Origin of the sequence: Pseudomaricurvus alcaniphilus, assembly GCF_011440395.1 — a bacterium.
Lineage (GTDB): Bacteria > Pseudomonadota > Gammaproteobacteria > Pseudomonadales > Cellvibrionaceae > Pseudomaricurvus > Pseudomaricurvus alcaniphilus.
On record NZ_JAAOIX010000003.1, the window covers coordinates 230687 to 288357 of the forward strand.

Annotated in this window: 50 protein-coding genes and 1 pseudogene (2 of these 51 running past the window's edge); 24 read left to right on the forward strand and 27 right to left on the reverse strand. The window is 57.8% G+C overall.

Annotation, left to right across the window (positions count from 1 at the left end; all coding sequences use genetic code 11):
* Nucleotides 1-969, forward strand: the 3' portion of a protein-coding gene (locus tag G8764_RS09365; protein WP_166164360.1) for a hypothetical protein. The gene continues 153 nt to the left of window position 1, outside the view; only the last 969 of its 1122 coding nucleotides appear in the window; its start codon lies off the left edge, out of view; it ends in the stop codon at nucleotides 967-969.
* 124 nt (nucleotides 970-1093) lie between these two features.
* On the opposite strand, the gene G8764_RS09370 is transcribed toward G8764_RS09365, so the two are convergent.
* On the reverse strand, nucleotides 1094-2314 hold the full coding sequence (locus G8764_RS09370) for an NAD(P)/FAD-dependent oxidoreductase (RefSeq protein ID WP_166164361.1): 1221 nt from the start codon (nucleotides 2312-2314) through the stop codon (nucleotides 1094-1096).
* A 243-nt stretch (nucleotides 2315-2557) separates the two neighbouring features.
* On the opposite strand from G8764_RS09370, the gene G8764_RS09375 reads away from it, so the two are divergent.
* From G8764_RS09375 to secF, 7 genes are all read left to right on the forward strand, one after another.
* Nucleotides 2558-3619 carry a helix-turn-helix transcriptional regulator gene (locus G8764_RS09375; RefSeq protein ID WP_166164362.1) on the forward strand — a complete coding sequence of 354 codons (1062 nt, stop codon included), beginning with the start codon at nucleotides 2558-2560 and terminating at the stop codon, nucleotides 3617-3619.
* Nucleotides 3619-4398, forward strand: a complete 780-nt coding sequence (locus tag G8764_RS09380; protein WP_166164363.1) for an amidohydrolase — start codon at nucleotides 3619-3621, stop codon at nucleotides 4396-4398. Before G8764_RS09375 ends, G8764_RS09380 begins: the two co-directional genes overlap by 1 nt.
* Before the next feature lie 87 nt (nucleotides 4399-4485).
* Nucleotides 4486-5616, forward strand: coding sequence for an aminotransferase class V-fold PLP-dependent enzyme (locus G8764_RS09385; protein ID WP_166164364.1), 1131 nt, complete (start codon nucleotides 4486-4488; stop codon nucleotides 5614-5616).
* A 94-nt stretch (nucleotides 5617-5710) separates the two neighbouring features.
* Nucleotides 5711-6772 carry a tRNA preQ1(34) S-adenosylmethionine ribosyltransferase-isomerase QueA gene (gene queA / locus G8764_RS09390; protein WP_166164365.1) on the forward strand — a complete coding sequence of 354 codons (1062 nt, stop codon included), beginning with the start codon at nucleotides 5711-5713 and terminating at the stop codon, nucleotides 6770-6772.
* Between the two features lie 7 nt (nucleotides 6773-6779).
* Nucleotides 6780-7892, forward strand: a complete 1113-nt coding sequence (gene tgt, locus G8764_RS09395; RefSeq protein WP_166164521.1) for a tRNA guanosine(34) transglycosylase Tgt — start codon at nucleotides 6780-6782, stop codon at nucleotides 7890-7892.
* Nucleotides 7893-8021: 129 nt separating this feature from the next.
* The gene (gene secD / locus G8764_RS09400) at nucleotides 8022-9896 is read left to right on the forward strand and encodes a protein translocase subunit SecD (RefSeq protein ID WP_207951798.1); all 1875 of its coding nucleotides are present in this window, start codon (nucleotides 8022-8024) and stop codon (nucleotides 9894-9896) included.
* Between the two features lie 106 nt (nucleotides 9897-10002).
* Nucleotides 10003-10926, forward strand: coding sequence for a protein translocase subunit SecF (gene secF, locus G8764_RS09405; RefSeq protein ID WP_166164366.1), 924 nt, complete (start codon nucleotides 10003-10005; stop codon nucleotides 10924-10926).
* A 445-nt stretch (nucleotides 10927-11371) separates the two neighbouring features.
* On the opposite strand, the gene G8764_RS09410 is transcribed toward secF, so the two are convergent.
* The 12 genes from G8764_RS09410 to G8764_RS09465 all read right to left on the reverse strand — a co-directional run bounded on the left by G8764_RS09410 (nucleotide 11372) and on the right by G8764_RS09465 (nucleotide 25659).
* Nucleotides 11372-12169 carry an inositol monophosphatase family protein gene (locus G8764_RS09410; RefSeq protein WP_166164367.1) on the reverse strand — a complete coding sequence of 266 codons (798 nt, stop codon included), beginning with the start codon at nucleotides 12167-12169 and terminating at the stop codon, nucleotides 11372-11374.
* A gap of 1353 nt (nucleotides 12170-13522) precedes the next feature.
* A complete protein-coding gene (locus tag G8764_RS09415) occupies nucleotides 13523-13945 on the reverse strand; it encodes a glycine zipper family protein (RefSeq protein ID WP_166164368.1) in 423 nt (140 codons plus the stop codon).
* A 1341-nt stretch (nucleotides 13946-15286) separates the two neighbouring features.
* Nucleotides 15287-16339 carry a hydrogenase expression/formation protein HypE gene (gene hypE, locus G8764_RS09420; RefSeq protein WP_166164369.1) on the reverse strand — a complete coding sequence of 351 codons (1053 nt, stop codon included), beginning with the start codon at nucleotides 16337-16339 and terminating at the stop codon, nucleotides 15287-15289.
* Between the two features lie 224 nt (nucleotides 16340-16563).
* The gene (gene hypD, locus G8764_RS09425; RefSeq protein ID WP_166164370.1) at nucleotides 16564-17637 is read right to left on the reverse strand and encodes a hydrogenase formation protein HypD; all 1074 of its coding nucleotides are present in this window, start codon (nucleotides 17635-17637) and stop codon (nucleotides 16564-16566) included.
* Nucleotides 17634-17876, reverse strand: coding sequence for a HypC/HybG/HupF family hydrogenase formation chaperone (locus G8764_RS09430; RefSeq protein ID WP_166164371.1), 243 nt, complete (start codon nucleotides 17874-17876; stop codon nucleotides 17634-17636). The genes hypD and G8764_RS09430 overlap by 4 nt, the downstream gene beginning before the upstream one ends.
* Complete coding sequence (gene hypF / locus G8764_RS09435) at nucleotides 17867-20350, reverse strand: carbamoyltransferase HypF (protein ID WP_166164372.1); 2484 nt, start codon at nucleotides 20348-20350, stop codon at nucleotides 17867-17869. The genes G8764_RS09430 and hypF overlap by 10 nt, the downstream gene beginning before the upstream one ends.
* A 35-nt stretch (nucleotides 20351-20385) precedes the next feature.
* Nucleotides 20386-21159, reverse strand: a complete 774-nt coding sequence (locus tag G8764_RS09440; protein WP_166164373.1) for a hydrogenase maturation protease — start codon at nucleotides 21157-21159, stop codon at nucleotides 20386-20388.
* Entirely contained in the window at nucleotides 21156-22460 is a 1305-nt protein-coding gene (locus G8764_RS09445) for a Ni/Fe hydrogenase subunit alpha (protein ID WP_166164374.1), read from the reverse strand. The genes G8764_RS09440 and G8764_RS09445 overlap by 4 nt, the downstream gene beginning before the upstream one ends.
* Nucleotides 22453-23247, reverse strand: a complete 795-nt coding sequence (locus tag G8764_RS09450) for an NADH-quinone oxidoreductase subunit B family protein (protein ID WP_166164375.1) — start codon at nucleotides 23245-23247, stop codon at nucleotides 22453-22455. Before G8764_RS09450 ends, G8764_RS09445 begins: the two co-directional genes overlap by 8 nt.
* Nucleotides 23247-24059 carry an FAD/NAD(P)-binding protein gene (locus G8764_RS09455; RefSeq protein WP_166164376.1) on the reverse strand — a complete coding sequence of 271 codons (813 nt, stop codon included), beginning with the start codon at nucleotides 24057-24059 and terminating at the stop codon, nucleotides 23247-23249. Before G8764_RS09455 ends, G8764_RS09450 begins: the two co-directional genes overlap by 1 nt.
* Nucleotides 24056-24541: a cyclic nucleotide-binding domain-containing protein gene (locus G8764_RS09460; RefSeq protein WP_166164377.1), complete on the reverse strand. Its 486-nt coding sequence runs from the start codon at nucleotides 24539-24541 to the stop codon at nucleotides 24056-24058. Before G8764_RS09460 ends, G8764_RS09455 begins: the two co-directional genes overlap by 4 nt.
* On the reverse strand, nucleotides 24538-25659 hold the full coding sequence (locus tag G8764_RS09465) for a 4Fe-4S dicluster domain-containing protein (protein ID WP_166164378.1): 1122 nt from the start codon (nucleotides 25657-25659) through the stop codon (nucleotides 24538-24540). The genes G8764_RS09460 and G8764_RS09465 overlap by 4 nt, the downstream gene beginning before the upstream one ends.
* Before the next feature lie 512 nt (nucleotides 25660-26171).
* Between G8764_RS09465 and G8764_RS09470 the strand changes: the two genes are divergently transcribed.
* Together G8764_RS09470 and G8764_RS09475 are read left to right on the forward strand one after the other, a co-directional pair.
* Entirely contained in the window at nucleotides 26172-26627 is a 456-nt protein-coding gene (locus G8764_RS09470; RefSeq protein ID WP_166164379.1) for a (2Fe-2S)-binding protein, read from the forward strand.
* On the forward strand, nucleotides 26624-28879 hold the full coding sequence (locus tag G8764_RS09475) for a xanthine dehydrogenase family protein molybdopterin-binding subunit (RefSeq protein ID WP_166164380.1): 2256 nt from the start codon (nucleotides 26624-26626) through the stop codon (nucleotides 28877-28879). The genes G8764_RS09470 and G8764_RS09475 overlap by 4 nt, the downstream gene beginning before the upstream one ends.
* Before the next feature lie 81 nt (nucleotides 28880-28960).
* Here G8764_RS09475 and G8764_RS09480 read toward each other — a convergent pair.
* Both G8764_RS09480 and G8764_RS09485 read right to left on the reverse strand, forming a co-directional pair.
* Nucleotides 28961-29158 (reverse strand): annotated as a pseudogene (locus G8764_RS09480) (LysR substrate-binding domain-containing protein); the annotation flags it as partial.
* Nucleotides 29159-29353: 195 nt separating this feature from the next.
* Entirely contained in the window at nucleotides 29354-30115 is a 762-nt protein-coding gene (locus G8764_RS09485) for a LysR family transcriptional regulator (protein WP_166164382.1), read from the reverse strand.
* Nucleotides 30116-30223: 108 nt separating this feature from the next.
* Between G8764_RS09485 and G8764_RS09490 the strand changes: the two genes are divergently transcribed.
* A complete protein-coding gene (locus tag G8764_RS09490) occupies nucleotides 30224-32020 on the forward strand; it encodes a sigma-54-dependent Fis family transcriptional regulator (protein ID WP_166164383.1) in 1797 nt (598 codons plus the stop codon).
* Nucleotides 32021-32046: 26 nt separating this feature from the next.
* Here the strand turns inward: G8764_RS09490 and G8764_RS09495 are convergent, their stop codons facing one another.
* From G8764_RS09495 to G8764_RS09550, 12 genes are all read right to left on the reverse strand, one after another.
* A complete protein-coding gene (locus tag G8764_RS09495) occupies nucleotides 32047-32307 on the reverse strand; it encodes a 2-hydroxymuconate tautomerase (RefSeq protein ID WP_279538428.1) in 261 nt (86 codons plus the stop codon).
* On the reverse strand, nucleotides 32304-32966 hold the full coding sequence (locus tag G8764_RS09500) for an antibiotic biosynthesis monooxygenase (protein ID WP_207951800.1): 663 nt from the start codon (nucleotides 32964-32966) through the stop codon (nucleotides 32304-32306). The genes G8764_RS09495 and G8764_RS09500 overlap by 4 nt, the downstream gene beginning before the upstream one ends.
* Entirely contained in the window at nucleotides 32963-33754 is a 792-nt protein-coding gene (dmpH, locus tag G8764_RS09505) for a 2-oxo-3-hexenedioate decarboxylase (protein WP_166164385.1), read from the reverse strand. The genes G8764_RS09500 and dmpH overlap by 4 nt, the downstream gene beginning before the upstream one ends.
* Complete coding sequence (gene dmpG, locus G8764_RS09510; protein WP_166164386.1) at nucleotides 33751-34782, reverse strand: 4-hydroxy-2-oxovalerate aldolase; 1032 nt, start codon at nucleotides 34780-34782, stop codon at nucleotides 33751-33753. Before dmpG ends, dmpH begins: the two co-directional genes overlap by 4 nt.
* Nucleotides 34783-34796: 14 nt before the next feature.
* Entirely contained in the window at nucleotides 34797-35708 is a 912-nt protein-coding gene (locus G8764_RS09515) for an acetaldehyde dehydrogenase (acetylating) (protein WP_166164387.1), read from the reverse strand.
* A gap of 57 nt (nucleotides 35709-35765) precedes the next feature.
* Nucleotides 35766-36548 (reverse strand): 2-oxopent-4-enoate hydratase, encoded by a 783-nt coding sequence (dmpE, locus tag G8764_RS09520; RefSeq protein WP_166164388.1) that lies wholly within the window; start codon nucleotides 36546-36548, stop codon nucleotides 35766-35768.
* Between the two features lie 24 nt (nucleotides 36549-36572).
* Complete coding sequence (locus tag G8764_RS09525) at nucleotides 36573-37445, reverse strand: alpha/beta fold hydrolase (RefSeq protein WP_166164389.1); 873 nt, start codon at nucleotides 37443-37445, stop codon at nucleotides 36573-36575.
* 52 nt (nucleotides 37446-37497) lie between these two features.
* The gene (locus G8764_RS09530) at nucleotides 37498-38958 is read right to left on the reverse strand and encodes a 2-hydroxymuconic semialdehyde dehydrogenase (RefSeq protein WP_166164390.1); all 1461 of its coding nucleotides are present in this window, start codon (nucleotides 38956-38958) and stop codon (nucleotides 37498-37500) included.
* 46 nt (nucleotides 38959-39004) lie between these two features.
* Complete coding sequence (locus G8764_RS09535; RefSeq protein ID WP_166164391.1) at nucleotides 39005-39928, reverse strand: catechol 2,3-dioxygenase; 924 nt, start codon at nucleotides 39926-39928, stop codon at nucleotides 39005-39007.
* Nucleotides 39925-40341 carry a 2Fe-2S iron-sulfur cluster-binding protein gene (locus G8764_RS09540; RefSeq protein ID WP_166164392.1) on the reverse strand — a complete coding sequence of 139 codons (417 nt, stop codon included), beginning with the start codon at nucleotides 40339-40341 and terminating at the stop codon, nucleotides 39925-39927. Before G8764_RS09540 ends, G8764_RS09535 begins: the two co-directional genes overlap by 4 nt.
* Nucleotides 40342-40692: 351 nt before the next feature.
* Nucleotides 40693-42396, reverse strand: coding sequence for a sigma-54-dependent Fis family transcriptional regulator (locus G8764_RS09545; RefSeq protein WP_166164393.1), 1704 nt, complete (start codon nucleotides 42394-42396; stop codon nucleotides 40693-40695).
* 95 nt (nucleotides 42397-42491) lie between these two features.
* Nucleotides 42492-42812, reverse strand: coding sequence for a hypothetical protein (locus G8764_RS09550; protein WP_166164394.1), 321 nt, complete (start codon nucleotides 42810-42812; stop codon nucleotides 42492-42494).
* Nucleotides 42813-42846: 34 nt separating this feature from the next.
* Here G8764_RS09550 and G8764_RS09555 point away from each other — a divergent pair, with 34 nt between their 5' ends.
* The 13 genes from G8764_RS09555 to G8764_RS09615 all read left to right on the forward strand — a co-directional run.
* On the forward strand, nucleotides 42847-43155 hold the full coding sequence (locus tag G8764_RS09555; RefSeq protein WP_166164395.1) for a phenol hydroxylase subunit: 309 nt from the start codon (nucleotides 42847-42849) through the stop codon (nucleotides 43153-43155).
* Between the two features lie 28 nt (nucleotides 43156-43183).
* Nucleotides 43184-44170: an aromatic/alkene monooxygenase hydroxylase subunit beta gene (locus G8764_RS09560; RefSeq protein ID WP_166164396.1), complete on the forward strand. Its 987-nt coding sequence runs from the start codon at nucleotides 43184-43186 to the stop codon at nucleotides 44168-44170.
* A 12-nt stretch (nucleotides 44171-44182) separates the two neighbouring features.
* On the forward strand, nucleotides 44183-44452 hold the full coding sequence (locus G8764_RS09565) for an MmoB/DmpM family protein (protein WP_166164397.1): 270 nt from the start codon (nucleotides 44183-44185) through the stop codon (nucleotides 44450-44452).
* Nucleotides 44453-44479: 27 nt separating this feature from the next.
* A complete protein-coding gene (locus G8764_RS09570) occupies nucleotides 44480-45982 on the forward strand; it encodes an aromatic/alkene/methane monooxygenase hydroxylase/oxygenase subunit alpha (RefSeq protein WP_166164398.1) in 1503 nt (500 codons plus the stop codon).
* Between the two features lie 72 nt (nucleotides 45983-46054).
* Nucleotides 46055-46417 (forward strand): phenol hydroxylase subunit P4, encoded by a 363-nt coding sequence (locus tag G8764_RS09575; RefSeq protein WP_166164399.1) that lies wholly within the window; start codon nucleotides 46055-46057, stop codon nucleotides 46415-46417.
* Between the two features lie 30 nt (nucleotides 46418-46447).
* Nucleotides 46448-47509: an NADH:ubiquinone reductase (Na(+)-transporting) subunit F gene (locus G8764_RS09580; protein WP_166164400.1), complete on the forward strand. Its 1062-nt coding sequence runs from the start codon at nucleotides 46448-46450 to the stop codon at nucleotides 47507-47509.
* Between the two features lie 514 nt (nucleotides 47510-48023).
* Nucleotides 48024-48965 carry a YCF48-related protein gene (locus tag G8764_RS09585; RefSeq protein WP_166164401.1) on the forward strand — a complete coding sequence of 314 codons (942 nt, stop codon included), beginning with the start codon at nucleotides 48024-48026 and terminating at the stop codon, nucleotides 48963-48965.
* Between the two features lies 1 nt (nucleotide 48966).
* Nucleotides 48967-51357, forward strand: coding sequence for an efflux RND transporter permease subunit (locus G8764_RS09590; protein WP_166164402.1), 2391 nt, complete (start codon nucleotides 48967-48969; stop codon nucleotides 51355-51357).
* 51 nt (nucleotides 51358-51408) lie between these two features.
* Entirely contained in the window at nucleotides 51409-53079 is a 1671-nt protein-coding gene (locus G8764_RS09595) for a DUF1302 family protein (protein WP_166164403.1), read from the forward strand.
* Nucleotides 53080-53103: 24 nt separating this feature from the next.
* Nucleotides 53104-54420 (forward strand): DUF1329 domain-containing protein, encoded by a 1317-nt coding sequence (locus G8764_RS09600; RefSeq protein ID WP_166164404.1) that lies wholly within the window; start codon nucleotides 53104-53106, stop codon nucleotides 54418-54420.
* Between the two features lie 127 nt (nucleotides 54421-54547).
* Nucleotides 54548-55498 carry a ketopantoate reductase family protein gene (locus tag G8764_RS09605; protein WP_243748718.1) on the forward strand — a complete coding sequence of 317 codons (951 nt, stop codon included), beginning with the start codon at nucleotides 54548-54550 and terminating at the stop codon, nucleotides 55496-55498.
* Between the two features lie 171 nt (nucleotides 55499-55669).
* Nucleotides 55670-56347 (forward strand): cupredoxin domain-containing protein, encoded by a 678-nt coding sequence (locus G8764_RS09610; protein WP_166164406.1) that lies wholly within the window; start codon nucleotides 55670-55672, stop codon nucleotides 56345-56347.
* A 131-nt stretch (nucleotides 56348-56478) separates the two neighbouring features.
* Nucleotides 56479-57671, forward strand: partial view of a putative bifunctional diguanylate cyclase/phosphodiesterase gene (locus tag G8764_RS09615; protein WP_166164407.1) — the 5' portion only. It continues 1183 nt past the right edge of the window; 1193 of the gene's 2376 nt are visible here — the first part of the coding sequence; it begins with the start codon at nucleotides 56479-56481; the stop codon falls past the right edge of the window.

Sequence of the window (57671 nt, forward strand, 5' to 3'; positions counted from 1 at the left end):
TTGTCGCTGGATCCGGGTGCTGACGATCTGTCGGCGTTGCGCGAAGAACTGTCACTGGCGGTTGAGCGGCGCAAACTTGAGGTGTTGGCCGAGGCCGAGCAATTGGCGACGCAACAACAGTGGCATGAGGCACTGCAAATGCTGCAACAATGGCGGCTCAAGCTGCCAGAGTCGGAACAGCTGGTTAACATGGCGGGGCAAATTGAGGCCTCGCGCGATGAGTTTATTGACGAGCAGCGCTTGCAACTGATCCACCACCGAGCCGCCCAGCTGCCGGACCAGCTGGCGCTGTTGGAAAAAATCCGGCTGGCGGACCCCGGCCGCTTGCTCAGTAGCTGGCAGTTGCACTCCGCCAGGCAACAGGGCTTCAAGCTGGTGGCAGAATTACTGGATTGCGCCGAGCGCAGTATTCGAATTGGCGCAATCGAGCGGGCAGAATTTTGCCTTGAGGTGGTGTTGCCGATCGCCAATAGTCGGCAAATCGAACAGATTGCGGCGGCCCAGCGAATTATTGCCGCCTCTAAACGCCAGGCTGAAAAGCGCCGGCCCGCCCCGGTAGTCAAGGTTGAACCGCGGCCAAGCAAAGTGACGGACCAGGTGCAGTCGAGCGACAGCGCCGCCGCTATTGCTGCCGCAGATGACCAGCGCCGGCAAATGCTGGCCGATTATGAGGATGCGGTGGCGGCGGGCTGGTGGCTCTCGGCGCGGGAGAAACTGGGCGAACTGGAGGCGGCCTGGCCGCAGGATCCACAGGTAAAGCGGCGGCGGGCAGAGTTAAAGCGCCTGATTGCCGAGCAGGTCAGCAGCGAAATTCAGCGCGGCCAGTACTTGTACAGTCGGGGCGAGATCGAGCAGGCGCTGCAAGTGTGGCGCAAGGCCAAACCGCTGGATCCGAAAAACACCGTGCTGCTGGCCCATATCGCGCGGGCGAAAAAATTCCTGGCGAAGCTGGATGAGCTGGAAAAATAGCCGGTTGCTGCAGGGTTGGCTTGAGGACTGCGACTGGCAGCGGCCCCGGTTGACAGCTGCAGGTGCGGCTGAGGGGCAAATACTCGGGGCAGGGGCGACGCCCGGCCCCGAGCATGGCAGCTTCTTAAGCGATCATTTCCTTCGGCTTGAGTGACTCGTCGGCCAGTCGGGCCGGGTCGACCGCCAGGCCCTCGGCAATGATCTTTTTACTGACCATAAATTCCTGCGGTCGATTGACGCAATCGGCAGAAATCAATTTGCCCTGCTTCAGGTAGAAGGCGACAAAGCTGCGGCCCTGGTCTTTATCGCCGCGGATGACCACTTCGTCATAGCCCTGGCTGAGCCCGGCGATCTGCAGTTTCAGGTCGTATTGATCGGACCAGAACCAGGGCAGGGCGTGATAGACCTTGTCCTTGCCGCAGATGCTGGCGGCGGCGGATTTGGCTTGCTCGCTGGCATTGGGTACCGACTCCAGGCGCAGGCGGATGTCGTAGAAAGCGTTGGGGTGATTGGCGCAATCGCCGGCCGCTACTATATCCGGGTCCTCGGTGCGGGCGTACTTGTCGACCACGATACCATTGTCCACCTTGAGGCCGGCCGCTTCAGCCAGCTCCACATTGGGGATGATCCCCACCCCGATAATCACCAGGTCGGCATCGAAGTGGGAACCGTCGGCACAGACCACGCGGCTGACCCGGTCTTTGCCCTCAAAGCCCGACACGGCGATACCGGTTTTAATGGTCACTCCCTCTTCGTCGTGCACGCGGGTGTAGAACTCACTCAGTTCCGGTGCGGTTACACGCGCCAAAACTCGCGGTGCCATTTCCAGGACGGTGACGTGCATACCCATTTTTTTCAGTGACGCTGCGGTCTCCAGGCCAATATAGCCACCGCCGACAATAACCGCGCTTTTACCCTTGCTGACATAGGGTTTGATTTTTTCCACGTCGTAGAGGTCGCGCAGATAGTGAATGCCTTCCAGTTCGACACCGGGCAGTTCAACGGTGCGCACCCGAGAGCCGGTGCAAAGGGCCAACTTGTCGTAGTGCAGCTCCTCGCCGTGGCTGAGAGTAACGGTCTTGGCGCCGCGATCAATGCTGCTGACCCGGGTGCCCAGCATAAATTCAACATTGGCTTTTTCGTACATGGACTGGTGGCGAATCAGCAGTTCATCGGCGTTTTTTTCCCCGGAGAGAAAGCCCTTGGACAGCGGCGGGCGGTGGTAGGGCAGGTGCGGCTCGTCGCCGATTACAATGATTTTTCCCTCCCAGCCTTCCTGTCTCAGCGAGGGGGCGAGTTGGGCGGCGGCATGACTGGCGCCAATAATGATGCAAGTTTTATCCATGTGTAGTATCTCTTGTCAATTGGTCTGTTATTGGATTTACGCTTGTGCCGGCGTCTGTATTTCCCTGCCCAGGCGACGGCCAGTGCACGGCTATGTCTCCGCAGCGGTTAGCTGTGGGGGGGCGGGGTAAAGAGTAACCGTAAACAGTCCAGCTGTAGATAGCATTTTCGTCCATAAGGTTAGCATTAGCGGCCAAAAAAACCTATCATAATCGGCCAGTCTCGGAGCGATGAGGGGAATTCTATGGCCACTACTGATCTGAAGGGGCTCAAGCAGGTGCCGGCCTCCATGTCCGGCTCCCAGGCGGGAGAGCTTGTGGAAGTCCTGCGGGAGGAGTTTCCGCATATCGATGGCGAGGCGTTGGGCGCGCGCAGCGGGGTAGGCCGGCACTGGCGCCTGCAGGCAGCCCAGTTGGGGCAGGCAGATTTTTTCCGCCTGTTGCAGGCCCTGCACGACAGCGAGGCCCCCAATATCGCCCTGCGGGTGGCCAATCATATCCGCCTGGAGAGCCTCGGCGTCATGGGTTACGCGGTTCTCGCCTGCGCGACCCTGGAGCAGGGGCTGCACTTGTGCAGCCAGTTTATCGAACACAGTTACCCGTTTATCCGCATCACCCTGGAGGCCACGCCGGACTACGCAGTGCTCAGTTGTTCGCTACTGCCCGGCGGGCTCAGCCACGGCCAGCTGCTGCAGGAGCTGTGGCTGGTGTCGGTGTGGAATTACATTCGCGAGTTGCTGCCGGATGGCGTCGCGGCCTGTGCCAGTTTTGCCCAGCTGAATTACCCGGCGCCGTCCTATCACTGGCAGTACCAGCAGTTGCTGGGTTGCCGGGTGGAATTCCAGCGCGACCAGACCGTATTGGCGATTCCGCGCCAATGGCTGTATATCCCGGTGCAAAGGGGCAGCCGCCAGGCGCAGTCCCTGTATGAGCACCAGGTGCTGCGGATTCTGCGGGAACAGGGTTACCAGGGGGATATCGTCAATCGGGTGAAACGCTTGTTGCTGGAGCGTCCAGCGGATTGTGATTATAGCCTGGAGCAAACGGCGCCGCTGTTATCCCTGTCGAGCCGCACCCTGCGCCGCTACCTGGCGGAGGCCGGCACCACCTTTCGGCAGGTGTGTTTGGAAGTGCGCATGAGTCTCGCCCGGGACTATTTGCTCTACAGTCGCCTGACCGCACAGGAAATTGCCTTTCAGTTGGGGTATTCTCAGCCCAATAATTTTTACCGCGCGTTCAAACAGGTTCACGGGGAACCTCCAGAACGTTTCCGGCAAACCAATTTACCGGTCGCAAGGATGTCCTGATGCCAGCACAGAATCTCACCTGCACCATTATCCAGCAGAGCCTGGTCTGGCAGCAGCCCGCCGCCAACCGGGATCAATTTGCCCGGCTGATTGCCGAACAGGCCGTCGGCAGTGACCTGGTGGTGCTGCCGGAAATGTTTACCGCTGGCTTCAGCATGGATGTGCGCACCGTGGCCGAGCCGGAAACAGGAGCAACCCTGGAGTGGATGGCGCAGATCGCCCGCCAGTCCGGAGCGGTCATCACCGGCAGTTATGCGGTGCTGGTGGCGGGAGTGCCGGTCAATCGACTGGTGTGGATGCGCCCCGACGGCAGTTATGCCACCTACGCCAAACGCCACCTGTTTCGCATGGCGGGAGAGCTCGAGCGCTACCGGGCCGGCAAGGACAAGCTGCTGGTGGAGTTGAAGGGCTGGCGCGTGTGCCCGATGATTTGCTATGACTTGCGCTTTCCGGTGTGGTGCCGCAACCAGGGCGACTACGACCTGCTGATTTTTGTCGCCAACTGGCCCGCCGCCCGCGCCGATCACTGGTCAGCGTTGCTCAAGGCCCGGGCCATTGAGAACCTCGCCTGCGTGGTTGGGGTCAACCGGGTGGGGGTGGACGGCAAAGGCTACGATTACAGCGGCGACAGTATCATCCTCGATGCCCGGGGCAGGCCACTGGCAGAGCCGGGCTCGACCGCCGGTGTCTTTACCGCCACTCTCGATGGCGCCGAGCTGGACGACTATCGGCGGGCATTTCCCGCCCACCTCGACGCCGATCGTTTTACCATCGAGTAGTGCCCTGTAGAGGACGCTACATTGGATTAACCCCGGTCGCGCAAGCAGTGGGCGGCCAAACATAAAGAGAGAAGAGAAGAAAAGCTTATGCCTGGATTGTTAGCAGATGTCGACCCCGAAGGACTGCTGGAGTACTCGGTAGTATTCACCGACCGGTCCCTGAATCACATGTCCGCCAGTTTCCAGCAGGTTATGGTGGATATATCCAGTACCCTGAAACAGGTATACAACGCCCAGGCTGTGGCGGTGGTGCCCGGTGGCGGTACCTTCGCCATGGAGGCGGTGGCGCGCCAGTTCGCCAGCGCGCAGAAGTGCCTGGTGATTCGCAACGGCTGGTTCAGTTATCGCTGGAGCCAGATTCTGGAGATGGGCCAGATCGCCCGCGATATTACCGTCTTGGCGGCGCGACCGGTGGAAGAAGGGCCAGAGGCGGCCTTTGCCCCGGCCCCGATCGAGGAGGTGGTGGCCGCCATCGCCCGGGAAAAGCCGGCGGTGGTGTTCGCACCCCACGTGGAAACCGCCTCCGGCATGATGCTACCGGACGACTATATTCGGCAGGTGGCGCAAGCGGTGCACCAGGTGGGTGGATTGTTGGTGCTGGATTGTATTGCCTCGGGTACCCTCTGGGTCGATATGCAGGATTGTGGCGTGGACGTGTTGATCAGTGCGCCGCAGAAGGGCTGGAGCGCTTCCCCCTGCGCCGGCCTGGTAATGCTGGGTGAAAACGCCCGGCAGCGACTGGAGACCACCACCAGCTCCAGCTTCGCCTGCGACCTGAAAAAGTGGTTGCAGATTATGGCGGCCTACGAAAACGGCGGTCATGCGTATCACGCCACCATGCCCACCGACGGGCTGGTGAAGTTTCACGCTTCCATGCAGGAAATGCAGCAGCTCGGCTTTGACCGGCTGCGGCAGCAGCAAATCGAATTGGGCGCAAAAGTCCGGGCGCTGCTGGCATCACAGGGATTTAAAAGTGTGGCGGCGGAGGGTTTTACTGCGCCCGGCGTGGTGGTCTGCTACACCCGGGATGCGCAGCTGCATTCGGGCCTCAAATTCAAGCAGCTGGGTTTGCAAACTGCGGCTGGTGTGCCGTTGCAGTGCAACGAGCCGGAGGACTACCAGACCTTTCGCATCGGCCTGTTCGGTCTCGACAAGCTGGCCAATATCGACCGCACAGTGGCGACTCTGGAGCAGGCGCTGCTGAAGTTGGGTGAGTGACTGGCGGCAAAAACTCAACCCCCGCGTGGCAACGGGCGGGGTTTTGCTATACTCTTGCGCCCCTTAAACACAGCCGGTAAAACAGACTTTTTCAATGCGTCGTCAGGACTTCTCTTACCACTTACCCAAGCAGTTGATCGCCACCGAACCCACCAGTCGCCGCAGCGCCAGCCGCCTGCTGCGCCTGGACGGCGACAGCGGCGCAATTCAGCACGGCCAGTTTACCGATCTGTTGCACTGGCTTGAACCCGGCGATCTGCTGGTCTTCAACGACACCCGGGTGATCCCGGCGCGGGTGTTCGGGCGCAAGCCCAGCGGCGGCCAGGTGGAGATCCTGATCGAGCGGGTGCTGGACAGTGAGCGGGTGCTGGCCCATGTCCGCGCCAGTCGCTCGCCGCGGGTGGCCTCCACCATCCTGCTGGAGGACGACACCACGGTCACCGTGGTTGACCGCCACGAGAGCCTGTTTGAGTTGCAGTTTCCGGCTGGCCGGGCGGTGCTGGAAGTGCTGGAGCGCATCGGCCATATGCCCTTGCCACCCTATATCGAACGGGACGACCTGGAGTTTGACCGGGAGCGTTATCAAACGGTGTACGGGCGCAAGGCGGGCGCGGTGGCAGCACCCACCGCCGGCCTGCACTTCGACGAAGAGCTGTTGCAGTGCCTGCAGAACAAGGGCATCAAGCTGGCGTTTGTTACCCTGCACGTGGGGGCCGGCACCTTCCAGCCGGTGCGGGTAGACAACATTGTCGAGCACACCATGCACGCCGAGATCATGGAGTTGAGCGAGGAGGTGTGCGAGCAAGTGAAGCAGACCCGGGCCGCCGGCGGCCGGGTAGTGGCGGTCGGTACCACCAGTGTGCGCTGCCTGGAAACGGCGGCCCAGAACGGTGAAATCACCCCCTACCAGGGTGAAACCAATATCTTTATTTACCCCAGCTACCAGTACCAGGTGGTGGATGCGCTGGTGACCAACTTCCACCTGCCGGAGTCTACCCTGTTGATGCTGGTGTCCGCTTTTGCCGGTTACCGGCACACCATGGCGGCCTATGCCGAGGCAGTGGCGGAGAACTACCGCTTCTTCAGTTACGGCGATGCCATGTTTATCACCCGCAACCCCCGCGCAAGCATCGAGGAGGTTGGCTGTGACCCGTGAATGTTTTATGAGCTTCGAGCTCGATACCACTGAGCAGCAAGCGCGCCGCGGCCGTTTGCGCTTTCCCCGCGGCGTGGTGGAAACCCCTGCCTTTATGCCGGTGGGCACCTACGGCACAGTCAAAGGCATGTTGCCCCGGGACATCGAGGCCACCGGTGCGCAAATTATCCTCGGCAATACCTTTCACCTGATGTTGCGACCGGGCACCGAAGTGGTGAAGGCGCACGGCGATCTGCACGACTTTATCCAGTGGCCGGGGCCGATATTGACCGACTCCGGCGGCTTCCAGGTGTTCTCGCTGGGCAAAATGCGCAAGATCAGCGAGCAGGGGGTGGTCTTTCGCTCCCCTATCGACGGTAGCAAGGTGGAGCTGAACCCGGAGATCGCCATGCAGGTGCAGCGTGACCTGGGCTCGGATATTGTCATGATCTTCGATGAGTGCACACCCTATCCGGCCACGGAGCAGGAGGCCCGGGTTTCCATGGAGTTGTCGCTGCGCTGGGCGCAGCGCAGCAAAGACGCTCACGGCGACAACCCGGCGGCCCTGTTTGGCATCGTCCAGGGTGGCATGTACGAGCAGTTGCGCAGTGAATCACTGCAGGGGCTGGAGGCCATAGGTTTTGATGGCTATGCCATCGGCGGCCTGTCGGTGGGGGAGCCGAAGGAGGATATGCTGCGGGTGCTGAATCATTTGGCGGGGCAGATGCCCGCCGACAAACCCCGCTACCTGATGGGGGTGGGCAAGCCCGCGGATATCGTCGAAGCGGTGCGCCGCGGCGTGGATATGTTTGACTGTGTGATGCCGACCCGCAACGCCCGCAACGGCCACCTGTTTACCAGCAGCGGGGTAATCAAGATCCGCAATGCGCGCCATCGCCACGATACCGGCACCCTCGACAGTGATTGCGATTGTTATACCTGCAGTAATTTCAGTCGCAGTTATTTGCACCACCTGGACAAGTGTGGCGAGATTCTCGGCGCCCAACTCAACACCATTCACAATCTGCGTTACTACCAGAATGTGATGGCGGGCTTGCGGGAGGCGATTGCGAGCCACGACCTGGACGGTTTCCTGGCGCGTTTTTACGGTAATCAGGGGCTGGATATACCGCCCCTGTAACAATCATGAGTATAATGCCGGGCTTTGTTCGCTGCGGCGCACGTTCTGACTGAGTCCCGGGCGCTCTGTGCCCTGGCAGTTGCGAGAATAAACGTTTTGGGCCGGGAATGGCCCTGTTTGGAAGTTTCTATGTTGAATCGTTATCCCCTCTGGAAAAACCTGCTGGTTTTATTTGTTGCGGCGCTGGGCATGATCTATGCGGCCCCTAATCTGTACGCCCCGGACCCGGCGGTGCAGATCTCCGGTCAATCCGGCGCCACCGTTATCGACGAGCGGGTGCTCGGCGCTGTCACCCGGTCCCTGGATGAGGCGGGTATTGAGTATTTTGGTGCCGAGTCCGACGGCAACAATGCGCTGCTCAGGCTTACCAGTGCCGAACATCAGTTGGCCGCCAAGGAGGCAATCCAAAAAAGCCTGGGTGATGATTTTGTGGTGGCGCTGAATCTGGCGCCCACTACTCCCCAGTGGCTGCGCAACTTCGGGGCCGAACCCATGAAGCTGGGCCTGGACCTCGCCGGCGGTGTGCATTTTCTGCTGGAGGTCGACACCGTGTCGGCAGTGGCCAAGCGGCTGGAGTCGGATGTGGTTGAAATTAAAACCGCGCTGCGCAAAGCCAAAATCCGCTATCAATCGGTGATCCAGGACGACAACAACGTCGTGACCCTGACCTTCCGCTCGGCCGAGGAGCGGGATGAGGCCAGTTCCGAGTTGCGCTCGGACTTTTCCAGCCTGCGGCGCGAGGCCATCGACCGGGACGGCAGCTATATCCTGGAGCTGCGCATGAGCGAGCAGGCCATCGCCGAAATTGAAGATTACGCGGTCAGCCAAAACCTCACCACGCTGCGCAACCGGGTCAATGAGCTCGGTGTCTCTGAGCCCATTGTCCAGCGCCAGGGGCGCAACCGGGTGGTGGTGGAGCTCCCCGGTGTGCAGGATACCGCCGAGGCCAAGCGGATCATTGGTAAAACCGCCAACCTGGAATTTCGCCTGGAAGCCAGGCCCTCAGAGCTGGTTACCCGGAAAGAGGCGTTCAGCTTTCGCAGTGAATTGGACCAGCAGCGTTTCGGCGACGCCTGGCTGGAAAAACAGCTGATCATATCCGGCGATCATGTGGCTAACGCCCAGTCCAGTTTCGACAGCGAAACCAGCCAGCCCCAGGTCAATATCACCCTCGACAGCAGCGGCGGCACCAAGATGCACCGCGCCACTCGCAATAATGTTGGCCGCCGAATGGGGGTGTTGTTTATTGAATACAAAACCCGCACTGACTACGTGGTCAACGAGGCGGGTGAGCAGGTGCCAGTGACAAGCCAGGTGGTGGAGCGGCGCATCATCAGCCTGGCAACCATCCAGAGTGCACTCGGCGTGCAGTTCCGTATTACCGGGCTGGATAATGTCGCCGAAGCCTCGGAGCTGGCGCTGTTGTTGCGCGCCGGTGCGCTGGCGGCACCCATGTATTTCGTCGAAGAGCGCACCATTGGTCCCTCACTAGGGGCTGAAAATATCGCCTTGGGCGTGAAGTCGGTACAAATCGGCCTCGGCCTGGTGTTGGTGTTTATGCTGGTGTTCTACAAGGTGTTTGGCCTGGCCGCCAACATCGCCCTGGCGATGAATATGGTTATCATGCTCGCCTGCATGTCGATCCTGGGGGCTACCCTGACCCTGCCAGGCATCGCCGGTATTGTTCTGACGGTGGGTATGGCAGTGGACGCCAACGTGCTGATTTACTCCCGTATCAAGGAGGAGTTGGCCAATGGCGCCTCGCCCCAGGCGGCGATTCACTCCGGTTTTGAGCGGGCTTTTACCACTATTCTGGACGCCAACCTGACCACCCTGATTGTGGCGGTTATCCTCTACGCCATCGGCTCCGGGCCGGTGCAAGGTTTCGCGGTAACCCTGTCGATCGGTATCCTCACTTCGATGTTTACCGCAATTATTGGCGCGCGGGCGGTGGTGAACCTGATTTACGGCGGTCGTCGCAACCTGGAAAAAATCTGGATTTAAGCGGCGGGCTCACGCAGCTCCGCTGAGCGGGGCTGTGTGGTCAAGATACCGCGGAGGCTGGCAGCGCAGACGCAGCCATCGGCACAACGAAAACGGATCAAAACACATGTCAGAGAACGAAAAAGTCATTAATTTTATGCGCGTGCGCCACCTGGCGGGCGTCTTTTCCCTGCTGTTAATCCTTGGGTCCATCGTGTCCCTGGCGGTCAACGGCCTGCAGTTCGGCCTGGATTTTACCGGCGGCACCCAGATCGAAGTGGGTTATGAAAAGCCGGCAGACCTCAACCAGGTTCGCTCCCAGTTAACGAGTGCCGGTTATGAAGGTGCGGTGGTGGTCTACTTTGGCGCCGAAACCGACGTGCTGATTCGCTTGCAGCGCGGCTTTGACCCGGGCCTGGGGGAAGAGATTCTCGCCGCACTGAATCGCGATGCGGCGCAACCGGTACAGTTGCGGCGCATTGAGTTTGTCGGCCCGCAGGTGGGTGAAGAGCTGCGTGACGACGGCGGTCTCGGTATGCTGTTTGCCCTGCTGGTGGTCATGCTCTACGTGGCCATGCGCTTTCAATACAAATTCTCGGTGGGCGCGGTGGTCGCCTTGATCCACGATGTGATTTTGGTGCTTGGCCTGTTTTCGGTGCTGCGCCTGGATTTCGATTTGACGGTGCTGGCCGCGGTGCTGGCGGTGATCGGTTACTCCCTCAACGATACCATCGTGGTGGCCGACCGTATTCGGGAAAACTTCCGCAAGCTGCGCACAGAGACGCCGCTGGAAGTGGTCAATATTTCCCTCACCCAAACCCTCGGCCGCACCTTGATCACCGGTTTGACCACCATGCTGGTGCTGTTTGCCCTGTATTACTTCGGTGGAGAAACCATCCACGGCTTCTCCATCGCGCTGTTGTTTGGCGTTTTAATTGGTACCTACTCGTCCATCTATGTATCCAGCTACGTACTGCTGCTGCTCGATATCAGCAAGGAAGACCTGATGCTGCCGGTGAAAGAGGGGCAGGAACTGGACGATACCCCCTGAGGCAAAGGGGTTTTATGCGCCAGGCATGGATGTCGGCGCTGCTGTGTGCTGGTGCAAAACAGGCGGGTTTTAGGCTGCTTGCTACGGGCTGGTGCAAAAATACCGTTTAAGGCCCTGAATTCGAGGTTTTTTCTGGCACGCTGATTGCTGCATACAATGCAGGGGCTTCTGGTCAATTTACGGATGAATTGAGCTTTATCAGGGGTCTCTCCAGGAATTGCAGTCAGTAACGTCCTGTCGCTAACGACAAGTTACTGCAAGATTGTTAGCAGCCAGCAGTTGGTTAAGCCAATGCTGACTGCAGGAGCCGATGCCTGCTGCGCCGGCTCCTCCAGCAAGAAGAATCTCTCTGAGCATTTAGCCCCGCTTGTCGGGGCTCTTTTTTTGGTCACTGCCCACCCACTGCGGATGGTGCCTCTGCGCCCTGCCGCCGGGCAGCGTTTATTCAGATATTGCCCATATACTTGCTGACGATTTGCAGCAGCGGCTTGAAGGTCTTTGGTGTGGCACAGACCACATTGCCCGTGTCCATGCAGCTGTTGCCGCCTTTGAAGTCACTGACCAGTCCACCCGCTTCCTTGACTAGCAGTATGCCGGCGGCCATATCCCAGGGCTGCAAGTTCATTTCCCAGAAGCCATCAAAGCGCCCGGCGGCCACGTAGGCGAGATCCAGTGCCGCGGCACCGGGGCGGCGGATGCCGGCGGTCTTGCCGGCAATTTCTTGCAGTGCTGCCAGATAGGGTGATAAGCGCTCCAGGGCGTAGCCATTGAAGGGAATGCCGGTGCCAATCAGGGCGCCGTCGAGCCCGCGGCGGGAGGAGACGCGGATGCGCCGGCCGTTCAGGGTCGCTCCTTTACCGCGGCTGGCGGTGAACTCTTCCCGGGTCATGGGGTTGAGTACGACGCCATGTTCCAGCTGGCCCTTATAGGTACAGGCGATGGAGATGGCGAAGTGGGGGATGCCATGGATAAAGTTGGTGGTGCCGTCGAGGGGATCGATAATCCATTCATAGTCGCTGTCACGGCGCTGGTGGCCGCTCTCTTCACCGAGAATGCTGTGCTCGGGAAACGCCTTGCGCAGGTGGTAAATAATCTCTTTTTCCGAGGCTTTATCGACGTCGGTGACGAAGTCGTTGCGGCCTTTTTCTTCGAAGGCGACTACGTCGACGCGTTCCAGGGCGCGCTCGATAAGCTCGCCGGCCTTGCGCGCCGCGCGCAGGGCAATGTTCAACATGGGTTCCATAGGATACCAACCGTTAAGGGCACGTAAAGTGACAATGAATGAATGTATAAAGAGCTGGCGTGAATTCTGAGGCGGGTGAGGCCGCGCCGACGCCATCGGTCAAGGGGGTGGGAGTATAACAGCGACACCGGCTCGGCTCAATGAAGGATGGCAGGAATGGAGTGGGGCACGGGTGATTTATTGTTTTGGCCTATAGAGGTGATCTGCCCGTCATGATCTTTACAAGGAAGCCCACTGCTGTAGCGGGAGCAAATGTGGGTAAGAGTGCTGATTTTATCGTAATGCACCTTCGAGATATGAGTAGGCTGCCCGTCAGCGCTGGGGGGAGCCAATATGGGTTGGGGGCTGGCTTTATCGTATTGCGCATTCGAGATATGAGTGGACTGCCCGTCATCGATGGGGGGAGCCAATATGGGTTGGGGGCTGGCTTTATCGTATTGCGCATTCGAGATATGAGTAGGCTGCCCGTCAGCGCTGGGGGGAGCCCATTGCGGATCGGCCATATCCCCCCGACCACATTTGGCGGCTGCGAAACTCAACCATTTTTTGCGCAAAAAGACGCGCAAAAAATTGGGATTCAGACAGTCCTTGCCGACTACCCCAAATGTGGTCGGGGGGATAAGCATGGCCTGATTGATCCGCAACGGGCTCCCCCCACCGCTGACTACATTGTGCTTTCTAAGAACCGTGTAAATTCACTTCTGACTTAAAGGACTGAGATCTGCTCAAGACGCGAAAGGTATGCCCTTCATACCCACCAAAACCCGCTGAAGATCGGGATAATTTATTCTCGCGAGGGCTTAATAAGCTTTATCTTTATCTTTATCTTTTTCTTTTTCCCAAAATCTCGCTCGATGCCTGGTCAAGGCTCGGTGGGTGTGCCCTGCCAGACCAATCAGGTCGCGTTTAGGCTCTCCGCGCTTTTCGGGCTTTCGCGGACGGATGTTTGAGCGAAGCGCAGCGTAGCGAGTTTCCGGGAGCGCGAAAAGTGCGGAGAGCCTGCGGCCGGTCTGGCAGGGCACACCCACCGGGCCGCCGCGCCACACAATATTTGCAACTAACAAATATCCAAGCGAAACAAAGAGAACCGACTATTAAGACATTCACCAATGGCTGGGAGCGCGAAAAGTGCAGAGAGCCTGCGGCCGGTCTGGCAGGGCGCACCCATCGGGCCGCCGCGCTAAACCATGTTTTGTCACTAACTAAAATTGAAACGGAAGCAACTATCAAGACCTTAACAAGGAGCCGCAAGAGCGAAAATCCTTGTCAGGGAATGGGCACCCACACTAGCAGCGGAAACCAACAATCCTTACGTTATCCTTATCAATAACTCTGGCCTTAATGATTTACGCGCTAATTCAGAACCCGGTAACCGCGACCGCGAATGCAGTTTTTCAGGACCTGCTGTTTGCTGCGGCCAGCTGCGGCAGCGCCCTTCGCGCCGCCGGCCACGGCACCCGCACCCGCTGCACGCTTGGCAGTATCGCTATTGCCCACAGCGGCGCCTATCAACCCACCTACCACTGCACCACCGGCCGCTCCCCCGACCACCTTGCGCCCGGTAGCCACCTCCTGGGTGTATTGCCGACACTCGTACAGGTCGCGATGGTATTGCTCCATATCCACACCCTTACGATCGATGATGACTTCGGCACCGGCAAAACCGTGTGGCTGGTTACGCGCACAGCCTGTGCTAACCAGTATCGTGATGCTCAGCAGTACCAGAGTTGGCTTGGTACAGAGTATGCGCCCAATGCTGGAATGGATATTTTTCATGCTCTCTCCCATCAGGTGGTCTCTAGCAGTATGCAGCTTCTGACTCGATTTTTCAGGAACCTCAGCCATATTCAGGCAGGAATAAATCACGGGCGCCTTTCTAGTTACGACCGCCCAGGCACAGCCTAAGTTGCATTGTATCTAATAACCCAAACGCAGAAGGGGCTATTTGGTTGACAACTTCCGGCCATCTTCCGGGATTAAGCTGATACTGATATAGCCTCACTGCAAAACTGCCGCAACGCGACCTGATGCTTTGAAAGTCCTAATTGGACACTATTGCAGCGAACACTGTTAACGAACACTGTTGACTGGATACCCACAACTGTAGCGGGAATGGGTATGGGGCGCGGTGCTGACTTTGTAGCAGTGCACATTCGAGATATGAGTGTGCTGCCCGTCATCGATGGGGGGAGCCCATTGCGGATCGGCCATATCCCCCCGACCACATTTGGCGGCTGTGAAACTCAACCATTTTTTGCGCAAAAAGACGCGCAAAAAATTGGGATTCGAACAGTCCTCGCCGACTACCCCAAATGTGGTCGGGGGGATAAGCATGGCCTGATTGATCCGCAACGGGCTCCCCCCACCGCTGACTACATTGTGCTTTCTAAGAGCAGTGTGATTTCACTTCCCACTTAAAGGGCTGAGATCTGGTCAAGACCTGATTGGTGCGCCACTACAAGCCAGCCAGAAATCGCAGAGGATCGGGGTGTTTTTCTCGCGAGGACCTCATTATTTTTATCCTTATCTTTATTTTTATCTTTATCTTTTTCCCCAAATCTCGCTCGATGCCTGGTCAAGGCTCGGTGGGGGTGCCCTGCCAGACCAATCAGGTCGCGTTTAGGCTCTCCGCGCTTTTCGGGCTTTCGCGGACGGATGTTTGAACGTAGCGCCAGCGGAGTGAGTTTCCGGGAGCGCGAAAAGCGCGGAGAGCCTGCGGCCGGTCTGGCAGGGCACACCCACCGAGCCGCCGCGCGAAACTGCATTTTATTGGGGACGGATGTTTGAGCGCTAGCGACCATTTTGAAGTTAATAAAAAGGCGGGAGCGCGAAAAGCGCGGAGAGCCTGCGGCCGGTCTGGCGGGGCACACCCACCGGGCCGCCGCGCTAAACCACATATTCTTACGAACAAATACTTAACCAGAGCACAGCGACTATTAATACGCTTACAAGACACCAGGAGCGCGAAAAGCGCGGAGAGCCTGCGGCCGATCTGGCAGGGCGCACCCACCGGGTCGCTTCGCCAAACCATGTTTTTCTACTAACAGCCTTAATTGCACACCCACAATTACAGCTGGAACCAATATAGGATGCGGTACTGACTGTATAAGTTAGAGCTCAACAAATGCGCGGTAGTGGTTGGCCCATCATGCGGCGCAGTTGCCGCTCGCTGCCGATGCTGGTCTGCAGTCGAGCGCCGCTGTTGCTGTCTGACACCTCACCGATGATGCAACTGGAGGCGCTGACGGCGTGTTGGCGCAGCAGTTGTAACGCGATTTCAGCATCGGCTTTGGCAACAAAGGCGATAAAGCAGCCCTCGTTGGCCAGGTATAACGGGTCCATGCCGAGCAGCTCGCAGCCGCCGCCGACGGCGTCGCTGATAGCAATGCTGTTTTGTTCTACCGAAATGCCCAAGCCGCTGGTTTCCGCCAACTCCACCAGTGCCGTTGCCAGGCCGCCGCGGGTCAGGTCGCGCAGGCAGTGTAACTCGATGTCAGCGGCTAGTAGCGCGCTCACCGGGCCAGTCAAGGCTGCGCAGTCACTGCTCAGGGGGGCCTCGAAACTCAACCCCTCGCGCTGGGCCATAATGGCCAGGCCGTGGCGGCCAATATCAGCGGAGAGAATGATTTGGTCGCCGGCGCAGATGGATTGCGGGGCGATTAGCCTGTCAGTACAGCGCTCGCCAATACCGGCGGTATTGATATAGAGGCCGTCGCCGTGGCCCTTGTCCACCACCTTGGTGTCACCGGTGACGATCTGTACGCCGGTCTCGTGGGCGGCTGCGGCCATAGAGTCGACGATTTGGGTCAGGGTGGCAATTGGCAAACCCTCCTCCATGATCAGGCTGCAGCTCAGGTAGCGGGGCAGGGCGCCGGCCATCAACAGGTCGTTGACGGTGCCGTAGACCGCCAGTTTGCCGATATCCCCGCCGGGAAACACAAGCGGATTGACCACGTAGGAGTCGGTGGTAAAGGCCAGTGCATTGCCGGGCAGCTGCAGCAGTGCACTGTCGTGGGCGCGGTCCAGTTCCGGGTTGGCGAACCGCGGATAGATGATTTGTTGCAGCAGGTTTTGGGTCAATTGGCCGCCGTCGCCGTGGCCCAGCTGGATCACGTCCGTGGGCGATGAAGGCAACGGGCAGTGCAGATTGAATTCAGGCTGGTCGGGCATTTACTACTACCTTTGTGGACGTGCTGTTTATGAGTGCTGCAAGCGCTAACCGCGATCTGGGCATAGGGGTGGAGCTATGGGTCTACCTGTTTAGCGGTTTTGTAATTGGCGTACCTATGAGTGGCATTATCGATGCTAGCGTACAGGGCGGCAGTGAAGATTTGTTGGCATCGCCTCTGCTGTGCCGTGCGCCGGATGAATGGTACTGGCTCAATGGCATTGGCTCAATGGTACTGGAAATAGGCGGCGCAGACTCCCTCGGAGGATACCATCGGTGCGCCCAGTGGGTGTTCCGGCCGGCAGCGAGTGCCGAAATGGGGGCACTGCTGGGGCTTTTTCAGGCCCAGCATGATAGCTCCGCTGATGCACTCCTCCTGTGCCGCGGGTGCATTGCTGGTGGTGGCGAGCCCGGCATCAAACTGCTGGTATTCAGCCCGCAATTGCAGGCCGCTGCGCTCGATAATGCCAATCCCGCGCCACTCCTGGTCCGCCGTTTGAAAGACTGTTGACACCGCCTCTTGCGCCAGTGAGTTACCCGCGTCGCGCACTACTCGGGAGTAGGCGTTGCAGGCGTAGGCCTGACCGCTTTCAAGTTGTTCGACGCACTGTAAAATCCCCTGCAGGATGTCGGCGGGCTCAAAGCCGGTAATGACGATGGGCAGGTGGTAGCGCGCGGCCAGGGCTTGATACTCTGCCATGCCGGTCACCGCACAGACGTGGCCGGGGGCGAGCAGACCCTGCAGGCGCGACGAGTTGGCAGTGGCGATGCTGGCCAGCGCCGGCGGTACCAGGAAGTGGGCGACCAGGACGCTAAAATTGGCCAGCTGTTGTGCCCTGGCAGTTTGCAGGGCGATGGCCGTTGCCGGGGCGGTGGTTTCAAAACCGATGGCAAAAAAGACGATTTGCCGGTCCGGGTTGTCCCGGGCCAGGGCCAGTGCGTCCAGCGGCGAATAAACCATGCGCACGTCGGCGCCTGCGGCCTTGGCTTCCAGCAAACTGTGTCCGGAGCCCGGTACCCGCAGCATATCCCCGTACGAGCAGAATAGGACCTGCGGGCGCCGGGCCAGGCTGATGGCTTGATCGATGGTGCTGGCGGGGGTGACACAGACCGGGCAGCCGGGCCCGTGCAGCAGCTCGATGCCAGCGGGCAACAGTTGCTCCAGCCCGTATTTGACAATGCTGTGGGTCTGGCCGCCGCACACCTCCATCAGCACCCAGGGTTGGCTGACCCGGGCGGCAATCATTTTTAGCAGCTGGCCGATCAGTTGGCTGTCGCGGTATTCCGTCAGGTGTTTCATGGCGTTCCCTCCACCGCTGGAATCGAATTCAAGGTCGCAATAAGCGCGGCCGCCGCCTCTTCATCCAGTTTGCTGATGGCCAGGCCCACATGGACGATGACGTAATCGCCCACCGCGGCGTCGGGCACAAAGCTTAAATTAACGGTTTTGCGGATGCCGCCAAAGCTGACCATGGCCTCCCGCGCCAGGGGTTCATCGCTGAGAATTTGCTCGACTCGACCGGGAATGGCTAGGCACATGACGGCGGGGTACTCTTGTGTTTAGAGGGACGGGATTGCAACCGCGGCGGCCTGGATTCGGCACTCTCGTGCTCCCCGGTTTCACAGGCGGCAGTATCAGGTTGTACAGGGGACAGTTGCTTGCTGTTGGGTTTGGCACTATTGAGTTGGGCATAGTAAAGCTGGCCAACCGCCAGGCCGCCGTCATTGGGCGGCACCCTGGCGTGGCTGAACAGAGGTTGCCCGGTGGCGCGCAAGCGGGCAGTGACGGCCTCGGTGAGCAGGCGGCTTTGAAACACACCGCCGCTGACAAAGACAGGCAGCTCGGGATAGGTCTCTGCTACGCCGACAATCATATCTGCCAGGGTGTTGTGAAACGCCGCCGCCAACGCCGCCGCGGGGCGGCCGTTTTGCGCCTGCTGCAGCAGGGCTTCCAGGGTCGGTTGCCAGTCGATAACCCGGCACTCGCCGGCTGCGGCAATGGTATAGGGCAGGGCATCGGTGACCGCGGCCGCGGCTGCCCGGGATTCCAGCACCATAGCCGCCTCCGCCTCGTAGCGGTTGCGGTAACACAGCTGCAGCAGCGCTGCCACGCCATCGATCAGGCGGCCGGCGCTGCTGCAGGTGGGGCTGTTGATACCGCGCTCGAGCATGACCTGCAGGCTGCGCCACTCGGCCGGGCTAAACGCCGCCTGCAAACAGGCGGGAGGGCTGGGCTGCGCGCCGTGCATTTGGTAGAGCAGTGCCAGTGCTGCGCGCCTCGGTTCGCGTATTGCCTGCTCGCCGCCGGGCAGGCTAAACGGGCGCAAATGGGCGATCCTGGTGACCTTCCCGCCTCCGTCCCAGTGAAAAAATTCGCCCCCCCAAAGGGAGCCGTCGCTGCCCAGGCCGCTGCCATCCCAGCACACGCCGAGGGCCGGACCGCGATGCTGATGTTCGGCCAGGCAGCTGAAGAAATGGGCCACATGGTGTTGTACCGGCAGCTCCGGCAGGGTGCTGCTTGCGCACCAGTGGCTGGAGCCATAGTCGGGATGGGCGTCGCGGAGCAGCAGTTGTGGCCGTTGCTCGAAGCGCTGCTGCAGGCTGGCGATGGTGCCGTGAAAGTGCTGCTGTGACCCTGCGCTGTGCAGGTCACCGATATGCTGGCTGGCTAAAATCCCTGCGGGCAGGGAAAGCGCGACGCTGCTTTTCAGGTGCCCGCCCAGGGCCAGCATGGGCCCGGCCTCCTGCGCCGGCGCAGATTGCAACAGGTAGGGCGCCAAGCCGCGACCGGCGCGCAGGGTGACCACCTGCTCGGCAATGACCCGGACCACGGAGTCGTCGAGGCGAGTAGTGATGTCCAGATCGTGCAGCAGTAACAGGTCGGCGATCGGGCCGAGCCGGTCCAGGGCAGTGCGGTTGTCGCTGCACAGGGGCTCGCCGCTGGGGTTGCCACTGGTGGCGACCAGCGGCTGCTGGAATTGATCCAGCAGCAACTGGTGCAGTGCCGAGCTGGGCAGCATGGCGCCGAGGCTGTGAATGGCTGGCGCAATGCCGGCGGGCAAGCGCTGCCGCGAGCGCAGCAGCACGATGGGTCGGGCCGGCGAGGTCAGTGCCTCGACCTCGCGGCGATCCGGGTCGCAGTAGTGCCGGACTTGCTCGAGCGAGTGAAACATCACCGCCAGGGGTTTGGCCGGGCGCTGCTTGCGTTGGCGCAAGCGCGCGATGGCGTCGGGGTTGCTGGCATCCACCAGCAGTTGCATGCCGCCAACGGCTTTCAAGGCCACTACCTGGCCGGCGCGCAAGGCCGCCACTGTTTGCGCCAATGCCTCGGCAGCGCGGCCAATGCAGCCACCGCTGCGGTCGAGCAATTGCAGGCTCGGCCCGCAGTTGGGGCAGGCGATGGTTTGGGCGTGAAAGCGGCGATCGCCGGGGTTGTGGTATTCCCGCGCGCACTCGTGGCACAGGGCAAAGCCCTGCAAGCTGGTGTTGGCTCGGTCAAACGGCAGCCTGGTTAAAATCGACCAGCGCGGGCCGCATTCGGTGCAGCTGGTAAAAGGGTATTGGTAGCGACGCGCGGCGGGGTCGCGTATCTCCTGCAGGCACGCTGGGCAGGGCGCCCGGTCGGTGGGTACGTTCAAGTGCGGGGTGCCCGTATCCAGGCTTGGCCGAATAGTGAAGCCTGGCTGCTGATGCAGGGTTGGGCCCTGCAGGGATTGTTCGCGCAGAGTTTGTTCGGGCAGTGCTTGTTCATGCAGGGCTTGTTCGTGCGGGGGCTGCTCGGTGCAATGCAGTCGCTCAATGACGGCCAGCGGCGGCAGCGCATGCTGCAGTTGACGGGTGAACTGCGCAACCTGATCGGGCCCGCCCTGTACCTCCATAACGACACCGCCGGCGCGGTTGGCAACCCAGCCCGCCAACGCCAGTTCTGTGGCCAGCCGGTAGATAAAGGGGCGCATGCCGACACCCTGCACAGTGCCGGTAATCTCGATGCGGCGGCGAGTGCTAGTTGCCACCGCGGGGGCTGCGCGCGCAGGTTTGCGGATAGGGTTTACTCCTCGCTGACATCGACGCTCTTTAACAGGATGTCCTGGGCGTTGGGCGCGTTAATGTCGGTTGCGCACTCGATCACCAGGTCGAGGTTGGCAAACGCCGTATTGGCAGTGGCCTGCTGGAAATGCTCGCGAAAATGGGCGGCGGAAATGTGCGCCAGCGGGCCCAGTTCGACAGTGACACGTTGCAGTCGGTGGGGAGAATGCTCGTGTGCTATCTGTTCGATTTTCTTTACCAGGTTGTTGATCAGGGACTGTTCATGCATGGTTTTAGCCGTCAGGTTGCTGTGGATTACGTGGTGCAGCGAGGCCTGCAGACGGGCGGAAATCATGCTCACGATCTGCGCTGCCGCCGCACCCATGGCCGCCGAAAGGCCACTGCCGCGACTGAATTTTTTTGCCGACGCAGCGTAGATCTCCAGCTGCTGCGGACAATTGCCGATGGTCTGGCTCAATTCGATCGCCAGCCGAATATCGAGGCTGTGGCTCGACTGGGGCTGGCGCAGGTTGGCCAGCAGCGCCAGGTCATCGGTCAATACGTTGTCGATTATTACCAGTTCGCCGGCGGCCAGCTGTTGCTCGTAACAGGCATCCACCAGGTACACCGCCTCGCGATCGTGCCAGCTGTTGATCAGGCTTAAGGCATCTTTCGGGTTGACGATAAAATCCACACTTTCGGCAAAGGTTTGCTGCAGATTGGCAACCACCAGTGGCCCCAGCCCATCGTCGCCGCGCAGGGAATTGCCTATGCCGATCACCAGGGGCTTAGTCACTGTTTGTCCAGGGTCAGTTGCAGAAAATGAGTGGCGCAGGATATACACGGGTCGTAATTGCGAATTGCCTGCTCGCATTGATGGCGCAATTCGTCGTCGCCTAAATGCAAAAACCCCGGAATCATCAGGCGCAAATCGTCCTCGATGGTTTTCTGGTTTTGCGAAGTGGGCGGGACGATTTTGGCCGTCAGGATCTTGCCGTCGGCGTCGACTTCGTAGTGGTGGTAGAGAATGCCCCGCGGCGCCTCGGTAATGGCAAAGCCACTGCCGGCTTGTGGCGGTCCGGCGCTAAAGGGTTGCTCCGGCGCCTGGTAGTGATCGAGTAGGCGCAGCGCTTCGCTGACCGCGTGCACCACTTCCAGGGCGCGCACCACAATACTGGTAAAGGGGTTGGTGCAGGGCGGCTTGAAATTGAGCTCTTCTGCCAGCGCCAGCGCCGCTGGGGCCAGGTGCTGGAAATTGAGATTGAAACGCGCCATGGGGCCGACAAAGTAGGGCGTTTTACCATCGATCAGGCAGTGCAAGGCGTTGCTGTGGGGTACATGGCTTTCAATGAAATGCTGTTCAAACTCGTCGGCACTGATGTCCATCCCGCCGCTGGATACCAGGCGGCCGCTGTTCATGGGGTATTCCTGCGGGTGTTGCAGGGCCACGAAAACATAGGGCTCGTCGGTGCGGGAAAAATCCGGGAAGCTGAGGCTCGCCACCCAGCGGGTCAATTCGATAGCCAGCGGCAGGGCGGCTTGCAACGACTGCCGCAGTTCGCTGAGTGCGGCGCGGTTGGGCAGTTTGTAGAAGCCGCCGACGCGCACATTAATGGGGTGGATTTCGCGACCGCCGAGCAGGCTGACGATGGTGTTACCGGCTTTTTTCAGCTCCAGGGCATTGCGCACAATGTGCGGATGCACTTGCGCCATTTCCACGGCGCTGTGCAGTTTGAGAAAATCCGGCGCGTGCAGCATGGCGATGTGCAATACGTGACTCTCGATCCACTCGCCGCAATAGAGCAAGCGGCGCAGGGCGTGAATTTCCGGCGCCACGCTAATGGCCTGCGCCTGCTCCATGGCTTGCACAGCACTCATCTGGTAGGCCACCGGACAGATGCCGCAGATGCGGGCGGTAATGTCCGGTGCTTCGGTGTAATCCCGACCCTGCATAAAGGCCTCAAAAAAACGCGGCGGCTCAAAAATCTTCAGTTGCACATCGTGCACCGCCTCATCATCGTAGCGGATGTAGAGGGCGCCTTCACCTTCGACCCGGGCCAGGTAGTCAACGCGAATGGTCTTGCTCTTGTCAGTCATCTTTACCACCCGTATTCATTCGTTCCGCGGCGTTGTGAAAAGCCGGCGCCGCAGCGTTGAAGTTGCGCATATTCTCGATGATTTTAACGCTGTCGACGCCGAGGCTGGCCTGCCACCACTGGCTCATGGCGTCCGGGTTGGGGTTCTCCTTGGGCCCGTAGCAGCCAAAGCAGGGGCGGTCATAGCGCGGGCACAGGGCGCCGCAACCGGCGTGGGTCACCGGGCCCATGCAGGGCAGCCCGCGCGAGGTGGTCAGGCAGGCCACCCCGCTCAGTTTGCATTCAATGCAGACTGCGTGGTCGCTGATCTGGGGGCGGCGCTGGCGCAGGAAGGCGCTAATCACTTCCAGCAGTTGCTGCTTGTTGATCGGACAGCCGCGCAGCTCGAAGTCTACCGTGACATGCTCACTGATGGGGGTCGAGGTGGCGAGGGTGCTGATGTATTCCGGGTGGGCGTAGACCGTGGCAATATAGTCCTTGACGTCGACCAGGTTGCGCAGTGCCTGGATGCCACCTGCGGTAGCGCAGGCGCCAATGGCCACCAGGAAGCGCGACTGCTGGCGCACCGATTGAATCAGCTCCAGTTGTTCCGGTGTAGTGATCGAACCCTCGACAATCGACAGGTCATAGGGCCCCGGTAACTGGCGGCTGCTGGCTTCCATAAAGTAGGCGATTTCCACCTGTTCCGCCACGGCCAACAGTTCGTCTTCGCAGTCGAGCAGCGACAGCTGGCAGCCATCACAGGAACTGAACTTCCACACCGCGACTGTGGCTTTTGCTGCACTCATCACAGTTCCCTCGTATAGAGCCATTTTTCAATATCGGCGTAGCGAAACACCGGGCCATCCTTGCACACGAACGTGGGCCCCCACTGGCAATGGCCGCAGTGGCCGATGGCACAGTGCATATTGCGCTCCATGGACAGGTAGATGGCTTCTCCCGGCAGGTCTTTGGCGCGCAGGGCCTGGATACTGAAGCGCATCATAATCTCCGGGCCGCAGACCAGGGCGATGGTGTTATCCAGCGGGAACACAGCGTTGTTCAGCAGGCTGGTGATAACGCCGATATGGCCGTGCCAGTCGGGTCCGGCCTGGTCCACGCTCAAGTTCACCTGCATATTGGCCGACCATTGCTGCAGTTCTTGCCGGTACAACAGTTGCTGCGGGTGGCGGTCGCCGTAAAACAGTTGGATGCCGGCGAACTGCTGGTAGTTGTCGTTGAGGTGGTAGATCAGGGGTCGCAGCGGCGCCAGGCCGAGGCCGCCGGCAATCACCAGCACCTGCTTGCCCGCCAGCTCCGGTATGGGCCAGCCCCTGCCGAACGGCCCGCGTACGCCAATGTCATCCGCTGCGAGCAGGCGTTGCAGTGCCTCGGTGTTTTTCCCCAGCGCCCTGACGGTATGGGTGTAACTGTCGGTTTCCCGGGCGGAGCCGCTAAAGGAAATTGGCACTTCACCAGCACCGAAGCTGTAGAGCATATTGAATTGGCCGGGTACAAAAGAGGGCAGCGGCTGATCGTCCGCGGCTCGCAACTGCAGGGTAAAGGTCCCCGGGATTTCTTCCCGGCGGCTGTGCACTTGCAATACCCGCGGCGTGTTCATCGCAATGATCCCCGGCTGTTGGCGGGCACTGCGGCGTAGACATCGAGCAACTGAAAGCGGGCGGCGTGCAATCGCGACATCATCACCATGGCCAGGCGGCGCATTAAATCAAACCCCAGTTTGGCATCCTGCTCGCATTTGTCGCGCAGGCAGCGACCGTCCATTTCCACGGTGCGCAGAGCGCTTATTGCCCGGGCATCAAAATGCCAGCGGTAGGGTGGGAACAACCAGGACCAGCCGACCACTTCCTGCTCACCAAGGGTCAGCAGCGGTACAGTCGGCTTGCTGTTCTGGTGGGTCTCAATCACGGCCCTGCCTTCCAGCAGCAAGTAGAAATAATCCGCCGGCTCGTTTTCCCGGCCCAAATATTCATTGGCCTTAAAGCGCCGTAATTTGCCGCAGCCGGCGATAAAGTCGACGTGATGCGGTTCAAGCCCGGCGAAGAGTGAATGCTGGCGGACGAAATCGGCGACGGTGATCATTTTGCTTCTGCCGCGCGAATGTGCAGCAGCTCCTCGGTGATGTCGATACCCACCGGGCACCAGCTGATGCAGCGGCCGCAGCCGACGCAGCCGGAATGGCCGAACTGGTCGATCCAGGTTGCCAGTTTGTGGGTCATCCACTGGCGGTAGCGGGAGCGGGTGCTCTCCCGGATCGTGCCGCCGTGGATATAGCTGAAATCATTGGTAAAGCAGGAGTCCCAGCGTTGCCAGCGTTCGGCGTGGTCACCGGTTAGATCGGTGCTGTCCTCCACCGCGGAACAAAAACAGGTGGGGCAGGCCAGGGTGCAGTTGGCACAGGACAGGCAGCGCTCGGCGACGTCATCCCAGCTGGGGGACTCCAGGTTGCGATAGAGCAGCTCTTTTACATCGCTGCTGTCAAAATAACGGGGTCCGGTTTGCATTTGTTGCAGGGCTGCGCCAATGGCCTCGCGGCCGGCCTGTTGTGCGGTTTGGTCAGCCGCTCGGGTAGGCAGTTGAGCGACGATGCGCTCACCGGCAGGAGAGCCGGCTTTAACCAGGAAGTAGTGCTGTTCGGCGTCAATCACTTCGGTGAGGTTGATGTCGCTGGGCAGGCTGACCTCGGGCCCGGTGTTCATGCTGGCGCAAAAGCAGGTGGCGGTGGCCCGGGTACAGTTGACGGAAACGTTGAACAGGCGCTGTCGATTGCTGCGATAAAGTTCATCCGGGTGACTGCCCTGGATATAGACCGCGTCCTGGATCCGGATGGCGTGCAGTTCACAGCTACGCACGCCGATAAAGGCCAGTGGTGGCGCCTCATTGCTTTCGGCTTGAAATACCAGTTGGCCGTTTTCGCGACTGGCGCGCCACAGGCGGCGGCGGGGCGGGTTGAGGAATTTTTTCCAGGAGTTGGCCGCCACCGTATGGCCGAAGTAGGCCTGGTTGGGGCTTTGTTCCAGCCGATAACTGCCTTTTTCCTGCTGGTCGATCCAGCCCTGGGGCAGGTCCGCAGCGCTGCTGATCTGGTCGTAGAGAATGGCGTGCTGGTCGCGCACCGGGCCGATGACCTGGAAGCCCTCGACAATCAGCAGCTGGATCAGCTGATCGAGATCTGCTGCCGCGAGTATCGCAGTCTGCATAATTCACCGCCTGTCAGTGGAAACAGTGCACTACAACTTGCTCTTTGCGGAAAGCGGCCGGGTAGCAGCTGGCGCACCAGTTTCTATTCCCGGTCTGCTTGCCAGGGCGCAATCAGACGCTTATTTTTATGTCATCCACTCCGCCTGGGCGAGAAATGGCGTTAAAAAATGTACGATTTATGGATCGACATCAGCCAACTGACAGGCCCACAGCGGCAAGAAGGCTGCTTCCTGTCATTACACTGTAGCTCTGCTAGCGTGCGCTTTGTGTTGACGCAGGTCAACAGGCTCTGCACTAGCTGTCGCGCGTGGTCTTTTTCTCGCTTGCAAAGTGAATTTGCTGGCAGTACGGTTGCCCTTGCCCGAGCCATCCAGGCTCAACCGCAGCAGGGCCCGCTGTCTGGTTAGCAAACCCTTGGGGGATACGAGTTGCAGAAAGCAATGTTATGGGATTCTGCTGGCATCTGGAGTAATGGGTTGCTGGCGCAAAATTACCGTTCAGGAGTACCAACATGAAGCTCAACGTCAATGGTGAAAGTCACCAGTTCGATGGCGACCCCGCCATGCCCATACTCTGGTTCGTGCGCGATATGCTCGGTTTTACCGGCACCAAATTCGGCTGTGGCATGGCCCTGTGCGGCGCCTGCACGGTGCATGTGGATGGCGCCGCGGTGCGCGCCTGCACCACGCCGGTATCTTTTGCTGAAAACAAGCGTATAACCACCATCGAGGGGTTGGCGAAGGGGGATGAGTTGCATCCCCTGCAGAAGGCCTGGCAGCAGCACAATGTACCCCAGTGTGGCTACTGCCAGAGCGGCCAGATCATGCAGGCGGCCGCGTTGCTGGCGAAAAATGCCAGCCCGGCGGATGACGAAATCGTCAGTGCCATGTCCGGTAACATCTGCCGTTGTGGCACCTATACCCGTATTCATGCCGCCATTAAAACCGCCGCGGAGGAGTTGTCATGAGCGCTACCCGAGAGCTCAGCCGGCGCGGGTTTCTGCGTATGGGCGCCGCTGCCGGTGGACTGGTCTTCACCCTGCAGTTACTGCCCTTTGGCCAGCGTTCTGCCGCGGCCGCAGCGGAAGCCGCCGCTGCGGTGTTACCCGGGTTGAGCCCGAACCTGTTTGTGGAACTGCAGCGTGACGGTGGCGTCATCATTACCTGTCATCGCTCGGAAATGGGCCAGCAGACCAGGACCAGCATGGCGCAACTGGTGGCCGATGAACTGGAGGCAGACTGGGCCAGAGTCGTGGTTCGGCAGGCGCCCGGGGATCCCAAATACGGCGACCAAAACACCGATGGCTCCAAGAGCGTGCGTCTCAACTTTACCCGCCTGCGCCAGGCCGGCGCCAGTGTGCGCCAGCTGTTGCACCTGGCCGCTGCAGATACCTGGCAGGTGCCAGTGGCGGAGTGCAGCAGTGAATTGGGCGTCGTCTATCACCGAGCCTCCGGTCGGCAGCTGGGCTACGGCGAGCTGGTAGACCGGGCGGCCGCATTGCCCCTGCCCGAGCCGGCCAGCGCAACCCTGAAAACCAGGGATCAGTGGCGCTATATTGGCAAGGCCGTGGCCAGTGTTGACCTGGATGACGTGCTGCACGGAACCGCCCGCTTTGGCATGGATGTGCAGCTGCCGGGGATGCTGGTGGCGGTTATCGCTCGGCCGCCGGTAGTGTTCGGGCGGGTGAAAAGCCTGGATGACAAGGCGGCCCGGGCCACACCCGGGGTGGTGGATGTCATCCAGCTCGACCCGCCGAGCCCGCCGGTGGCGTTCAAGGCCCTCGGCGGGGTGGCGGTGATTGCGGACAACACCTGGACCGCCCTGCAGGCGCGCGGCAAGCTTGAGATCGACTGGCTCGATGGCGACAACGGCGACTACGACTCCGGCCAGTTTATGGAGAGCATGGTGGCGACGGTGGGCAAACCCGGTACTGTAGTGCGAGCCCAGGGTGACGTCGACCGCGCTTTGGCCGGTGCGACCAAAACCGTGGAGGCGGTTTATCGCGCGCCCCACCTGGCTCATGCCACCATGGAGCCGCCGGCGGCTACGGCGGTGGTCACCGCCGCCAGCGCTGAAGTCTGGGCCTGTACCCAGAATCCCCAGGCAGCCCGCAGCAGTGTGGCCGAGGCCCTGGGGCTCAAGCCGGAGCAGGTGGTGGTGCACGTTACCCTGCTCGGTGGCGGCTTCGGGCGCAAGTCGAAACAGGATTTTGTGGTGGAAGCGGCACTGTTGGCGCGGGCCACCGGTAAACCGGTCAAGGTGGTGTGGAGTCGCGAGGACGATATCCAGCACGATTATTACCACACCATCAGTGCCCAGTACCTGAAAGCCGGCCTCGATGCCGAGGGCAAGACTATCGGCTGGTTGCAGCGCACGGTATTTCCCTCGATCGGTTCTACCTTTAACGCCGGGCAAGTCAGCCCGCTGGATTTCGAATTGGGCATGGGGGCACAGGACAATCCCTTCGCCATCGACAACCTGCGCATCGAAAAGGGCGAGGCCAAAGCCTACACCCGCATCGGCTGGCTGCGCTCGGTGATCAATATTTTGCACACCTTTTCTGCCCAGTCGTTTGCCTGTGAACTGGCGCAGGCCGCCGGGGCAGACCCGAAGGATTACCTGCTGCAACTGATCGGCCCGGCGCGCACCGTTGAGCTGCCCGACCTGCCGGTGAAATACGCCAATTACGGCGCTGCGCAAGCGGAGTACCCCATCGACACGGGGCGTTTACGCCATGTTATCGAAACCGTGGCCGAGCGCAGCGACTGGAACCGCAAACGCAAGCAGGGGCGGGCACTGGGCATTGCCGCCCACCGCTCGTTCCTGAGCTACGTCGCCACCGTGGTGGAGGTGGAGGTAAAGGCGGACGGCAGCTGGATCATACCCTCCGTCCATACCGTCATCGATGCCGGTACGGTGGTCAATACCGACCATGTCACCGCCCAGTGTGAAGGTGGGACTGTGTTCGGGGTCAGTTGTGCCATTGGCGCAATCAGCTTCCGCGAGGGGCGCGCCCAGCAGAGCAATTTCCACGATTACCGGGTCGCCCGTATGTCCCAGGCACCGCGCATGATCGACGTGCATATCGTTCCCAGCTCGGCACCGCCGGCGGGGGTGGGTGAGCCGCCCACACCACCGGTAGCGCCGGCCCTGTGTAACGCCATCCAGGTGGCGACCGGCAAGCGGATACGGGATCTGCCGGTGCCGTTGCGGTTGTAGCGGCGGCTGGAATCAAGCCGGCGACTTGCCCCGCACCGACCCGCGGGGCCCGGCCGTGCCGCGACAGTAGCAGCGCTGCGCTTACAGCGTCGCCTTGCGCGGCTCGATCTTTGCCAGTATAAACTCGATAAACGTGCGCACCTTGGCGGGCAGGTATGTGCGGTGCGGGTAGAGCATTTGTACATCCCGCCCGCGGGCCTGCCACTTCGGCATTAGCGGCAATAGCTGCCCCTGCTGGAGCTGCTCTTTGATCACGTAGTGGGGCAGGTAACTGATGCCTAGGCCTGCCCTTTACCCATAAGTCCCTTCAGAGCCCCCCAATTCGTTTTCGGCAAGGCGCCGTTCGCAGTGAAGAGTGGGCCTCTTTTCAAGAACGGCAACGCGGCCGAGGGCGAATTGGGGGGCTCCCTCCGGGCGAGCCGCCAAGGGGCCATCTGCTGCGTTGCATTTTCTCGACATAGGCCCACTATGCCTTCAAAAATGCGCCTTGCCGCTGACCCCTTGGCGGTCTCGCTGCAGGGACTTATGGGTAATGGGCAGGCCTAGGCCGGCGCAGGTGGCCTTGGCCGCAGCGCGCAGCTCATTGGTGAGAAATCGGGCCTGGGGGGTAACCTCGACCACCTCGCCGCCGGCGTTACTGAACAGCCAGGTGGCGGTGCGTGATGGCACAATCAGTGGATACTCACTCAACTCCCGCGGGTGCTCAGGGCTGCCGTGTAAATGCTTGAAACTCTGGCTGCAGTTGAGGATATAGCGGGAGTGGAACAGGCTCCTGGAGACCCAGTCTTTTATTTTGGCATCGCCGATTCTGAAAGCGACGTCTACGGCTTCGTCGCGCAGGTCAATGTTCCTGTTTTCCAATAGTAATTGCATGTCGATAGCGGGATAGGTCTGCAGGAATTCGTAAAACCACTCGTCCAGCAATTCATTAAACAGGCTCACGGGAGCAGTAATCCGCAGATTGCCGGTCACTGCAGTCAGTTCACCTTCGAGTTCCAGGGTGGCTGCTTCCAGCTCGGCATAGAGTGGCTGGCAGCGACGGTAGAATAAAGCTCCCGCCTCCGTCAGCGCCAGTTTGCGCGCACTGCGATGCAACAACTTGTAGCCCAGCTCGTCTTCCAGCTGCTGGATTCTGCGGCTGACCGTGGAGGAAGGTATTTGCTGCGCCTCGGCGGCGGCCAGAAAACTGCCTTTTTCCACGACTTTGACGAACAGGTGGAGATTTTGATAATTCATTCCAAATCCCATATATGGGATTTAAGTTCCCATAAAGTTTGTTAAATATAGCATGGGTAATTGCATAGAATAAGCTCCTGACATTCCTTTGTACCCACGGGGCACTCAATGGAAAGCACTATAAGAAGTACTAGCCAAAGTATTGACCATAGGGATTACCAAAATAATATCCGGCGTGAGAGTCACGGCCGGCAGGCAGGGCAGCCACAGAGCCATATTGGCAATGCCCGCAGTAGTGCCAATAAACTGAGCCGGCAGATACGCTTTCAAAACGCCAACGGCAAGGTCTGGTTTGACGAACAGAGAGTGCTGTTGCTGCAGTTGGCGTCCTTGACCAATTTCCGCAAGGAGCAGATAGAGACTGTGGGGCTAGAGCGGGCCAAGGGCTTTTTTATGCGCCTGGGTTACAGCCTCGGCCAGAAAGATGCGGAGTTGGCACGGCGCTTGTGTCGCTCCGGCGAGCTGGCGGAGTTGATTCACACCGGCTTCGAGCTGCATTCGCTCAAGGGCATGGTGCGAGTGGATGAACAGAAGCTGGACGTGGGCGCCGATGGTGACGATTTTTACGCGGAGTATATTCTCCATGACTCCTACGAAGCGGAGATGTTTACCGGTGAGCTGGGCTTGATTAACGAGCCGGTTTGCTGGAGCCTGGTGGGGCATGCCAGCGCCTTTACTTCCAGTATCCTCGGCCGGGAAATCCTGTTTAAGGAAACCTCCTGTCGGGGCTGTGGTGATAGCGAGTGCCGGATCGTGGGCCGCCCGGCGCAGCAGTGGGAGGACGCAGCCCAGTATCGAAAGTATCTGGACAGCAGCCCCATTATCGAGGAACTGTACCAGTTGCAGTCGCAGATTTCGGTGTTGCGACACAAGATCGATGCCGAGTCCACGCTGGGAAATTTTCGCGGCCAGTCCGACGGCTACCAGCGTGTTTGTCACCTGGCGAACAAGGCGGCCAGCGGCAAGGTGACTGTACTCTTGCTGGGAGAAACAGGGGTGGGCAAGGAGTTGGTCGCCAAGGGAATCCACACGGCCAGTGAGCGCAAGGATAACGCTTTTGTCGCGGTCAACTGCGCGGCAATTCCCCCCGATTTGATTGAATCCGAATTGTTTGGCGTCTGTAAGGGTGCCTTTACCGGCGCTAGCCAAACCCGTGAAGGCCGGTTTGAGCGAGCCCATAACGGTACCATATTCCTCGACGAGGTCGTGGAGTTGTCACCCCGCGCCCAGGCCACCTTGCTGCGAGTCCTGCAGGAGGGGGAGCTGGAGCGGGTCGGCGATAGCGAAACCCGCAAAATTGACGTGCGGGTGGTCGCGGCCACTAATGAATCGCTGGAAATAGCGGTGCAAGAGGGCCGTTTTCGGGCTGATCTTTTTTATCGCCTCAATGTCTACCCCATCCACATTCCGCCGCTGCGCGAGCGCAGGGAGGATATTCCCCTGCTGATCGAACATTTTCTGCAGAAATACCAGGCCTATTACAGCAAGCGGGTCGCCGGCCTCTCGGATATGGCCAGCGAAGCGATGATGAATTATGCCTGGCCGGGCAATGTGCGGGAGTTGGAGAATCTTATCGAGCGGGGGATGATACTGACGGACAGTGGTGATGCCATTAGCGCCAACTCGCTTTTCCCCACCCTGGAGCTGGGTTCGAGCAAGGTGGTCTCCGCCCAGGGCCTGCTGGTTGAAGAGGCTGCGGATGCGGCAATGGCCGAGGCAGACAGCTGGATAGAAGCCGCTTTAAAGGAGTGTGGCTCGCTGGATGCCATCGAGGAGCGACTGGTTGATTACGCCCTTGGAGTTGGCGCGGGAAACGTATCCAGCGCCGCCAGGGTTCTGGGAATATCCCGGCCAACGTTTGCCTACCGCATGAAAAAAAGGGCCGCCGCCGCTTGCAGCGAATAGTGGCGCTAGTGGCCTGAATCAGGACACTAGCGGCCGAGCTGTTTTATCGACTGGCCGCCGATGCCAAAATGTTGCTTTGGCATTTCGTTGATAATGATACGCACACTTTCCTGCGGGGCGTCGATTGCCCGCACTATGGCTGCTGTCACCTCCTGAATCAGGCGCTCTTTTTGTTCGTCAGTTCGACCTTCGATGATGTTGATCTGGGCGATGGGCATGGCAATAAGTCTCTGCTGTTGAAAGGGTATAGAACCCGAAATTAATGGCTTGTGGTAAACGAAAATCAATCCTTGAACAGCCAGGGCTGTAGCAGTTTGGTGACTCGCGGCATCACCACAAACGTCAGTAGCAGAACCTGCGCGCTGACGACAAACAAGGTCTGCAACCAGTGGGGTAAAAGCGTCAACCAGGCGCCGAACAGCAGGTTGATCCCCATAATCAGCAGATAGACAACCACGATCAGCACCAGCGCCATTTTATGCGGCGGCGGGGTGCGATGGCTGGGCAGCTCCGGCAGGTCAAACCAGAATTCCAGCCCGGTGCTGCGCCGGGTTTGGGGCTCGCCTTCGGTCAGCCCGGCCAATTGTTGCAGCCAGTGTTGGCGCAACTCGGACTGCTCCCAGGCCTGGCAGTGCTGGTAGTTATCAAAGCGATAGATAATCACGTACTCGTGCCGGGTGGCCGGCCCCGGGCGCAACACACTGGTGCCCAGATGGCCTGGATAACTTGATGCGGCCTCGATTACGCCGGAAATCCAGTGCTCGTAGTCCGCCTCGCAGCCGGGCTTGACCTTGCGCGAAATACTGACCGTGACCGGCCCCTCGCTGCCCGGCTGGCAGACGTTGTTGTTGTGCGCCAGGCCGGGAGCGTGAGCCGGGCCAGGTGTCTTGTCGCCAGCGCTTGCAAGATGCCTCGATTGCTCTGGCGCAGAGGCTGAATCATTCACACAAAGCGACCGCTGACGCTGCCCAGGCCCTGGTAGCGGACACAGAAGGAGTCGCCTTTGTTGACCTGAACTGCCGCGGTAATGGCGCCGATCATAATGTAGGTGCCGGCCGGAATTTCCTCGTCCCGCTCGGCCAGCATATTGGCCAGCATGGCGACGGAAGAAGCGGGGTGTCCGAGTACCGCGGCACCGGCGCCCAGCTCTACTACCTGGCCATTGACTTCCATAACCACACCGAGGTTTTTCAGGTCCAGGTCTTCCGGTTTGGCCATAGTGCCACCGGCAATAAAGCGACTGGAGGAAGAGTTGTCGGCGATGACGCTTTTCAAATCGAATTTGAAATCCTTGTAGCGGGAATCGATCACCTCGACGGCGGGCATAACGAAGTCGGTGGCGCGCAGCACGTCACCGATATGAATGCCCGGGCCCTTTAGCGGCGCCTTGGTGACGAAGGCCAGCTCGGCTTCAATCTTGGGGTGAATCAGCTCATCGTGCTTGATGTCACCGCCATCGGGTACGGCAAAATAATCGGCAAGGAAACCATAGCACGGGTGCTCGACGCCCATTTGTTTCATCTTTGCCCAGGAGGTCAGCCCCATTTTCATGCCCACGATTTTGTGGCCGCGGGCTTCCTTGCGACGGCGAATTTCCCACTGGATATCAAACGCATCCCGGTAGGTCATGTCGGGAAAATCGTTGGTGATCTTAGTGATCTCATAGGCCTGCAATTCTGCGTTTTCGCAGTGCTCGGCCAGTTGTTCGATTTGTTGCCTGCTGAGATTGCTCATTTGATTAAGCCCTTGTCTTTGGCCATGGTTAAGGCCAGGTCTTCGATCATATCTTCCTGGCCACCGACGGTGCCGCGGCGCCCCAGTTCCACCAGAATGTCCCGCGCGGAGATGCCGTACTTCTTCTCGGCGCGCTGGGCAAACAGCAGGAAAGAGCTGTAAACACCGGCATAACCGAGGGTCAGGGCATCGCGATCCACCCGGATTGGCTGGTCCATCAGGGGCACCACGATGTCCTCTGCCACATCCATAATCTTGTACAGATTAACGCCGTGACTGGCGCCCATGCGGTCCAGTACGGCCACCAGTACTTCCAGTGGGGTATTGCCGGCACCGGCACCGAGGCCGGCGACCGAGCCGTCGATGCGACTGGCGCCGGCCTCGATGGCGGTCAGCGAGTTGGCAATTGCCATGCCCATATTGTGATGGCCGTGAAAGCCCACTTCGGTCTGCGGGTTCAGCTCGGCCCTGAGCAGGGAAATTTTTTCCCGCACTTCGTCGGGCAACATATAGCCGGCGGAATCGGTACAGTAGATACAGTTGGCGCCGTAGCTTTCCATCAAACGCGCCTGTTCAAGAATTTTTTCCGCGCTGACCATGTGGGCCATCATTAAAAAGCCAACGGTGTCCATCTGCATTTTCGCGGCCATGCCGATGTGTTGCTGGGAGACGTCAGCCTCGGTGCAGTGGGTGGCCACCCGGATGGTGTGCACGCCGCAGTCGCGGGCCATTTTCAGGTGGTCCACGGTGCCGATGCCGGGCAGTAGCAGGGCCGAGACTTTGGCTTTTTTCATCTTCGGAATCACCGCGTCCAGGTATTCCGCATCGCTGTGCGCGGGAAAGCCATAGTTCAGTGAGGCTCCGCCGAGGCCGTCACCGTGGGTGACTTCGATCAGCGGAATGCCCGCTTCGTCCAGTCCGGTGGCTACCGCTATCATTTGCTCCAGCGATATCTGGTGACGTTTGGCGTGCATACCATCGCGCAAACTCATATCGTGGAGGGTTACTTTTTTGTCGGTCAGGTTCATGCTCAATTCTCCAGTTAGCCGCGCGCGGGCAGGGTGATGGTGCCGTTGCTGGCTTCTTCCGCAAACATCTCCGCAGTGCGCAAGCCGGCGGCGGTCATAATGTCCAGGTTGCCGGCGTACCTGGGCAGGAAATCACCGAGCCCCTCGACTTCCATAAATACCGATACCTTGTTGCCGTCAAACACCGGGCCATTGACCAGTTTGTAGCCGGGCACGTACTTCTGTACGTCGCGCACCATGGCGTGAACGGATTCGGTAATGGCCTGCTGGTCGGGCGTGTCCGCGGTGAGGCAGTGGATGGTGTCGCGCATCAGCAAGGGCGGCTCGGCCGGGTTGATGACGATAATCGCCTTGCCATTCTTTGCGCCGCCGACCTTTTCCACAGCGCCGGCGGTAGTGCGGGTAAACTCGTCAATGTTCTGGCGAGTGCCCGGGCCCACCGAGCGCGAGGAAACCGTTGCAACGATCTCGCCGTAGTCGACCGGCTGTACCCGGGAAACTGCGGCGACAATGGGAATGGTGGCCTGGCCACCGCAGGTGACCATATTGACATTCATTTCCAGGCGCTCGGCGTGGGCTTTCAGGTTTACCGGTGGGATGCAAAACGGGCCGATGGCAGCCGGGGTCAGATCGATCATGATCACACCCAGTTCGTTCAGCTTGCGGCTGTTCTCGGCGTGGGCGTAGGCCGAGGTGGCGTCAAAGGCGATGCGAATATCGTCTGCAATAACCTGCTCCAGCATGCCATCGATTCCCGCGCTGGATACTTTTACGCCCATTTCCACGGCGCGCTTGAGGCCTTCGGATTCAGGGTCAATACCCACCATCCAGACCGGCTCTACCCAGTCGGAGCGCAGCATTTTCATTAACAAATCGGTGCCGATATTGCCCGGGCCGATAATGACCGCTTTTAATTTGTTACTCATTGTCATTTCCCAAAAATCGTATTGATAGGTGTCGGGTGGGTTGCTGCGAGCCGCTGCTCAGGTAAAGCGCACCGAGGCAGAACCAATGCCGCCAATGCTGACCGTCATAAAATCACCCGCTTGTACTGGCTCCAGCGGCACCAGCGAGCCGGATAAAATAACCTCGCCAGCCTTGAGAGGAATGCCAAATGTGCCGAGGGTATTGGCGAGCCAGGTGACACAGTTGACCGGGCTGCCCAGGGCAGCGGCGCCGGCGCCGGTGGATATGATCTGGCCGTTCTTTTCCACCACCATGCCACAGGTAGAGAGGTCAACCTTGCCAGGGCTGACGGCGGAGTCCCCCAGCACAAACAAGCCACAGGAGGCGTTGTCGGCGACGGTGTCCTGGATTTTTATCTGCCAGTTTTCGATGCGGGAGTCGACCACTTCGAAACAGGGCATGACGCAATCGGTGGCCGCTAACACATCGGCGTTGGTAATGCCGGGCCCAAGCAGGTCCTTTTTCAGGATAAAGGCAATTTCCCCCTCGGCCTTGGGCTGAATCAGCTTGGCACTGATGGGCATTTCCTCGCCCTGGCTGTAAGCCATATCGTGGGTGAGATAGCCAAAATCCGGCTGGTGCACGTTGAGCATGGCTTGCACCGCTTTCGAGGTGACACCGATTTTTTTACCGATCACCCGCGCCCCGGCGGCTATGCGCCGCTCCAGCATTTGCAGGGAAATATGGTAGGCGTCGTCAATGCTGAGTTCATAGCGCTGGGTCAGTGGCGCCACGGTTTTACCTTCGACCATGGCGGCATAGAGTTCGTCCCCACAGGCGCTTATTTGTTGCTTGTCCATTATCGTGTCCATTGGTTGTTGAATTTACTGGGCTTCTGTAAGGAAATCGCTCACCAGCCTGGCAAAGCGTCCGGCGTGCTCGATCTGGGTCCAGTGCCCACAGCGGCCGTACACATGCAGCTGGGCATTTGGGATCCAGTCGCTCAGGGTCAGGCTGGTCTGCAGGGGAATGACCTGGTCCTCGCGGCCGTGAATCACCAGGGTCTCATGGGGCAGGGCGCGGACATCCTCTTCCCGGCTGGCCAGGGCATCCACCCAGCGCTGCCGTGGGGCGGGGAACATGGCCGCAAACGATTCCTGGAAACCGGGCTGGATACTGGCCTGGTAGCGCAATTGCGCCAGCTCGTCGGTCACCAGGTCGCGGTTAAAGGCGAAGGTATCCATCAGTGATTTCATGCGGGCAATGGAGGGTTGGTAGCCCCATACCGCATCCAGCCCCGGGGTGAGGGTGAACGGCACCCCGGCGCTGCCCATCAGCACCAGTCGTCGCACCCGCTCGGGGTGACGAATCGCCAGCGCGAGGGACAGGGCGCCGCCGAAGGAATTACCCACCAGGTCTGCCTGCGCTATATCGAGCGTATCGAGCAGATCGACAGCGTGTTGCACCCAGCGATCAACGCTGTAGTGGTTGTCTGCCGGACGCTGGGTAAAGCCAAAGCCGAGCATATCCGGCGCTATGACCCGGCGCTGTAACGCCAGCTGGGGTATGACCAGGCGCCAATTGGCCCAGGCACTGACGCCGGGGCCGGAACCGTGGATCAACAGCACGGGTTGGCCTTCCCCGAGATCGTGGAGGTTGGTCAACACCCCACCAACATCGATCCTGTGGCCAATTTCGGGATTGGCCTGGGCCGCACTGGTTTGGTATCTACTGCTTTCACTGCTGCTGATGGTCATATGCTCGCTCTCGTTTCTCCCTGGTGGACAATGTGCTGCTAGCCACTGTCCGCTAAAGTTTGATACAGATATTTTTGGTCTCGGTGTAAAACTCCAATGAGTGCACGCCACCCTCACGGCCGATGCCGGACTCCTTGGCGCCGCCAAAGGCGGTGCGCAAGTCGCGCAGGAACCAGCTGTTTACCCAGACGATGCCCACTTCCATGGCTTCTGCCACCCGGCAGGCGCGGGCGCTGTTCTCGGTCCAAATGGTGGCCGACAGGCCGTAACGGGTATCGTTGGCCAGGGCGATGGCTTCCTCTTCGCGATCAAACGGCCGGATATGGCAGCAGGGCCCGAAGATTTCCTCGTTGACCACCCGAGCGTCATCGGCCAGGCCGGTCCAGATAGTGGGCTCGATCCAGGCGCCTGCATTCAGTTCCTCACCCATATCCGGCACACCGCCGCCAATGATGACTTCGGCACCCTCGGCCACAGCGAGCTGGTAGTAGGACAGAACCTTGTCGCGGTGCTCCTGGCTGACCAGCGGGCCAAAATCCACGCTGGGGTCTTCCGGGCGGCCGAGTTTCAGCTGTTCGACCCCCGCTTTCAGGCGTTGCACAAATTGTTCAAAGATCGGCCGTTCAACATAAACCCGCTCCGTACCGAGGCACACCTGGCCACAATTGACGAAAGCCGAGCGCATGGTGCCTTCGATCGCCTTGTCCATATCGCAATCGGCAAAGACGATGGCCGGGTTCTTGCCGCCGCACTCCAGGGAAATATTGCGCAGGCCCGCCGCGGCGGAGCGCATAATGATTTCCCCGGTGCGGGTTTCGCCGGTAAAGGTAATGGCGTTGACATCCGGGTGACTGGTGAGAAAGGCACCGGCCGAGTCTGGCCCGAAGCCGTGCACGACGTTGTAAACCCCGGCCGGCACACCGCATTCATTCATAACTTCACCCAGCAGGGTGGCGGTGGCGGGAGTCTCCTCCGAGGGCTTGACCACTACGGTATTGCCGCAGGCCAGCGCCGGGCCAACTTTCCAGGTCATCAACAACAGCGGCAAATTCCAGGGGCTGATGACCGCAATCACACCCTTGGGGCTGCGATGACCGTAATTCAGGGCGCCCTTGCCGTCTGGAGTGTCGAGCTTGAAGGCCTCGGTAGGGTGGTTGGCCAGGGTCTCGGAAAAGGCCTTGAAGTTGGCGGCGCCGCGGGGAATATCGATATGGGAGGCAATTTTATGGGGTTTGCCGGTATCCAGGCACTCCGCCTGCAGGAACTCATCGAAACGCTCGTTGATGCGGTTGGCCACCTTGTCCAGTAATTTGATCCGTTCGGCCTGGGGCATACGTCCCCAGGGGCCCTGCAGTGCCGCTTTGGCAGCGGCCACGGCGGCGTTCACTTCCTGCTGGCCGGCTTCGTGGACCAGGCCAATCAATTGGTTATCCACCGGGCAGCGATTCTCGAAGGTTGCTGCGCTGCTGGAGGCGCTAAATTCGCCGTTAATAAAATGCTTGAACTCTTTCATCGTAGTCCCGTTTAATTCAATGAATGGGTGTGCCAGTGCAGCTCTGTCAGGTCAACACGGTTAAAAATCGCTCGTTCAACTGACGGTCGTGGTAGAAAATGGCCTTGCCCAATTGTTCAGCCTGCCAGGTCACCGGTGGGTGGTCGGGGTAGTGATAGTCGCCGCCACAAAAGACTTCGGAGCGATTGCCGCAGGGGTCAAAGAAGTAAATGGTCTTGCCGTGGGTGAGTCCATGGCGGGTGGGGCCGATATCCAGCGACACATCGTTCATGGAAATCAGGTCGGCGGCACGCAGCACGTCCTCCCAGGTTTCCAGCCAAAACGATGCGTGATGCAGCTTGCCCTGCTCCGGGTGCTCGATAAAGGCGACGTCGTGGGCTTTGGAACTGGTGGTTAGGAAGCGGGCGATGATGTTGCCGTCCGGCTCGATCACTTGCTCCGCGAGATCGAAACCGAGCACTTTGCAAAAGATATCGGCGGTGCCGGCAATATTGGGCCCGTACAGTAAACAGTGGTCAAAGCGGACTGCTTTCATGCCGGTGAGACCTTGGGGCCAGGCTTCCGGATTGACCTCGCCGATTCCCCATTTGCCGGTTTGTTGTTTGCTGGCGAAGAGTTCGAAGTAATGGCCGCTAGGGCTGTTGAATCGCACTCGACGACCGCAGTCCAGCAGCTCACCCGCGGGTATATCCTCCACCTCACAGCCGAATTCGATCAGCTCGGCGCGGAGGCTATCCACCACGTCTTCGCTCAGGCACTTGAAGCCGACAAAATCCATTCCCGGTGCGTCTGCTTCACGTAATACCACGGAGAATTTATCCACTTCGGTCCAGCCTTTGAGGTAAACCCGACCCTGCTGGTCACGATCCATTTCAATCAGGCCAAGCAAGTCGCGATAGTGTTTCAGGGCTTCTTCCATATCCAGTACCCGCAGCTGTATATGGCCGGGACGCATCACACCTTTCTTCATTTGAATTTCCTCTGCGATTTATTATTTGATGGGTTGTTGCCGACAGTAGTTGCCGGTGAGTCACTGTAGAATTGAGTATTCCTGTGGGGCCGCTCGCTGCAATGATCTGACTCGACAGTCAGGTCGCTCAGTGGCATAACCCGGCAGGCGAGGGCAAAGCCTGCTTCGGCCTGGTCCTCCGCGATGTGGGTTTTGCTCATGCGCTTGCAGCTGTATTCGCCCGACAGTATGCGAACCTTGCACACGCCACAACCGCCACCGCGACAGCCTATGTTTATGCAGCTACTGTTCGCTAACTCCATACTGGCGAGTAAGCTCTGGCCCGGTCTACAGCGGTATTTTTCACCGCGGTTGACCACCATGATTTGAAAATATTGACCTGCGCCAGTCGCAGGGGTTAGCTTTTCTCGCATTATGATTTAGCCACCAAAGCATTATTGTCAGTTCACTTACCTGGTGGTTGCAGCTACTGTGCCAAGATTTTATATGCCCTCGAGAAAAACCTGTTTTGTGTTATAACACACTGAAAAATATGTGTTATTTTTGTTGTTAAAATATTTTCCCAAGGTGTTTCAAGTGATAACAGGATGTCATCGGCAGGATTTTCCTTGGCCAGTTTTATCAAATGATAAAGCGGTTGGCACAAGGCTAACGAGTTGGTGAGGTGCGAAGCCGCTCTGCTTATCGGCAGCTGGTAGCAATCAATACAGACTTGGAGCCGAATTGCTGCCACAAGCTGCCGATTTGATCCGGCGCGGAAGTGTTCAGGAAGTTTGTTTCTTTAATCGGTAAGCCATTTGCGGCCGGGTAATACCCAGCAGGCGCGCGGCCTGGGCGATATTGCCATCGGTCTTGTCCATAGCCTGTTGCAGCAACTGGCTCTCCAGTTCATCGAGATTGAGTTTGCTCTGCAACAATTGCTCGACCAGGCTTGATCCCTGCAGGCCCTCGGTCAAACCGGCGCTCTCGACCTTGCCAGTGGCGGTCGCAATGTGTAGCGGGTGAGTTGGTTCGGTGAGTGATGGGAAAAAGGAATTCATTTCAATGCTTTGATTGTTGTCGGTAAGTATGATTCCACGCTCAATCATGTTTTCCAGTTCACGTATATTACCGGGCCACCTGTAACTGAGTAGCGCTTGCAGGGCTCTGTCGGAGACACCGGAAGTCTTTTTGTTGTACAGGTTGTGATATTTCTCCAGGAAATGCTCGATCAACAGCGGGATATCTTCGATGCGCTCCCGCAATGGTGGAATAACAACCGGGAAAACATTCAGGCGATAAAAGAGGTCAGCGCGAAAACGCCCCTGCTGTACCGCTTGAGCCAAATCTTCATTGGTAGCGGCCACCACCCGCACGTCAATTTTGCGGGTTCTGTTGTCGCCCACTCGCTCCATCTCTCCCTCCTGCAGAACACGCAGCAAGGTGGCCTGGGCGCGAGGGCTCAGTTCGATGACTTCGTCCAGAAAAATAGTGCCGCCGTCGGCGCGTTCGAATTTACCCTCCCGCGATTCGGTGGCACCGGTATAGGCGCCTTTGCGCACCCCAAACAATTCGGCTTCAATCAAGTCCGGTGGAATACAGGCACAGTTAACAGCTATAAACGCTTTGTCAGCGCGCTCGCTGCCAAGGTGCAGGCCCCGTGCTACCACTTCCTTACCCACTCCTGTTTCGCCTTGCAAGAGCACGGTTACGGTGCTTTCCGAGGCTCTTTTTATAAGGTGACATACCTGCTTGAAGGCTTTGGACTGGCCGACCGAATTAAACAGCAACTCCTCCGACGGAGATTGGTTGTCGACCAGGCTTTCCCGCAGGGTTGAAATTTCATAGCGCAGGGCGAATAGCTCTTCGATAATGTGGTCGGGCAACAGTTGTTGTTCGAGCTCCTCTTGATCGGGCCATTCCTCGGCCGGCTTGCCTACAATATGACAGTGTTTATCACCACAACCTGCGCATTCCACTTCCTTAAAAATAATTTTCTTTCCCATATAGTAGGAAGAAAACCCGCTGGCGTAACCGATCAGCAGCCAGCAAATCGGCTCTTCAGCGACACCGAACTCGGCCAGGTGAATATCTACCTCAAACGAATTGTACCAATTGAATTCACCGTAAAAATTTCCGGATGTCACATCAAAATCGAGTTTTTCCAGAGCTACATTCACCATACCTTTGAGTGCGTGTAACTGGGGGCCAATCAAAAATGCCTCGTCGGTGGATATTTCAGGTCGCAGTTTACGCGCCAATTCAGCGTCCTTCATGCCGGATTGGTAGCCAAAGCGCATCATAAATCCCCTGGCTCTTTCAACCCCCAGGGTCGCAATCAATTCCTTGCGCAATGAACCCATGACGCTGGCGTGGATCAACAACATGCGCTGCTCTGCCAGCCATATTTTGCCTTCCTGGTAATCAAAATGAATTTGTGAAATCAGGTCTTTTGGGGTTGAGAGAGTATGGAGTTTATCGTTGTTCATAGCGGTGCTCGTTATAGTTATATCTATCCTGATGGCGATAAGAAGCAGGTGTGTGCTGGCGTTTCATTGCGATACCATTTGCATATGATCTGCAATCAATGCGCCAGTTTGCGCTGTGAGTAGCCCTTCTCCTTTGCCGCTGCATTCCGGTGTTTTTTGGCGTGCTTGCAGTAATGCGGAAGCCTGTTCAAATCATCAAGGAATGCCAGCAGCATAACCATTTCATTACCCTTTGAACAGCGCCGTATGCTTACGACTTTTGTCGCAAGCACCGCAGAAGCAGCCCGGTCACGATTGAGGATATTATAAAAATAACAATAAAAACAATTGGTTAACAACTTTTTGTGTCGCGCCTTGGGGGTTTTGATGGACGGCTGGCACAGCGTTTGCTCTACCCCTTTCAGGAACTGTCCCATCAGTCTGCAATACCAATAAAAGTGATTGGAAAATATGAAAAAGCCTGATCCGAAAGTCGTTGCCAGTAATAGCCACAAAGATACATTTCGCCAGCTAAAAAAATATGTGCGGGTAAAAAGTGCTGCTGGCGCGCGCATGGTGGAGTTTGACTTTGCCATTGATGATCCCGGCCTGTTTGTCGAGTTGGTCATGCCGCGAACAGCCTTCGAGATTTTCTGCAGCAAGAATGAAGTGGTGCACATGACGGCAGAGCAAATCAAGGCGGTCGATGATGAGATGGATAAATGGCGTTATGGCGAAGAGACATTAATGGCCGGCAATCACCATCGATCGAACCAATAATCAACCTGAAACAGTAGGGAAAATAACTATGACACTTGAAATAAAAACGGCAAACCTGGAACCGATCCGGAATACCTACGCTAATATTGAACGCCGCTTCGGCGACAAGCCAGCGAGTCGCTACCAGGAGGCAACCTATGATTTAGCGTCAAAGGAATTCTTTCACTATCGCCCATTGTGGCAGCCGCAGAAAGAGTTGAACGACCCCACCAGAACCGTGATCGAAATGGAAGATTGGTACAGCTTTAAGGATCCGCGCCAGTTCTATTACGGTGCCTATGTGCAGCAACGCAGCAAAATGCAGGAGGTTGCGGAAAACAACTACGCCTTCTTTGAAAAGCGCAACCTGGATCGACTGATTTCTGACGACATAAAGCAGCAACTGATTCATTACCTGCTACCCCTGCGCCATGTGGAGCAGGGGGCCAACCTGAATAATATGTATGCGGCGGCTTACGGTACCGCAACCGCTATCACCCAAGCCTGCTTGTACAACGCTATGGATCGCTTGGGTATCGCCCAATACCTGTCACGTATTGGCCTGATTCTCGACGCTCACTCCGGTGCGGTATTGGCCGACGCCAAAGGTTGCTGGATGCAGGATTCTGCCTGGCAGGGAGTGCGTGCCTACGTCGAAAAAATGACAGTAACCGAGGATTGGTTTGAAGTGTGGGTGGCGCAGAATGTGGTGCTGGACACCCTGGTTTACGATCTCTACTACTACCAGTTCGACGCCTGGCTCAGCGACAATGGTGCCCAGGATGTGGCTATGTTAACGGAATTTATGCAGGTCTGGATGAAAGAGAATGACCGCTGGGTGGATTCCGTGATGAAAATCGTGTGTGCGGAATCAACTCACAACAGGGAGCAAATCCAGCGCTGGGTTTCGACCTGGAAAGACAAGTGCGTGACAGCGTTGCAGCCCCTGGCCAGCGAATTGCTGGGCGGCGACGCACTGGCACAGGCCGTCTCGGTACTGGATAAACGCCTGGCGAAAGCCGGCCTGTATAAATAAGGAATAACACAAATGTCTAAAGTATATATAGCTCTGCAAGATAATGATGTGTCTCGCTATATCGTCGAGGCGATTGAGCAGGACAACCCCGATGCAACCATTGTCCACAACCCGGCCATGATCCGCATCGAAAACGAAGGGCGCCTGGATATCAAACGCGAAACCGTTGAGGAGTTTATTGGTCGCGACTGGGATGTGCAGGAATTGCACCTGAACCTGATTACCATTGGCGGCAACGTCGACGAAGACGATGACTGCTTCAGTCTGTTCTGGAAAGAATAAAAGTAAATTGATAAAGGTGGAATGACGATGAGTGCGAAAAAACTGAACCTCAAGGAAAAGTATCAGTTGTTGACCCGCGACCTGGACTGGGACTACTCCTATGAAGATCGCCAGCAAGCTTTTCCGTTTGAGGAATTTGAAGGCATAAAGATTACGGATTGGTCCAAGTGGGAAGACCCGTTCCGCTTGACCATGGACTCCTACTGGAAGTACCAGGCGGAAAAGGAGAAGAAGCTCTACGCCATCTTTGATGCGTTCTCGCAGAATAATGGCCACTTGAATATCTCCGACCCGCGTTATGTCAACGCCCTGAAGATATTCCTCACTGCTGTGTCGCCACTTGAGTACGGCGCCTACCAGGGTTATGCCCACGTCGGCCGCCAGTTCAGTGGTGTAGGTGCACGTGTGGCCTGCCAGATGCAATCCATCGATGAATTGCGTCATATCCAGACCCAGATACATGCGATGAGCCACTACAACAAATTCTTTGACGGCCTGCAGGACTTCCGCCAAATGCACGACCGGGTCTGGTATCTGTCGGTTCCGAAATCGTTTTTTAACGATGCCCGCGCCGCTGGGCCATTTGAATTCCTGGTCGCCATTAGCTTCTCGTTCGAATATGTGCTGACCAATCTGCTGTTTGTGCCGTTTATGTCCGGTGCTGCCCACAATGGCGATATGGCAACCGTAACCTTTGGTTTCTCCGCGCAATCTGATGAAGCGCGGCACATGACCCTGGGTCTGGAAATTATCAAATTCCTGCTGGAGCAGCACGAAGATAACGTGCCAATCGTGCAGAAGTGGATCGATAAATGGTTCTGGCGTGGCACTCGTTTGTTAAGCGTCGTTTCCATGATGATGGATTATATGTTGCCCAATAAAGTGATGTCCTGGAAAGAAGCCTGGGAGATGTACTTTGAAGAGGCGGGCGGTTCACTGTTTAAGGACCTGGCGCGCTACGGCATTCGGATGCCGAAGTACTCCGATATTATTGAGAAAGAAAAGGAGCATCTTTCCCACCAGGTCTGGTGGACATTCTATAACTATGGTCACGCCGCTGGCTTCCATACCTGGATCCCATCCGATCAGGAGCTGGACTGGTTGTCCGAAAAGTACCCCGACACGTTTGACAAGTACTACCGCCCGCGCTGGGAGTTGGCGAAAAAAATGGAGGCCGAAGGCAAGCGCTTCTATACCAAGGCCCTGCCACAGTTGTGCAACACCTGCCAGGTACCCATGTTATTTACTGAAATGGACGACCCGACCCAATTGTCATTCCGGGAATCGGTTTACAAAGGGGATCGCTACCATTTCTGTTCCGACGGCTGCAAGGATATTTTCGACGATGAACCGGAGAAATTTGTCCAGTCGTGGTTGCCGGTGCACCAGATTCTGCAGGGCAATTGCGGTGGCCCGGAGCTGGATAAAATCCTGGGCGAATTCTACGGTTTCAATGTCGGTGCTGACAACATGGATATCAAAGGCTCGCCGGACGAGAAGCGCTGGAAAGAGTGGAAAGGGGTCGCTTGACAGGCCAATAAATGCAACGCCGGGATTGCTGAATGACATAACAATCCCGGTCAATTACTGGAGAATAAAATCATGGCTGTATATGCAGTAGTACCCGATTACACGGGTGAAGTACTCGACAGAGTAGAAAATTTTAACGGCAACCAGTTGGTATTTGTCAGCTGGGACCGACACCTGATGTTCTGTGCGCCGTTTGCCTATCCGGTGCCTCCGGAGCTTCCTTTTCGAGCGCTGATCGAAGAGGTAATGCCAGAAGCATTTGGCGAACATGAAGAATTTGAGAAAGTAAACTGGAAAACGGCCGAATGGCTATTGGATGGCCAACCGTTTATTCCCCAGCTGGATGTGTCACTGCGGGAACAAGGGGTGGGTCATAAATCGCTGTTGCGTTTTTCTACGCCTGAGTTAACGGGTTTCCAGGGCGCGGCTGTATAAGCGTTCACGGCTACAGAAGGGGAAAGGGTTATGAGTTACGAAGTGACAATCGAGCCCACGGGCGACGTCATTGAAGTAGAAGAGGGGCAAACGATACTGGATGCGGCCTTGCGCCAGGGTGTGTGGTTGCCCTTTGCCTGCGGTCATGGCACCTGTGCCACCTGCAAATGCCAGTTGCTGGATGGCGATGTGGAGTTGGGCAATGCCTCGCCGTTCGCGCTTATGGATATAGAACGGGATGAGGGCAAAATTCTCGCCTGCTGTGCCATTCCGGAGTCGGACCTGGTGATTGAAGCGGATATCGACGTGGACCCTGATTTCGCCGGCTTCCCGATCAAGGATTATACCGCGACGGTGACTGAGGTTCGCGATTTGTCGCCCACCATTAAAGGCGTCTATTTTGACCTGGACGGGAGTATGGAATTTCAGGCGGGGCAGTATATCAACCTGAATATTCCCGGTGTCGACGGTGTTCGGGCATTTTCTATAGCCAATAAACCTTCATCCGGTGAGGTGCTGGAACTGCATGTCCGCCTGGTGCCCGGCGGCGCCGGAACATCCTATATACACGAAACCCTTAAGCCCGGTGACAGCCTCAAGGTGTCGGGCCCCTATGGCCAATTCTTTACCCGTAAATCCGATAGCAAGGACGTGATCTTTATTGCCGGCGGTTCCGGACTGTCCAGCCCCCAGTCCATGATCCTGGAATTGATAGAAGAGGGCGATTCCAGGCAGATCTATCTGTTCCAGGGCGCACGCAATGCAGGGGAGTTGTACAACCGGGAAATATTCGAGACGCTGGAACAGGAACACAGCAATTTTCATTATATTCCCGCGCTCAATGCGCCGGAGCAAGCGGATGATTGGCAGGGTTTTACCGGCTTTGTCCACGAGGCGGCAAAATCGTATTTTGACGGTCGCTTTGACGGACATAAAGCCTATCTCTGCGGGCCGCCACCCATGATCGATGCCGCTATTACCACCCTGATGCAAGGGCGTCTGTTCGAGCGTGATATTCATATGGAACGCTTTCTCACTGCAGCGGATGGTGCAGAGGAGCAGGGCCGCTCGGCGCTGTTTAAAAAAATATAATACTGTCTAACCGCACGCTTCTGACAGGCCAGCACTTCGCTGGCCTTTTTTGTTTGGGTTGTGAAAAAGCTCTGCGCCGACGGGCGCGGTTGGCGCTGTTTGTATCCTAATGATTCACTCGCATTTGCCTTGTTAACCATATGGTTAAGCCCGGCCAGGCCGGCAGCAGTGCAAACTTTGCTCTGTTTTCTAATTGCTTGTTTGTCAACGCCTAACTCGTTGAAAAATATAAAGTTAAAATTTTCTGAATAGCTGTTTCAGTGGCTGGCACAGTGCTTGCTCTTTACTACTTGCATATCACAACTTGCTAATCACAAAAAGTCACCTTGTGAGCGTGAAAATAATTATCAAGTGGTAGCGCAACACGTTAACGAAATCAGGCAGTGCAAATACAATGTCGATAATTAAAACAAAAGAAATCAGCGCAAAGTTCATTTTCAACCCAGCTGCTACAACAGGTTGCTCGGCGAGGTTATATCCCCCGGCGGCTATTAAAGCCCTGTTGGCCGCTAGTGTGTTGCCTTTGCTTCTCGGCGGCTGTGAGGCACGCCTGGATTTGCAGGGCATCAACCAGGAGTTGCAGAAAACCGTTCGCCGCACCGATCAGTTTCAATCTGTCGCGACCAACGATTCACACCTGGTCGCAGTGGCGAACGACGGTGTGATGCTGGTCAGCAGCATCGATAACATCAATTGGCAGCGTACGATTGTCGAAGGCGAACCCGCATTTGTCGAAGTGGTGAGCTGTGCGGATCAAAGCTTCGTGGCCCTGAGCATGGACAAAAAAGTCTGGGTCAGTGAGGACAATGGTGGGCACTGGCAGGCGTCACGGATACCCACTTCTGAGGACGTACTGTCACTAGCCTGCGCACCGGACAATCGTGTCTGGGTAGTGGGCAGCTTTACCTCCATCTTTCATGCCGACAAAGGCAGTGACGCCTGGGACGAGCAGACCTTGAATGAAGATGCCATGCTCACCAGTATCCAGTTTGTCAATGAGCAGACGGTTTACCTCACCGGCGAGTTTGGCCTGGTGGTCCGCTCCGATGACGGCGGCTTTAATTGGAATCCCCCCGAGTATATCCCTGACGATTTCTATATCCACGGCGCCTTTTTCCGCTCGGAAAATGAAGGCTGGGCCGGCGGACTCAATGGCCAGATATACCATACCACCGATGGTGGCGTCAGTTGGAGCCAACAGACTACGCCCACCGACTCACCGGTGTACGGCTTTTTAGCCAGCAGCCAGGGACTCTTTGCCTACGGCGACCACAGCACTGTGTTAAAGAATGATGGCGACCGCTGGCAGCGTTTGTCGGTGGACGCAACACCGGTGTATTTAAGAGGTGCCGCGGCACTGCCGGACGGTGGTGTCATGTTGGCGGGTGGTAATGGCTCGCTGTTTAGCATGGACCTTTTATCGCCTTCATTTATAGCAGAACACAAGGGGCCATAACATGGATAAGAAATCCGCCAAGGCTCACAAGGCCACGCATTTTTTACACAATCTGGATGAGTCGGTATTCCGCCATCCAAAACTGATTCTCAGCCTGATTCTACTGGTGACTTTGTTTTTTGCGGCGCAAATACCTGGCGTGAAGATGTACTCGGATTTTTCCGACCTGTTACCGCAGGAACACACCTACATTGAATTGCACAATGAAATCAAGGAGTCCTTCGGCGGAGCCAATGTCATCATCGTCGGCGTCGAGGTGGAGCAAGGTGACATTTTTACCAATGCAGCGCTGGAAAAAATACACCGCATTACCATGGCGGTGGACAGTCTCCCCGGAGTCAACCACAACCTGGTGTCCAGCGTTACCCACCGCAATTCCCGCAAGGTGCGCATGACGCCCGAGGGCAATGTCAATTCTGAGGCCTATTACGATCCTCAGGGTGGCGACATGAGTGCGAGCCAGTTGGGTCTATTGCGCGCGGATGTCAAGGCCGATCCACGTGTCTACGGGCCGCTGGTGTCGCCGGATATGAAGATGGCGCTGGTAAAAGCGCAGTTGAATGAAGGCCAACTGGACTACATCAACACCTTTAATGAAATCCAGAAAATGCGCGCGCAAGAGGCGACGGATGGTATCCGGATTCATGTTACCGGGCAGCCGATGCTGGTGGGGTGGGCCTATCAATACCTGGACCAGATCATCGAGATATTTCTCTTTACCGCACTTATCATGGTGGCGCTGCTGATCTTTTATTTCCGCAAGGCTTACGGGGTATTGGTGCCTCTGGCGGCGGTTATTGTGTCTTCGATCTGGGGCGTCGGCATTATATCCCTGTTCGGTTACAACCTGGATCCGCTGGGGCTGGTGATACCGTTCCTGATTTCGGCCCGGGCCATGTCCCACGGGATCCAGATCGTCGAGCGCTACTACCTGGAGCTCAACGATCACGCCGATCACCATAAGGCCGCCCGCAGTACCTTTGAAAACCTGTTTCGCCCCGGCAGTCTCGGCGTCGTCTCAGACGCCATTGGCCTGCTGTTGATTGCTATCGGCTCCATACCCCTGAATACCAAGCTGGCGCACTACGCGTCGCTCTGGGCGCTGTGCATTATCGTCACGGTATTGCTGGCGGTACCGCTGTTGCTGTCCATACTGCCGAAACCGAAAAACATCGCCATAAGGCCCAATTTCTTTCGCAGCGTCGGCTTCGCCTGCGCCGATTTGATCAGCAGTCGGACCGCGGCCAAACGTGCGCTGTTTGTCGGCGCTGCATTCCTGGTCTGCGGTTGGTATTTCGCCTCCCAGGTGGTGATCGGGGAATCCGAACCCGGTTCGCCCATCCTGTACCAGGATCACGATTACAACCTGTCTTCCAAGGCGGTCAATGACAGCTTTCCGGGCTCGGAAGAGCTCTACATTGTGGCGGAGACAGACGCCAAGGGCGGCATCAAGCGGCCGGAAGTGCTGGCGGCATTGAGTGATCTGGAAGCGCACATGATGCTCGACCCGGAAGTGGGAGGAGCGAAGGGGGTGCCGGACCTGATCAAGCAGGTAAACCGCCTGCTGCATAACGATGACCCGCGCTGGATGCAAATTCCCAGTGATCCGGTCTATGTCGGCGGACTGATGTTTACCTACATGATGTCGAGCCCCATCCCCGGCGCCCTGAACGAATTTATCGATACCGACGAGCGGCTCGCCAACCTGGTCTTCTATTACAAGGATCACCAGGGCGAGACCATTCGCCGGGCGATACACACCGCGAAGCAGTGGATCAATGCCAACGCCGACCGGGTCGATGGCCTCGATATTCGCCTGGCAGGTGGCACCATCGGCGTCACCGCGGCCATGAATGAAGCGGCCTACGAGACCAATCTCTGGGTGCTGCCGTTGGTGTTTCTGCTGATCTTTGTGATGGTCATGTTTTTCTACCAGTCGCTGGCGGCCGGCAGCATGATGTTTATGGCGATGCTGTTCGCCACCACCTTGACCTACGCCTATATGGGTGTGACCGGCATGGGTATCAACATCAATACCGTACCCATCATCGCCGTGGGTGTGGGTGTGGGTATCGACTACTCCATCTACATGATGGATCGCATTCGCGCGGAAATGGTGGCCCTGAAACAAATTGACCAGGCGGTAAAACGCGCAATCAGTACCACTGGACTGGCCATCAGCTTTACCGCCATTACCCTTATCGCCGGCATTGTCATGTGGGTTTTGTTATCCGATCTGCGCTTCCAGGCCGATGCGGCCCTGTTGCTGACAGTAATGGTGGTATTAAACGCGGCGGCAGCAATGCTGCTGGTGCCAAGTTGGGTGCTGGTGTTCAAGCCCAAATTTATCTGCGAGGCCTATGCCGACGAAGACGGTGTTATTCACGGTTGAAGTCGATCACAGGCTTGCTATTTGCCATAAAAAACCAGAAGGGGTGTATTCATGTCCAATAAAATAACAAGGACTCTCAACACAATTTCCATGGGGGTCGCCGCCGGGCTCACCATGGGGGTTGCCAGTGGGGTCAACGCAGCAGAGATGGAGCGGGCGGGGTTCGTAGAGAATGCCACCTATTATCGCGACGGCGTTGGCCTGTCCAAATTTCGCAACACCATCCAGGGCGAGTTCAGCAAGGCACTGGACACCAGTTCCTGGAGCAATGTCACTATCAACGGGACACTGCGCGGTACTTACGATCGTGTCTACGACCTGAATGATAAGGAGTTTGGCAAGGATGCCGGGGAAGATTATCTGGGCCAGAACTGGCACCCGCGGGGTGCGGCAACCACATTTATTCCGGGGCCAAACACCACCATTCTTTCGGCCGGGGTAGCATTTCCCTGCGAAAACGATCCGTTGCTGTGCCGCAATCTCGGCGGCTATATGGATCAGGATGAAAATGACGCGATGTTTCCCGAGTTCAACGACGAGCTGGATTTTATTCGCGAACTCTATATTCGCGGCGACAAGTACCTGGACAATGGCGACGTAGTCTCGGTAAAACTGGGCAAGCAGCAAGTGGTCTGGGGCAAGACCGATCTGTTCCGGGTGCTCGATGTTATCAACCCGGTGGATTACTCCCGTCACAATATCTACGATGAACTGGAGGATATTCGCATTCCCCAGTGGATGGTAACTGCCGAGTGGCGCATGGGTTCGACGGCGACCTTTGACGACTCCAACTTTTCCATACTCTGGAATTTTGACGAGTTTCGGCCCAACAACCTCGGCACTTGTGGCCAGCCCTACAAGATCCTCGATGCCGGCTGTTTCTTCAGTGCCTATATCAACCTGGCGGATCTCGGCGCGCCATACTCCAATAATGTGCCCATTATCCACGACGTTGAAGACCCCAACTGGAGTTTGAGCAACACCCAGTTTGGTTTCAAGTGGGAGGGCGTCTATGGCGATGCCACCTTCTCGGTGAATGCGCTGCACTATCGCCAGCAGTTACCGTCGCTGCATTTTCGCAAACATCCGGTTGCGGCCCTGGCGGCGGCAGGATTACCTGCGCCTGACGGTGTCTTCGATATTCGCTTTCCACGGGTAACTTTGCTGGGCGGCGCATTCGACTACTACTCCATGGCAACCGACGCCACTTGGCGTATCGAGTTGGCCTACACCGAAGGTGAAGAATTGCCGCGGGATACCAACGGCCATAAGGCGACCTCGATGGCACGCTACGTCATTGGTATGGACAAAAATCTCATTATCCCGGCGCTGAAAGCGCGCAGCGCCTTCCTGATTTCGGCGCAGCTGTTTGGCGAGCATATTCTCGACCATGTCGCCGATATGCCCAATGACGAGGATAACTGGATTGCTACCCTGTTGTTCAAGGGCTGGTATATGAACAATCGACTCAGTCCGCAAATCATTATCGCCCACGATGTGGCCGCCAAATCCACGGTGGTCGCGCCCAGCATTTCCTGGACCCCCGATAATCACTGGACTTTCAATCTCGCCCTGAACGTCAAGAGCGGCGGCGATGAGACCTTTGCCTGGTCGGTCGCCGGTACTGAAACCTTTGAGCCGCTGGCGCGCTTTACTAACGGACCCATAGGTGTGGCTAACCAGGAAGATGAACTGCAGTTGACCGTGCGTTACAGCTTTTAAACCCGAATAAAAAAGGTAAATATTATGTTTAAGAAAACACTTTCTTCCCTGGCGCTCTGCGCCAGTGTGGCGGTTGCTGCCCAGGCGGCACCGATTTCCGAAGACGTTATCCAGCAGTCTTTTTATCCCTATGCCAAAGGTAAGCCCACTGCGGCGTCCATCCAGCCAGGCATGGTCATTAGCTCCGCCAATGTCGACGCGGTGAAAGACTATCTCGACCCGGCAATGTATCAGTTCATCAAAAACGGCGATACCGAGATTACGGTCAGTGACACCATGGATTTCGCCCTGCACGATTCCTATGTCGAAGCCACCCGAAAATACGCCGGGGACACGAGGCTGGGCGAAAAAATCGGTGAGATCGAGGGCTCCGAAGCGGGCCGACCCTTCCCGCAGGAGCCATCCCTGGACGATCCACGGGCCGGGGAGAAGCTGGCCTGGAACTACAAGAACGGCTATAACTGGGGCGATTCCGCCGCGATCATGCCGTTTTACTGGAAGTACCGGGACATGAACAGCGGCAAGGTTGAACGCACCGTCAAGTTCAATTTCCACTTTCTCAACTATACCCATCGCACCCAGCAGGAGCCCTATCCGGCGATTACGCCTAATCCTTCGAATTTGTTTCGCGGGATCTACGTGCAGGTGCTGGAGCCGTTTGATATTAAAAATACCCAATTGCTAATCCAGCGCTTTGATGACGATCTCAAGCGTGACAACGCCTACTTGTACCTGGGCTTCCAGCGCCGGGTACGGCGTCTGTCCACCGGTCAGGTGACCGACGCCTTTTTGGGGTCTGATTTGATGATCGAGGACTTCGAAGGTTACAACGGCCGCATCAGCGATATGAATTGGACCTATAAGGGCACCAAAACCATGCTGTTGCCGATGTACAATCACAACAACCTGGAGCTGGATACGGAAACTCACGCCGATGACGATGGATATCAAGTAGTGGCGTTTGGTGGCAAGGGGGGGTGCTTTCCCAATATCCAGTGGCAGCTGCGCAAGGTCTACCTGCTGGAGTCTGATCCGGTGGATCCCAACCACCCCATCAGCAAGCGGGAGCACTACATTGACGCGCAGACGTTTACCATTCCGCGCAATATTACCTACGACCGCAAGGGGGATATGTGGAAAAGCTGGTTGATCGGCCAGGCCCACCCGGATTATCACCTGCCGCAGAACAAAGGCACCGGCGTATCAATTGACGACTCCTTTTCGATGGTCGATATCCAGGCCAATCACTGCACCACCGGCCAATTCAAAGGTATTGTAGACGCCACTTTAACGCCGGAGAGCAAAATGACGGTGCAGAATTTGCGTGCCTCCGGGGCCTAAGGTAACCCGTCGCGGTGCAATATTCGCGATAGAGTTCAGTCTCGCCATTCTCTGGCATTGAATGGTTTTGGCCCGGGTGTTGTTAAAATCCGGGCCTTTTTTTTAGATGGAGGAATCGGTGAATATCATGATTTGGGGCGCCGGTGGCATTGGCTGCTACTACGGTGCCAGGTTGCAGCTGGCTGGCCACCAGGTCACCTATATCGCTCGCGGCGATCATTTACAGGCCATGCAGGCCAAAGGCCTTTCCGTTCAGCATGAAAGCCTGCAATTCAATGGCATGGTCAGGGCCATGAGCCAGCAGCAATTACAGCAGGACTGCCGCTGTAAGGATTTTGACCTGATCATCATTACCCTGAAGAGCACCGCCACGGTGGCGGCCCTGGGCGACCTGCAAGACTGGTTGCGGCAGGGCACCTGCCCGCTGTTATCCCTGCAAAATGGCGTTGACAACGAGCCGTTGATTGCGGCGGCGGTGGGGCAAGCCAGAACTCTGGGGGGGCTGGCGGTACGCATCGGTGGCCATATCGAGCAGCCAGGCAAAGTGGTTGCCAGGGGCGTCGCCCAGGTTTTGATTGGCGCCTGGCCCAGTGCGGAGGCCGCAGCGGCAGTAACTGGCCGGACCGATCTGGCCAGCTGGCATAAGCTTTTGGTCGCGGCCAACATCGATGCCCGGCTCAGTGACGATATCCGCCGCGAACTGTGGCGCAAGTTATTGATCAATAACGGCCTCAATCCACTGTCTGCCATCACCGGTCTGGATACCCGCGCTTTGACCTCCGACCCGGCCTTTGCCAGGGCCATAGTCGCGATCATGGCGGAGACCGCCGTGGCGGCCAGTGCGGATGGCGTGGATCTCGGGGGAGCCGATGTGGATGAAATGTTTGCCCTGATCAGCGGCTTTGATGCGATCAAGACCTCGATGCTGGTGGACCTGGAAAAAGGCCGGGAGCTGGAAATCGACTCCCTAAGCGGCGCGGTGTTGGCGCGTAGCCGGCAGCTTGGGGTGCAAGCACCTCTCACCGAACTGGTTGACGCTCTGTTGCGCCGGCAAGGTGTTCGCCAGGCCGGTGGATAGACTGTGGCTGCAATAGTGCCTGACCGGCAGGCACTTATCCTCCCAATTGTTTCGACTATCAATTTCAGTATTTTTCCCTGCTAGCCAGCTGGCGTAATGCCGGTTATAGCCTAGAGTTAAGGGAACGATAAATTCTGCGCGCCTTATTTTAAAAAGGCGTTATTTTTTTAAATGTCTAATAAAACAGCTATAAAGGGCGCCCCCGGGATGAGGTTGCTGGCACCGATACTACTGTCGTGCCTGGCCCTGTCATGCCTGGCGGGCGATGTAAGCATTCGAGTTAAGGGACCCACTGGTGATGTCGTCAGCGGGGTAGTGGTCTATTTACACGGTGATGATTTGCCAGAGCGCCTGGCGGCGCCGCGTGCAATCACCATTCACCAGCAGGGCAAGCGTTTTGCGCCCTACCTGAGTGTGACCCAAAGCGGTGATGAGGTTGTATTTACCAACCGTGACGATATCACCCACCATATCTATTCAGTCGCCGGGCCGAAGCGCTTTTCGTTCAAGTTGCGCGCCGGTGAGGAGCGGAAAGTGCGGCCGCTGTCGCAAGCGGGAGTGATCCCGATGGGGTGCAATATTCACGACTGGATGAGCGGTTACCTGCTGGTAGTAGACACCCCTTATTTTGGCTTTACGGACAGCGACGGCAGAGTGGAGTTTAACGACTTGGCGGCGGGTCAATACCGGGCCTTGGTGTGGCATCCCCAATTGCAGGAGGCCAGTGACCTGGCGCTGGATTTTCGAGTTCCCGAGACGGCAGCCCTGGAGCTGCACCTGAGTCGACCACTGGCGCAACTGCCGGTACAAAAATCTGTCAACGATTTTGATTTTCTTGAAGAATACTAAAGGCGCGAGCTCGTCATTGCAGAACATCAGTAATAAAGTTGCTGGCACAGGGGCAGGGGGTGCCGTGGGCCGACTGAGGGTAGATTTTCAGAGCTATCTGGCTGGCGTAGTGGGATTGGCGTAATAAAGCTATGAAGAGCTTACAAAATACCATTTTCTTTTTCGTGGTACTGCTGTTGCTGGCGGTACAGGCGGCGTTTTTTCATACCATTTACAAGGCCACCAAAGAGCAGGAGCGGGACCAGATAAACTACCAGCTCAATACCGCCAAGAGCATTTTTCAAACCGAATTCAAGAACCGCCGCCATTACCTGGCGGCTTTTGCCGAAACCGTCGCCAAGGATTTTGGCTTGAAACAGGTGTTTCAGGAGGATACCCGCAGCTTCCTGGTGGCGTTGAACAACCATCGCCAGCGCATTGACGCCGATATAGCGATTGCCATAACTGCCCAGGGGGAAATCAGTGCCCAGCTGATAACCCAGGTCGATGCAGCGGGTAAAGCCCGAATCCGGGTGGGACCGGAGCAGGGACTTATGTTCCGCTACCCGGAATGGTTGCAGCTGCAGGATGACGCTCGCTTGTATGCGCTGCAGGATTCCTACTATCAACTCAACCTGGCGCCGCTCAAAAGCGGTTCACTGGTAATCGGCTGGATCGGTTTTGGTTTTCAAATCGATCAACGCCTGGCGCAACAATTTGCCCGCCAGACGGGTCTGAACAGCAGCTTTGTGATTGCCGAGGGCCAGCAAACCGGTTTGCTGGCCGCTTCCCGGTCGCAGGCCAACGGTGCCGGGTCGGCATCGTACGCCCACTTGATTGGCCAGATCGCTCGCGGACAAACTCCGGAGTATGTCATTGCCGCCACCCTACCTCTGGGTGAAGTGGGGGAGCAAAAGCTGCTCGCCGTTATTTATGGCGACCGTGGCGATCTGTTGACCGAAATCCGCAAGCGCTGGCAGGAGCTGGGTTTGCTGGCAGCGCTTATTTTATCGGTATCCCTGGCAGGAGCTTACATAATTGCCGCCCGAATCGGCCGGCCCCTGCGAGAACTGAAACAACAGGCGGGAGAGATCGCTGCCGGTAATTACGATTTAACTGTGGATATCCAGGCCAAAGGTGAGCTCGGTCAATTGGCCGCGGTGTTTCACGATATGCAGCAGGCGGTATTGAGCCGTGAACAGACCATTACCCACCAGGCTTTTCACGATGACCTGAGCGGCCTGCCCAATCGCAACCGGCTACTGCAGGTGCTGGCGGCGAAGACCGGCAACCCGGGCAATCCTTTCAGCATTACCAAGCTCAGCGTACGGCGCATTAAAGATAT

Coding starts and splice junctions, on each gene's coding strand:
- G8764_RS09445 (WP_166164374.1), bottom strand. CDS start 22,460: ATGACTGACAAGAGCAAGACCATTCGCGTTGACTACCTGGCCCGGGTC.
- G8764_RS09550 (WP_166164394.1), bottom strand. CDS start 42,812: ATGGGACAGTTCCTGAAAGGGGTAGAGCAAACGCTGTGCCAGCCGTCC.
- G8764_RS09385 (WP_166164364.1), top strand. CDS start 4,486: ATGCCTGGATTGTTAGCAGATGTCGACCCCGAAGGACTGCTGGAGTAC.
- G8764_RS09430 (WP_166164371.1), bottom strand. CDS start 17,876: ATGTGCCTAGCCATTCCCGGTCGAGTCGAGCAAATTCTCAGCGATGAA.
- G8764_RS09475 (WP_166164380.1), top strand. CDS start 26,624: ATGAGCGCTACCCGAGAGCTCAGCCGGCGCGGGTTTCTGCGTATGGGC.
- queA (WP_166164365.1), top strand. CDS start 5,711: ATGCGTCGTCAGGACTTCTCTTACCACTTACCCAAGCAGTTGATCGCC.
- G8764_RS09380 (WP_166164363.1), top strand. CDS start 3,619: ATGCCAGCACAGAATCTCACCTGCACCATTATCCAGCAGAGCCTGGTC.
- G8764_RS09560 (WP_166164396.1), top strand. CDS start 43,184: ATGACACTTGAAATAAAAACGGCAAACCTGGAACCGATCCGGAATACC.
- G8764_RS09460 (WP_166164377.1), bottom strand. CDS start 24,541: ATGATCACCGTCGCCGATTTCGTCCGCCAGCATTCACTCTTCGCCGGG.
- G8764_RS09410 (WP_166164367.1), bottom strand. CDS start 12,169: ATGGAACCCATGTTGAACATTGCCCTGCGCGCGGCGCGCAAGGCCGGC.
- G8764_RS09415 (WP_166164368.1), bottom strand. CDS start 13,945: ATGAAAAATATCCATTCCAGCATTGGGCGCATACTCTGTACCAAGCCA.
- G8764_RS09470 (WP_166164379.1), top strand. CDS start 26,172: ATGAAGCTCAACGTCAATGGTGAAAGTCACCAGTTCGATGGCGACCCC.
- G8764_RS09535 (WP_166164391.1), bottom strand. CDS start 39,928: ATGAAGAAAGGTGTGATGCGTCCCGGCCATATACAGCTGCGGGTACTG.
- dmpE (WP_166164388.1), bottom strand. CDS start 36,548: ATGGACAAGCAACAAATAAGCGCCTGTGGGGACGAACTCTATGCCGCC.
- G8764_RS09565 (WP_166164397.1), top strand. CDS start 44,183: ATGTCTAAAGTATATATAGCTCTGCAAGATAATGATGTGTCTCGCTAT.
- G8764_RS09525 (WP_166164389.1), bottom strand. CDS start 37,445: ATGACCATCAGCAGCAGTGAAAGCAGTAGATACCAAACCAGTGCGGCC.
- G8764_RS09575 (WP_166164399.1), top strand. CDS start 46,055: ATGGCTGTATATGCAGTAGTACCCGATTACACGGGTGAAGTACTCGAC.
- G8764_RS09455 (WP_166164376.1), bottom strand. CDS start 24,059: ATGAACACGCCGCGGGTATTGCAAGTGCACAGCCGCCGGGAAGAAATC.
- G8764_RS09555 (WP_166164395.1), top strand. CDS start 42,847: ATGAAAAAGCCTGATCCGAAAGTCGTTGCCAGTAATAGCCACAAAGAT.
- dmpH (WP_166164385.1), bottom strand. CDS start 33,754: ATGAGCAATCTCAGCAGGCAACAAATCGAACAACTGGCCGAGCACTGC.
- secF (WP_166164366.1), top strand. CDS start 10,003: ATGTCAGAGAACGAAAAAGTCATTAATTTTATGCGCGTGCGCCACCTG.
- hypE (WP_166164369.1), bottom strand. CDS start 16,339: ATGCCCGACCAGCCTGAATTCAATCTGCACTGCCCGTTGCCTTCATCG.
- G8764_RS09610 (WP_166164406.1), top strand. CDS start 55,670: ATGTCTAATAAAACAGCTATAAAGGGCGCCCCCGGGATGAGGTTGCTG.
- G8764_RS09375 (WP_166164362.1), top strand. CDS start 2,558: ATGGCCACTACTGATCTGAAGGGGCTCAAGCAGGTGCCGGCCTCCATG.
- secD (WP_207951798.1), top strand. CDS start 8,022: ATGTTGAATCGTTATCCCCTCTGGAAAAACCTGCTGGTTTTATTTGTT.
- G8764_RS09545 (WP_166164393.1), bottom strand. CDS start 42,396: ATGAACAACGATAAACTCCATACTCTCTCAACCCCAAAAGACCTGATT.
- tgt (WP_166164521.1), top strand. CDS start 6,780: ATGAGCTTCGAGCTCGATACCACTGAGCAGCAAGCGCGCCGCGGCCGT.
- G8764_RS09370 (WP_166164361.1), bottom strand. CDS start 2,314: ATGGATAAAACTTGCATCATTATTGGCGCCAGTCATGCCGCCGCCCAA.
- G8764_RS09540 (WP_166164392.1), bottom strand. CDS start 40,341: ATGCGAGAAAAGCTAACCCCTGCGACTGGCGCAGGTCAATATTTTCAA.
- dmpG (WP_166164386.1), bottom strand. CDS start 34,782: ATGAACCTGACCGACAAAAAAGTAACCCTCCACGATATGAGTTTGCGC.
- G8764_RS09580 (WP_166164400.1), top strand. CDS start 46,448: ATGAGTTACGAAGTGACAATCGAGCCCACGGGCGACGTCATTGAAGTA.
- G8764_RS09600 (WP_166164404.1), top strand. CDS start 53,104: ATGTTTAAGAAAACACTTTCTTCCCTGGCGCTCTGCGCCAGTGTGGCG.
- G8764_RS09530 (WP_166164390.1), bottom strand. CDS start 38,958: ATGAAAGAGTTCAAGCATTTTATTAACGGCGAATTTAGCGCCTCCAGC.
- G8764_RS09595 (WP_166164403.1), top strand. CDS start 51,409: ATGTCCAATAAAATAACAAGGACTCTCAACACAATTTCCATGGGGGTC.
- G8764_RS09570 (WP_166164398.1), top strand. CDS start 44,480: ATGAGTGCGAAAAAACTGAACCTCAAGGAAAAGTATCAGTTGTTGACC.
- G8764_RS09490 (WP_166164383.1), top strand. CDS start 30,224: ATGGAAAGCACTATAAGAAGTACTAGCCAAAGTATTGACCATAGGGAT.
- G8764_RS09515 (WP_166164387.1), bottom strand. CDS start 35,708: ATGAGTAACAAATTAAAAGCGGTCATTATCGGCCCGGGCAATATCGGC.
- hypD (WP_166164370.1), bottom strand. CDS start 17,637: ATGAAACACCTGACGGAATACCGCGACAGCCAACTGATCGGCCAGCTG.
- G8764_RS09465 (WP_166164378.1), bottom strand. CDS start 25,659: ATGCAGACTGCGATACTCGCGGCAGCAGATCTCGATCAGCTGATCCAG.
- G8764_RS09485 (WP_166164382.1), bottom strand. CDS start 30,115: ATGAATTATCAAAATCTCCACCTGTTCGTCAAAGTCGTGGAAAAAGGC.
- G8764_RS09605 (WP_243748718.1), top strand. CDS start 54,548: ATGATTTGGGGCGCCGGTGGCATTGGCTGCTACTACGGTGCCAGGTTG.
- G8764_RS09450 (WP_166164375.1), bottom strand. CDS start 23,247: ATGAGTGCAGCAAAAGCCACAGTCGCGGTGTGGAAGTTCAGTTCCTGT.
- G8764_RS09590 (WP_166164402.1), top strand. CDS start 48,967: ATGGATAAGAAATCCGCCAAGGCTCACAAGGCCACGCATTTTTTACAC.